Annotated in this window: 69 protein-coding genes (1 of these 69 cut by a window edge); 2 read left to right on the top strand and 67 right to left on the bottom strand. The window is 39.7% G+C overall.

Features of this window, described 5'->3' with window-relative positions:
• The 3 genes from QSJ81_RS23825 to QSJ81_RS23815 form a co-directional block, all read right to left on the bottom strand.
• Positions 1-1,084 carry the 5' portion of an L-cysteine desulfidase family protein gene (locus QSJ81_RS23825; RefSeq protein ID WP_285719818.1) on the bottom strand. It extends 218 nt beyond the left edge of the window, so the window shows 1,084 of its 1,302 coding nt (coding positions 1-1,084); the start codon lies at positions 1,082-1,084; the stop codon falls past the left edge of the window.
• 491 nt (positions 1,085-1,575) lie between these two features.
• Positions 1,576-1,809, bottom strand: a complete 234-nt coding sequence (locus QSJ81_RS23820; protein WP_285719817.1) for a TIGR03905 family TSCPD domain-containing protein — start codon at positions 1,807-1,809, stop codon at positions 1,576-1,578.
• A gap of 147 nt (positions 1,810-1,956) precedes the next feature.
• Entirely contained in the window at positions 1,957-3,723 is a 1,767-nt protein-coding gene (locus QSJ81_RS23815) for a sigma-54 interaction domain-containing protein (protein ID WP_285719816.1), read from the bottom strand.
• Positions 3,724-4,405: 682 nt separating this feature from the next.
• Here QSJ81_RS23815 and QSJ81_RS23810 point away from each other — a divergent pair.
• Complete coding sequence (locus QSJ81_RS23810) at positions 4,406-4,873, top strand: GNAT family N-acetyltransferase (RefSeq protein ID WP_285719815.1); 468 nt, start codon at positions 4,406-4,408, stop codon at positions 4,871-4,873.
• Between the two features lie 289 nt (positions 4,874-5,162).
• On the opposite strand, the gene QSJ81_RS23805 is transcribed toward QSJ81_RS23810, so the two are convergent.
• The 21 genes from QSJ81_RS23805 to QSJ81_RS23705 form a co-directional block, all read right to left on the bottom strand.
• Entirely contained in the window at positions 5,163-5,465 is a 303-nt protein-coding gene (locus QSJ81_RS23805) for a type II toxin-antitoxin system RelE/ParE family toxin (RefSeq protein WP_285719814.1), read from the bottom strand.
• On the bottom strand, positions 5,458-5,724 hold the full coding sequence (locus tag QSJ81_RS23800) for a type II toxin-antitoxin system prevent-host-death family antitoxin (RefSeq protein ID WP_285719813.1): 267 nt from the start codon (positions 5,722-5,724) through the stop codon (positions 5,458-5,460). The genes QSJ81_RS23805 and QSJ81_RS23800 overlap by 8 nt, the downstream gene beginning before the upstream one ends.
• A 167-nt stretch (positions 5,725-5,891) precedes the next feature.
• Positions 5,892-7,721: a glutamine--fructose-6-phosphate transaminase (isomerizing) gene (gene glmS, locus QSJ81_RS23795; RefSeq protein ID WP_285719812.1), complete on the bottom strand. Its 1,830-nt coding sequence runs from the start codon at positions 7,719-7,721 to the stop codon at positions 5,892-5,894.
• Between the two features lie 388 nt (positions 7,722-8,109).
• On the bottom strand, positions 8,110-9,453 hold the full coding sequence (gene glmM, locus QSJ81_RS23790; RefSeq protein ID WP_285719811.1) for a phosphoglucosamine mutase: 1,344 nt from the start codon (positions 9,451-9,453) through the stop codon (positions 8,110-8,112).
• Positions 9,454-9,495: 42 nt separating this feature from the next.
• Entirely contained in the window at positions 9,496-11,091 is a 1,596-nt protein-coding gene (locus tag QSJ81_RS23785; protein ID WP_285719810.1) for an NAD(P)/FAD-dependent oxidoreductase, read from the bottom strand.
• Positions 11,092-11,172: 81 nt separating this feature from the next.
• Positions 11,173-12,093, bottom strand: coding sequence for a CdaR family protein (locus QSJ81_RS23780; protein ID WP_285719809.1), 921 nt, complete (start codon positions 12,091-12,093; stop codon positions 11,173-11,175).
• Positions 12,093-12,911: a diadenylate cyclase CdaA gene (cdaA, locus tag QSJ81_RS23775; RefSeq protein WP_285719808.1), complete on the bottom strand. Its 819-nt coding sequence runs from the start codon at positions 12,909-12,911 to the stop codon at positions 12,093-12,095. The genes QSJ81_RS23780 and cdaA overlap by 1 nt, the downstream gene beginning before the upstream one ends.
• Positions 12,912-13,070: 159 nt before the next feature.
• Positions 13,071-14,144, bottom strand: a complete 1,074-nt coding sequence (locus QSJ81_RS23770; RefSeq protein WP_285719807.1) for a branched-chain amino acid aminotransferase — start codon at positions 14,142-14,144, stop codon at positions 13,071-13,073.
• 67 nt (positions 14,145-14,211) lie between these two features.
• Positions 14,212-15,627: an argininosuccinate lyase gene (argH, locus tag QSJ81_RS23765; protein ID WP_285719806.1), complete on the bottom strand. Its 1,416-nt coding sequence runs from the start codon at positions 15,625-15,627 to the stop codon at positions 14,212-14,214.
• A complete protein-coding gene (locus QSJ81_RS23760; protein ID WP_285719805.1) occupies positions 15,624-16,838 on the bottom strand; it encodes an argininosuccinate synthase in 1,215 nt (404 codons plus the stop codon). Before QSJ81_RS23760 ends, argH begins: the two co-directional genes overlap by 4 nt.
• A gap of 129 nt (positions 16,839-16,967) precedes the next feature.
• A complete protein-coding gene (gene argF / locus QSJ81_RS23755) occupies positions 16,968-17,915 on the bottom strand; it encodes an ornithine carbamoyltransferase (protein WP_502929682.1) in 948 nt (315 codons plus the stop codon).
• Between the two features lie 43 nt (positions 17,916-17,958).
• On the bottom strand, positions 17,959-19,149 hold the full coding sequence (locus QSJ81_RS23750; protein WP_285719803.1) for an acetylornithine transaminase: 1,191 nt from the start codon (positions 19,147-19,149) through the stop codon (positions 17,959-17,961).
• A 41-nt stretch (positions 19,150-19,190) separates the two neighbouring features.
• Positions 19,191-20,075 carry an acetylglutamate kinase gene (gene argB, locus QSJ81_RS23745; protein WP_285719802.1) on the bottom strand — a complete coding sequence of 295 codons (885 nt, stop codon included), beginning with the start codon at positions 20,073-20,075 and terminating at the stop codon, positions 19,191-19,193.
• A 14-nt stretch (positions 20,076-20,089) separates the two neighbouring features.
• Positions 20,090-21,295, bottom strand: a complete 1,206-nt coding sequence (argJ, locus tag QSJ81_RS23740; RefSeq protein ID WP_285719801.1) for a bifunctional glutamate N-acetyltransferase/amino-acid acetyltransferase ArgJ — start codon at positions 21,293-21,295, stop codon at positions 20,090-20,092.
• Positions 21,296-21,325: 30 nt separating this feature from the next.
• Positions 21,326-22,357 carry an N-acetyl-gamma-glutamyl-phosphate reductase gene (gene argC / locus QSJ81_RS23735; RefSeq protein WP_285719800.1) on the bottom strand — a complete coding sequence of 344 codons (1,032 nt, stop codon included), beginning with the start codon at positions 22,355-22,357 and terminating at the stop codon, positions 21,326-21,328.
• 134 nt (positions 22,358-22,491) lie between these two features.
• Positions 22,492-24,765, bottom strand: coding sequence for a diguanylate cyclase domain-containing protein (locus QSJ81_RS23730; RefSeq protein ID WP_285719799.1), 2,274 nt, complete (start codon positions 24,763-24,765; stop codon positions 22,492-22,494).
• Between the two features lie 223 nt (positions 24,766-24,988).
• The gene (locus QSJ81_RS23725) at positions 24,989-25,444 is read right to left on the bottom strand and encodes a YbaK/EbsC family protein (protein WP_285719798.1); all 456 of its coding nucleotides are present in this window, start codon (positions 25,442-25,444) and stop codon (positions 24,989-24,991) included.
• A gap of 185 nt (positions 25,445-25,629) precedes the next feature.
• The gene (gene amrS / locus QSJ81_RS23720) at positions 25,630-26,622 is read right to left on the bottom strand and encodes an AmmeMemoRadiSam system radical SAM enzyme (protein WP_285719797.1); all 993 of its coding nucleotides are present in this window, start codon (positions 26,620-26,622) and stop codon (positions 25,630-25,632) included.
• A gap of 156 nt (positions 26,623-26,778) precedes the next feature.
• Positions 26,779-27,294, bottom strand: coding sequence for an AmmeMemoRadiSam system protein A (gene amrA, locus QSJ81_RS23715; RefSeq protein ID WP_285719796.1), 516 nt, complete (start codon positions 27,292-27,294; stop codon positions 26,779-26,781).
• Between the two features lie 20 nt (positions 27,295-27,314).
• On the bottom strand, positions 27,315-28,142 hold the full coding sequence (gene amrB, locus QSJ81_RS23710; protein WP_285719795.1) for an AmmeMemoRadiSam system protein B: 828 nt from the start codon (positions 28,140-28,142) through the stop codon (positions 27,315-27,317).
• A gap of 64 nt (positions 28,143-28,206) precedes the next feature.
• Positions 28,207-28,923 carry an N-acetylmuramoyl-L-alanine amidase gene (locus QSJ81_RS23705; RefSeq protein WP_285719794.1) on the bottom strand — a complete coding sequence of 239 codons (717 nt, stop codon included), beginning with the start codon at positions 28,921-28,923 and terminating at the stop codon, positions 28,207-28,209.
• 137 nt (positions 28,924-29,060) lie between these two features.
• Between QSJ81_RS23705 and QSJ81_RS23700 the strand changes: the two genes are divergently transcribed.
• Complete coding sequence (locus QSJ81_RS23700) at positions 29,061-29,825, top strand: transglycosylase domain-containing protein (RefSeq protein WP_285719793.1); 765 nt, start codon at positions 29,061-29,063, stop codon at positions 29,823-29,825.
• Between the two features lie 140 nt (positions 29,826-29,965).
• On the opposite strand, the gene QSJ81_RS23695 is transcribed toward QSJ81_RS23700, so the two are convergent.
• The 43 genes from QSJ81_RS23695 to QSJ81_RS23485 all read right to left on the bottom strand — a co-directional run.
• Positions 29,966-30,619: a hypothetical protein gene (locus QSJ81_RS23695; protein WP_285719792.1), complete on the bottom strand. Its 654-nt coding sequence runs from the start codon at positions 30,617-30,619 to the stop codon at positions 29,966-29,968.
• A gap of 169 nt (positions 30,620-30,788) precedes the next feature.
• Positions 30,789-32,504, bottom strand: a complete 1,716-nt coding sequence (locus QSJ81_RS23690; protein WP_285719791.1) for a methyl-accepting chemotaxis protein — start codon at positions 32,502-32,504, stop codon at positions 30,789-30,791.
• Positions 32,505-32,525: 21 nt separating this feature from the next.
• Positions 32,526-33,443 (bottom strand): chemotaxis protein, encoded by a 918-nt coding sequence (locus tag QSJ81_RS23685; protein WP_285719790.1) that lies wholly within the window; start codon positions 33,441-33,443, stop codon positions 32,526-32,528.
• 541 nt (positions 33,444-33,984) lie between these two features.
• Positions 33,985-34,377 carry a 30S ribosomal protein S9 gene (rpsI, locus tag QSJ81_RS23680; protein WP_007937653.1) on the bottom strand — a complete coding sequence of 131 codons (393 nt, stop codon included), beginning with the start codon at positions 34,375-34,377 and terminating at the stop codon, positions 33,985-33,987.
• Positions 34,378-34,398: 21 nt separating this feature from the next.
• Positions 34,399-34,836 (bottom strand): 50S ribosomal protein L13, encoded by a 438-nt coding sequence (rplM, locus tag QSJ81_RS23675; RefSeq protein ID WP_007961573.1) that lies wholly within the window; start codon positions 34,834-34,836, stop codon positions 34,399-34,401.
• A gap of 217 nt (positions 34,837-35,053) precedes the next feature.
• On the bottom strand, positions 35,054-35,788 hold the full coding sequence (gene truA, locus QSJ81_RS23670; protein ID WP_285719789.1) for a tRNA pseudouridine(38-40) synthase TruA: 735 nt from the start codon (positions 35,786-35,788) through the stop codon (positions 35,054-35,056).
• 138 nt (positions 35,789-35,926) lie between these two features.
• Complete coding sequence (locus QSJ81_RS23665) at positions 35,927-38,146, bottom strand: HelD family protein (RefSeq protein WP_285719788.1); 2,220 nt, start codon at positions 38,144-38,146, stop codon at positions 35,927-35,929.
• A 38-nt stretch (positions 38,147-38,184) separates the two neighbouring features.
• Positions 38,185-38,985: an energy-coupling factor transporter transmembrane component T family protein gene (locus QSJ81_RS23660; RefSeq protein ID WP_285719787.1), complete on the bottom strand. Its 801-nt coding sequence runs from the start codon at positions 38,983-38,985 to the stop codon at positions 38,185-38,187.
• Position 38,986: 1 nt separating this feature from the next.
• Positions 38,987-39,844, bottom strand: a complete 858-nt coding sequence (locus QSJ81_RS23655) for an energy-coupling factor transporter ATPase (protein WP_285719786.1) — start codon at positions 39,842-39,844, stop codon at positions 38,987-38,989.
• Complete coding sequence (locus QSJ81_RS23650; protein ID WP_285719785.1) at positions 39,835-40,668, bottom strand: energy-coupling factor transporter ATPase; 834 nt, start codon at positions 40,666-40,668, stop codon at positions 39,835-39,837. Before QSJ81_RS23650 ends, QSJ81_RS23655 begins: the two co-directional genes overlap by 10 nt.
• Before the next feature lie 331 nt (positions 40,669-40,999).
• Positions 41,000-41,338: a 50S ribosomal protein L17 gene (rplQ, locus tag QSJ81_RS23645; RefSeq protein WP_038667803.1), complete on the bottom strand. Its 339-nt coding sequence runs from the start codon at positions 41,336-41,338 to the stop codon at positions 41,000-41,002.
• A 14-nt stretch (positions 41,339-41,352) separates the two neighbouring features.
• On the bottom strand, positions 41,353-42,312 hold the full coding sequence (locus tag QSJ81_RS23640; RefSeq protein WP_285719784.1) for a DNA-directed RNA polymerase subunit alpha: 960 nt from the start codon (positions 42,310-42,312) through the stop codon (positions 41,353-41,355).
• A 93-nt stretch (positions 42,313-42,405) separates the two neighbouring features.
• Entirely contained in the window at positions 42,406-43,041 is a 636-nt protein-coding gene (gene rpsD, locus QSJ81_RS23635; RefSeq protein WP_038667797.1) for a 30S ribosomal protein S4, read from the bottom strand.
• A gap of 26 nt (positions 43,042-43,067) precedes the next feature.
• Positions 43,068-43,460: a 30S ribosomal protein S11 gene (gene rpsK, locus QSJ81_RS23630; RefSeq protein ID WP_007937671.1), complete on the bottom strand. Its 393-nt coding sequence runs from the start codon at positions 43,458-43,460 to the stop codon at positions 43,068-43,070.
• Between the two features lie 14 nt (positions 43,461-43,474).
• The gene (gene rpsM / locus QSJ81_RS23625; RefSeq protein ID WP_285719783.1) at positions 43,475-43,849 is read right to left on the bottom strand and encodes a 30S ribosomal protein S13; all 375 of its coding nucleotides are present in this window, start codon (positions 43,847-43,849) and stop codon (positions 43,475-43,477) included.
• 14 nt (positions 43,850-43,863) lie between these two features.
• Positions 43,864-43,977, bottom strand: coding sequence for a 50S ribosomal protein L36 (gene rpmJ, locus QSJ81_RS23620; RefSeq protein ID WP_007937679.1), 114 nt, complete (start codon positions 43,975-43,977; stop codon positions 43,864-43,866).
• A gap of 75 nt (positions 43,978-44,052) precedes the next feature.
• A complete protein-coding gene (gene infA / locus QSJ81_RS23615; RefSeq protein ID WP_007937682.1) occupies positions 44,053-44,271 on the bottom strand; it encodes a translation initiation factor IF-1 in 219 nt (72 codons plus the stop codon).
• 24 nt (positions 44,272-44,295) lie between these two features.
• A complete protein-coding gene (locus tag QSJ81_RS23610; RefSeq protein WP_038667791.1) occupies positions 44,296-44,580 on the bottom strand; it encodes a KOW domain-containing RNA-binding protein in 285 nt (94 codons plus the stop codon).
• Between the two features lie 12 nt (positions 44,581-44,592).
• Entirely contained in the window at positions 44,593-45,339 is a 747-nt protein-coding gene (gene map / locus QSJ81_RS23605; protein ID WP_285719782.1) for a type I methionyl aminopeptidase, read from the bottom strand.
• A gap of 2 nt (positions 45,340-45,341) precedes the next feature.
• Entirely contained in the window at positions 45,342-45,989 is a 648-nt protein-coding gene (locus QSJ81_RS23600) for an adenylate kinase (protein WP_285719781.1), read from the bottom strand.
• A 14-nt stretch (positions 45,990-46,003) separates the two neighbouring features.
• The gene (gene secY / locus QSJ81_RS23595; RefSeq protein WP_285719780.1) at positions 46,004-47,260 is read right to left on the bottom strand and encodes a preprotein translocase subunit SecY; all 1,257 of its coding nucleotides are present in this window, start codon (positions 47,258-47,260) and stop codon (positions 46,004-46,006) included.
• Positions 47,261-47,701 (bottom strand): 50S ribosomal protein L15, encoded by a 441-nt coding sequence (rplO, locus tag QSJ81_RS23590; protein ID WP_038667779.1) that lies wholly within the window; start codon positions 47,699-47,701, stop codon positions 47,261-47,263. It lies immediately after the preceding gene.
• Between the two features lie 20 nt (positions 47,702-47,721).
• Positions 47,722-47,907, bottom strand: coding sequence for a 50S ribosomal protein L30 (rpmD, locus tag QSJ81_RS23585; protein ID WP_038667776.1), 186 nt, complete (start codon positions 47,905-47,907; stop codon positions 47,722-47,724).
• Positions 47,908-47,919: 12 nt separating this feature from the next.
• Complete coding sequence (rpsE, locus tag QSJ81_RS23580) at positions 47,920-48,420, bottom strand: 30S ribosomal protein S5 (RefSeq protein ID WP_285719779.1); 501 nt, start codon at positions 48,418-48,420, stop codon at positions 47,920-47,922.
• A gap of 18 nt (positions 48,421-48,438) precedes the next feature.
• Positions 48,439-48,801: a 50S ribosomal protein L18 gene (rplR, locus tag QSJ81_RS23575; protein WP_285719778.1), complete on the bottom strand. Its 363-nt coding sequence runs from the start codon at positions 48,799-48,801 to the stop codon at positions 48,439-48,441.
• Positions 48,802-48,826: 25 nt separating this feature from the next.
• Positions 48,827-49,378, bottom strand: a complete 552-nt coding sequence (rplF, locus tag QSJ81_RS23570) for a 50S ribosomal protein L6 (protein WP_285719777.1) — start codon at positions 49,376-49,378, stop codon at positions 48,827-48,829.
• A gap of 25 nt (positions 49,379-49,403) precedes the next feature.
• Positions 49,404-49,802, bottom strand: a complete 399-nt coding sequence (gene rpsH, locus QSJ81_RS23565) for a 30S ribosomal protein S8 (RefSeq protein WP_038667767.1) — start codon at positions 49,800-49,802, stop codon at positions 49,404-49,406.
• Between the two features lie 24 nt (positions 49,803-49,826).
• Entirely contained in the window at positions 49,827-50,012 is a 186-nt protein-coding gene (locus tag QSJ81_RS23560; protein ID WP_038667765.1) for a type Z 30S ribosomal protein S14, read from the bottom strand.
• Between the two features lie 14 nt (positions 50,013-50,026).
• The gene (gene rplE, locus QSJ81_RS23555; RefSeq protein WP_038667762.1) at positions 50,027-50,566 is read right to left on the bottom strand and encodes a 50S ribosomal protein L5; all 540 of its coding nucleotides are present in this window, start codon (positions 50,564-50,566) and stop codon (positions 50,027-50,029) included.
• A gap of 25 nt (positions 50,567-50,591) precedes the next feature.
• The gene (rplX, locus tag QSJ81_RS23550) at positions 50,592-50,924 is read right to left on the bottom strand and encodes a 50S ribosomal protein L24 (protein WP_285719776.1); all 333 of its coding nucleotides are present in this window, start codon (positions 50,922-50,924) and stop codon (positions 50,592-50,594) included.
• Between the two features lie 17 nt (positions 50,925-50,941).
• Positions 50,942-51,310, bottom strand: a complete 369-nt coding sequence (gene rplN / locus QSJ81_RS23545) for a 50S ribosomal protein L14 (RefSeq protein ID WP_038667756.1) — start codon at positions 51,308-51,310, stop codon at positions 50,942-50,944.
• Between the two features lie 69 nt (positions 51,311-51,379).
• Positions 51,380-51,637, bottom strand: a complete 258-nt coding sequence (rpsQ, locus tag QSJ81_RS23540) for a 30S ribosomal protein S17 (protein ID WP_038667753.1) — start codon at positions 51,635-51,637, stop codon at positions 51,380-51,382.
• A gap of 70 nt (positions 51,638-51,707) precedes the next feature.
• On the bottom strand, positions 51,708-51,905 hold the full coding sequence (gene rpmC, locus QSJ81_RS23535; RefSeq protein WP_038667751.1) for a 50S ribosomal protein L29: 198 nt from the start codon (positions 51,903-51,905) through the stop codon (positions 51,708-51,710).
• Complete coding sequence (gene rplP, locus QSJ81_RS23530) at positions 51,895-52,350, bottom strand: 50S ribosomal protein L16 (RefSeq protein ID WP_038667748.1); 456 nt, start codon at positions 52,348-52,350, stop codon at positions 51,895-51,897. The genes rpmC and rplP overlap by 11 nt, the downstream gene beginning before the upstream one ends.
• On the bottom strand, positions 52,350-53,018 hold the full coding sequence (gene rpsC, locus QSJ81_RS23525; RefSeq protein WP_038667744.1) for a 30S ribosomal protein S3: 669 nt from the start codon (positions 53,016-53,018) through the stop codon (positions 52,350-52,352). Before rpsC ends, rplP begins: the two co-directional genes overlap by 1 nt.
• Before the next feature lie 21 nt (positions 53,019-53,039).
• On the bottom strand, positions 53,040-53,372 hold the full coding sequence (gene rplV, locus QSJ81_RS23520; RefSeq protein WP_285719775.1) for a 50S ribosomal protein L22: 333 nt from the start codon (positions 53,370-53,372) through the stop codon (positions 53,040-53,042).
• A 32-nt stretch (positions 53,373-53,404) separates the two neighbouring features.
• Positions 53,405-53,686 (bottom strand): 30S ribosomal protein S19, encoded by a 282-nt coding sequence (rpsS, locus tag QSJ81_RS23515; RefSeq protein WP_038667738.1) that lies wholly within the window; start codon positions 53,684-53,686, stop codon positions 53,405-53,407.
• 50 nt (positions 53,687-53,736) lie between these two features.
• Positions 53,737-54,564, bottom strand: coding sequence for a 50S ribosomal protein L2 (gene rplB / locus QSJ81_RS23510; protein WP_285719774.1), 828 nt, complete (start codon positions 54,562-54,564; stop codon positions 53,737-53,739).
• A gap of 30 nt (positions 54,565-54,594) precedes the next feature.
• Positions 54,595-54,882, bottom strand: a complete 288-nt coding sequence (gene rplW / locus QSJ81_RS23505) for a 50S ribosomal protein L23 (protein ID WP_038667732.1) — start codon at positions 54,880-54,882, stop codon at positions 54,595-54,597.
• Positions 54,882-55,511 (bottom strand): 50S ribosomal protein L4, encoded by a 630-nt coding sequence (rplD, locus tag QSJ81_RS23500; protein WP_285719773.1) that lies wholly within the window; start codon positions 55,509-55,511, stop codon positions 54,882-54,884. The genes rplW and rplD overlap by 1 nt, the downstream gene beginning before the upstream one ends.
• 80 nt (positions 55,512-55,591) lie before the next feature.
• Complete coding sequence (rplC, locus tag QSJ81_RS23495; RefSeq protein ID WP_285719772.1) at positions 55,592-56,233, bottom strand: 50S ribosomal protein L3; 642 nt, start codon at positions 56,231-56,233, stop codon at positions 55,592-55,594.
• A gap of 14 nt (positions 56,234-56,247) precedes the next feature.
• Positions 56,248-56,559, bottom strand: a complete 312-nt coding sequence (gene rpsJ, locus QSJ81_RS23490; RefSeq protein ID WP_007937730.1) for a 30S ribosomal protein S10 — start codon at positions 56,557-56,559, stop codon at positions 56,248-56,250.
• 153 nt (positions 56,560-56,712) lie between these two features.
• Positions 56,713-57,040, bottom strand: a 328-nt coding sequence (locus QSJ81_RS23485) for an EF-Tu C-terminal domain-related protein (protein ID WP_502929681.1), incomplete at its 5' end; no start/stop codon positions are given.

The raw sequence follows: 57,040 nt of genomic DNA, 5'->3' as shown, positions 1-57,040 counted from the left end.
CACCGTCACACAGCATACCAGTTACATTACCTAACATATTTTGAATCGCATACTTGATTTGCTCTAAATTTCCGCCTAATAAATAAGTAATACCGCTGCTAGCACCGGTTCCAGCAATGGCTGCGCCGCAAAGGGCTGACAAGCGTCCAAATTTGGACTTAATATAAATGGTAATCAAATGGCTCAATGTTAGCGCCCGGATCATTTTTTCCTCATCAACAGCTAATTTCTCGCCTACAGCTACTACTGGCAAGGTTGCACACAACCCCTGGTTACCGCTGCCGGAGTTACTCATCACTGGCATTAATACCCCAGCCATTCTGGCATCTGAACCAGCGGCTGTCAGCGACATTGCATAAGTAGCAAAATCATTATTAAAATAGCCCTTCTTAATACCATCACGCAAAGTTTTGCCAACCTGCAACCCGTAAGAGCCATCTAACCCTTCCTGGGCTACCTTTTTATTAAGTTCAATACTTTGCTTGATTAGTCCCAATTTCCCAATATCAACCTGCATGACAAACTGCCAAAGTTTATCAAGATTGAGCACCGTACCTTTGTCTTCATCTGCTGCAGCCAATTCCTCTACAGTAGAGTCCTTATAGACAATCTGTCCATCTACCTCGATCAATACCACCCTAGTATGTTCGTCGGATAGAATGACTTTGGCATATTGTTCACCAGCATGAACTACGATTTCTACATAAAGCTTTTTGTCCGTATCGGCTACCGAAACTGATATAATACCTAATGCCAACAACGTTTTGACTTTTTCTATATCTTCCTGATTTACCCCCGAGAGCACTTCAAGTTTTTTCGTCGAATCGCCGGCAATAAGCCCCATAGCTATAGCAAAATCAACGCCGCAATCCGTTGTACCTGGAATGGTAACCGCCATAGCGTTCTTGATCATGTTACCGCTAAGAGCTGCCTCTACAGAAGTAATCTCTTTGCCCTTAAGCTGTTCTTTGGCTAAAGCAGCCACATACGCAATTGCTACTGGTTCGGTACAACCAAGAGCGATCACCAATTCTTTTTTCAAAAGACCCAAAAATATATTTTCACTTTCCATTAAGTTGTTCATACAACCCCTCCTTCAGATAATCGCTAGCAATCCATCACGGTAATTGCAAAACAGTAAACCAAATACATATAAAAGCAATTTCGAACATACTACCAAAATGAACATTTGTTACTGAAACAATTATACTGCAAATTTTATGCCAACAATGACATGCCGTCAAACCTAAAAATTATGCTGTAATTACTAAGTAAAATTCAGGTTTTAAGATATTTTTCGTAAAATTCATGGTAAGTAAGACTCTGCAGTTTCTCAAAATGAAAACAAAGTTCTCTTTTTGAGAAATTATATACTTCTGTTTTTATGAGATGAAAGGAACTCCAAGTGTGGAGGAAAAACGGGGCATTCAGCCTTTTGTTAGGCAATTTTCGACTTATCTTGCTTAGGACTATGCGCAAGGCCAATTCCCAGACATTTAATTTTAAAGCAGTTTAACCCTAGGCTACGCAGCACTTCTCATTTTGACACTTGCATTCCTGCGCTTGGAGACCATATTAAATCTGCTCCTTTAATGCTTTTGCTAATTGGTCCGTGCAGGATGTATTATTTCTGCATACATTGCCTGAAAACTTAGCGATTACTTCATCAGCAGGCATCCCTTCTACCAAAGTACTAATTGCATTTAAATTGCCAGGACATCCACCGACAAATTTAACATTGTACACCTTACCCTCGATAAGATCAAAATAGATTTCTTTGGTGCATACCCCTTGAGTAACATATTTCATATCCTCATTCCCCCTATAACGGATCTCTAGCAAAACATTGTACAAATAAATTTCTGCTAGATATAAGACTTTATGTTTGCAATAATCATGCCAAGATAGGTAATTTGCTTATCTACAGTAAAAAACTGACCTTTCATTAATGAAAAGTCAGTTTTCTTCATACGTCCTTTTGTCCAATTCTTTTAACTTACGGTATAATGTCGCTTTACTAATGCCTAAGGCTTCGGCCGCTTTTTTCTTGCCTTCCAACGTCGTACCGAATTTTCCTAATGCCGCTACTATCATTTGCGTTTCAACTTCGGCAATCGGTATAATGTCTAAAGCAGCCTTTTTCTTGCACTGTAATCTTTGCATGACACTCAATCTTGAAATCGTTGTCCCTGACTCTATACCAATAAGATACTCCATGACATTTTCCAATTCGCGCACATTGCCCGGCCAGTCATAGTTCATGAGCAAGGCATAGGCGTCCTTATCAATACCGATTATTTCTTTTTCATAAATAATTTTATACCTAGCCAAAATATGATCAATTAATTCTGAAAGGTCTTCCTTACGCTCCCTAAGCGGCGGTATTATTACCGGGAACACATTTATACGATAGTAAAGATCTTCTCTGAAGCTCCCCTTTTCTACCATATCCTCGATATTTTTATGGGTTGCAGAAATAATACGCACGTCAATTGCTTGGGGCTTAGTGGCTCCTACTCTCTCCACCTGTTTTTCTTGCAATATCCGTAAAATTTTCGCCTGTAACGCGAGGGGCATGTCACCTATCTCATCTAAAAATAATGTACCGCCATCCGCCAATTCAAACTTTCCAAGCTTGCCCCCGCGACGTGCGCCAGTAAATGCCCCGTCTTCATATCCAAATAATTCCGATTCTAGTAAATTATCAGGGATTGCAGCGCAGTTTATCGCAATAAACGGTTGTTTATTCCGCTCACTGCTGCAATGCAGCAGTCTAGCAAATAACTCCTTCCCTGTTCCGCTCTCACCACGAATAAATACGGGTACGTTCGTCTTCGATGCCATATGTATAGCATTCTTTACTAGTTTAATTCCCGGACTGCTCCCTAAAATCTGACTACTGCTGCAATCAATATCCAAACCATAACGGGAGACTATTTTTTTCACTTTCGCCATTTCCTGCAATGTGGCAACGATCCCCTTAATGCCATCTGCGTCAAACCAAACGTTCACCGTCATGATACAGTGAAGCCGACGCCCTGAAAGCCAGCAGGAAATCTCACGATTGGCATTTTCCTTGGCATGCCTTACTAAGTCTTCTACGGAAAGGTCCGTAAACAGGTTGCATATACTCATACCAATGGCTTTGTCTGCTTTTAGCCCAATCATTTTTTGTGCCGCTGTATTAAGTTGAACGACTAACCCCTTGCAATCAATTGCGATAATTCCTTCGTGCACCGTATTGATAACTGTCTCCAATTGTTTTTTCATATCCCCTAATTCTAACAACCGTTCCTGTTCGGATATTTTACTAGCCAAAAGATCAGCCATTCTATCTAAAAATGCAAATAAACTTTTTTGCCTTCCAAGTAAAGTCTGCTTTTGTTCCTCGGTAAAAGCAACTAAGGCAATGACACCAACAGTTTCTTCATCACTTTTTATCGGGCAGCAGACTTGTGCCAATTCATCGCAATGCTCCCGCGTTTCACATTCCAGACATACACTATGTTTGCCCGGATTATCAATAATCGCGCCCTTACCTGACTGTAACACATAATCAAATAGCGTATCTTTTGCTATCGTACCGTCGACTGCAGCACAACGTCCTGTACCAGCAACGCGAAGTAGCTTATCATCGGCGATTGTCACCTCTACCCCTAGAACGCTGGCAATGGCTTCTGCAACATATTGTACACTATCCTTGATTCTATACAATTTGGACATAAGTTCCCCCTGTTACTCTCCCAAGAATACTTGCTTATTACTGTATTTATACAAAAAAATTCCTTTCCCTTTAATTTCGCCATTAGATTCTTTAAACCATCTACCAAATATAACAATCTTTAGAGACTACCCTTATATGAAACAAAACCGTCCCTACCCTCTAGCATTTTGAGAATAGGGGACAGTTATCATTTTTTATACTCTCTGTTACTGACTTCGTTAACCAATTTTTGCTTCCGTTGTAGTCTTATGGACGTGTATATTATAAAGAAATAAAGGGGTATTAAAGAAAATGATGCTAACTATTCCCCTTATTTATTACTATCACGTCCTATTTTTATTTTTTCTTTTGTTGAAACTTAGCTTTTCCTGTTGCTGTTAAATAGATAGCATATATTATAAAAACTAGACATAACCCAACTGATCCGTATTTTATTAATTCATACATATATTATTCCGCCTTTCGAAACTAAAAATTAAAGTGAATTTAATATAAAGTACTAAATTCGCAATCCATATATAATATAATAAATTAAAATATTTTTCAACGTTACTATTCCTTTTTATGGGTAATCACCCATTTATATTCAATATAGGCAAAATAACCATAATCATTATATTGAATAGCGAAGGATACTCTTACGTCAGATTAAAACTCCAAAATAGAAAGGAAGAAAAAAAGATGTTCTTTGAGTATATGAAGCCTGGAGAGGAAAGGAAAGTAGCAAATCTTGTTTGGAATGTTTTTGAGGAATTTGAAGCTCCTAGTTACAAACAAGAAGGAATTGATGAATTTAAAAGTTTTATATTGCCAGAGAATATAGCTGCCCGCTGTGATACAGGGCAATCCTTTGTTATTTGTTGCAAAAATAGTGATGATATCATTGGTGTTATTGCTGTGAGAGATAATAGCCATATTTCGTTGCTATTTGTAAAAAAGGAATACCACAGAAAGGGAATTGCACGTAAACTTTTTAATATTATACTTGAAAAGTGTTACAATACAGACCAAAATCTGCAAGCCATAACGGTAAATTCTTCGCCCTACGCTGTTGCAATTTATGAAAAAATGGGCTTTGAGAAAATCGATTTTGTACAGGAAAAAAACGGAATACTATTTATTCCGATGAAATATACCATGAATTTATAACAAAGGTCTCATTATCCAACTATGAGGTAATACTAATAAGTCTATCTAAATAGCCCAAAGGGTCAATGTTATTATAAGCGATGGTTAATTACCAGGTTGCAGCTTATAATAACATTGCCCCTTCCCCTACAAACAGTGAAAAATATTCTTCCTAAAAGAATCCAAGCTCTCGCTACCAAAGATAAAATCCTCCATCTTACAACAAAATCACCCCTACCCTCAACATTTAAGGATAGGGGCGGTATTATCAAGGTCACAACCACGAGTTACAGTAGTATAATTGTATTTTTTAAAGCAATTTCGTATAGTTTCGCTTGCTGGAAACTATGCGCCTGATTTCTACAATGGTACCAACTACAACATAAAACACCAGGTAGTCATTAACAACAAGCATTTTATAGCCTTTATTGGATAATCTCCGGTTTTTAAGGTTGACTCCCATCTCAGGAAAGTCTTCTAAATGAAGGATAGCTACATCAATCTCAATCAAGAGAGCTGCCGCAGCTTCGGGATTATCTGCGACGATATAAGTAAAAATATCTTCTAAATCATCATAAGCCAATGGCAAATATTCTACGCTATACTTAGCCATTAAGCCGTGCCCTTAGCCTTGCCATAACTTCACGATGAGGTATTCGCTTGGCTCCTGCCGCACTTTGGACTTCGGCTTCATCCAGTTTGTCATATAACTCCATAAGTGCTTGCTGTTCCTCATATAGTCTTTGACTCATTACTACCAAGTGACCATTTCCGTTCTTGGTGATGAAAACTGGCTTTTGTTCTTTGATACAGATTTCCTCAATTTCGGGGGTCTTATTTCGCAAATCAGAAACCGGACGTATAACAGGCATTATACTCACCTCATGTTTTTATTATGATATTATTATATCATAATTATGATAAAACAATTCATTTTTTTCTATGCCAATAGAGCTATTCTAACGAGCTTATCTAAATACCTAACACAAAACCGCTCCTATCCTCAAACATTTTGAGGATAGGAGCGGTTATCATTTACCTATTCTACTGTTACTGACTTCGCCAAGTTTCTTGGTTTATCTACGTCACAACCACGAGTGATGGCAGCGTAGTACGCCAATAATTGAAGTGGAATAACTGCAAGTATTGGAGCCAAGAATTTGTCGGCTTGAGGGATGAAGATCGCATGATCTACGTATTTTTTAATTTGGTCATCACCTTGCTGAGCGATACCGATAACAACAGCATCACGGGCTTTGACTTCCTTAATGTTACTTAGGGTTTTATCATATACATCATGCTGCGTAGCTAATGCGATAACAGGTACGCCTTCAATAATCAGAGCCAAGGTACCATGTTTCAATTCACCAGCAGCATAAGCTTCTGCATGGATATAGGAAATTTCTTTTAGTTTGAGAGCGCCTTCTAATGCTACCGCGTAATCCAATGAACGTCCAATGAAGAATACATCTTCATTAAAACCGTATTGTTGAGCAAAAGTTTTAATGGATTCTACATCTTCAAGGATCTCATGCAATTGAGCTGGTAGGTTACGCAAGCCGGAAATAAGTTCGCGACTGCGTTCGGCTGAAATGTTCTCGCGTAGTCCGGCAATATAAATTGCCAGCATTGCCATACTCACAAGCTGAGTAGTATATGCTTTTGTAGATGCTACTGCGATTTCTGGACCTGCCCAAGTATATATTACTTGATCCGCTTCACGAGAAATGGAAGAACCTACTACATTGGTAATTGCCAACGTTTTGGCACCAAGACGTTTGGCCTCTTTCAAAGCAGCTAAGGTATCAAGAGTTTCACCTGATTGGCTGACTACGATAGCTAGCGTATTTTCATCCACTAACGGCGAACGGTAGCGGAATTCAGATGCAACATCTACTTCGACTGGTATGCGCGCCAAGGATTCAATATAATATTTTCCTACGATACCAGCATGATACGCTGTACCGCAAGCTACGATTACAACTTTCTTAATAGCTGCTACTTCGTGTTTCGTCCATTTTAATTCGTCTAGTATGATATGGCTATCATCTTTTGCTAAACGGCTAGACATGGTTTCGCGAATTGCTTTTGGTTGTTCGTAGATTTCTTTGATCATGAAATGCTCATAGCCGCCTTTTTCAGCTGCTTCTGCATCCCAATTTACTTCAAATACTTTTTTAGTGATGGGTACACCTTGACGATTCATAACCCATACAGAGTCCCTCGTGACAACAGCCAATTCACCGTCACTTAATATATAGGTTTTACGAGTACGATTAATGATAGCAGGAATGTCGGAAGCAATAAAGTTCTCCCCTTCACCCAAGCCAATAACCAAAGGATTATCTTGTTTCGTACAAATAATTTTATCTGGTTCATGTTTGGTCATAAACACCAAAGCATAAGAGCCTTCAATTTCAGACAATACTTTTTTGACTGCCGCTTCAAAATCACCTTTGTAATGCTCTTCTACTAAATGAGCTACTACTTCTGTATCTGTTTCAGAAGTAAATACATGACCTTTGGCAATGAGTTTTTCTTTGAGGTGCATATAGTTTTCGATGATACCGTTATGCACGACTACGAAATCTCCAGTACAATCTGTATGAGGATGAGAATTTACATCAGAAGGACGACCATGAGTTGCCCAACGAGTATGACCAATTCCTAAATTACCGATTAATTGTTCATTATCTAATTTTTTTTCTAAGTTAGCCAAGCGGCCAACACTTTTTTCCACATGAACCTGAGTTCCATCATATACAGCAATACCGGCAGAGTCATAACCCCGATACTCTAATTTACTTAAACCTTCAATCAAAAATGTTGAGGCCTGCTTAGGGCCGATATAACCAACAATACCACACATATGGTAATTCCTCCTAAATTTCAATACAAAAATCAAATCATTCTGTTAAATCTGCCTCAGACGTTTTGTCCTGTAAGTTGCCCTACAGTTTTGTCGCTGTTTGGCGGCTGCAGAGTAGCCGAGAGGTATCCGCTGAATTTTCGATAAACCTCTTCCTCGTCTGCTTGCTTGAATATCCCCTAAAGAGATACTACAAAAATGTGAATGATGATAAGCAAGCTCCAGCGCTATTAGATCATAACTGTTCATAGTCTAGTAAAGAATAGTTTCTACTAAAATTTCGTTGTTTATCCATTTCTCACCTCCATTTATATTATACATATGCAAAGGAGCACTAGTGTGCTCCTTTGCATATCTCATTGTAATATAAAGAGTGACTTTGGTCAACTCATCCTTGTTCTTTTTTTACAACTGCAGCAATTTCATTTACAATACGATCTAACTCTTCCATACTTGGTCCTTCTGCCATTACACGAATCAATTGCTCCGTGCCAGAGGGACGAACTAAAATACGTCCATTATCACCTAAATCTAAATTCCCTTTATCAATGGCAGCTTTAATCGCTTGATTTTCTTCCCAGCCATTTTTACTTGCTACGCGAACGTTCACAAGCAATTGAGGATACCTGGTCATAACAGAAGCTAATTCCGACATACTCTTGCCACTTTTTTTCAAAGCAGCAATTAATTGCAATGCGGTTAATACACCATCACCTGTTGTGCTATACTCAGCAAAAATAACGTGTCCTGACTGCTCGCCGCCTAACATCAATGACTTTTCTAGCATGGCTTCTAGTACATAACGATCACCAACAGCCGTTACTTCGACTTTTCCCCCTGCCTTTTTTATCGCTTGGTACAAGCCGATATTACTCATAACCGTTGCAACAAGAGTATTGTCTTTTAGTTTGTTTTCTTTTAAGCGGTCTAATGTACAGATAACCATCATTTGATCGCCATCGATGATTTCGCCCTTTTCGTCTACTGCAAGGCAACGGTCCGCATCCCCATCATGGGCAATGCCAAAATGCGCTTGATGATCTACAACTGCTTTCTGTAGTTCCTCCATATGGGTAGAGCCACATTTATCATTAATATTTATACCTGTCGGTTTGTCATTTATAGTAATAACCTCAGCACCCAAACGTTGGTATACAATAGGTCCTACTTCATAAGCCGCTCCATTAGCACAATCGACTACCATTTTTAAGCCTTTAAAGTCAACATCTACAGTACTTACTAAGTAATCAATGTAAACTTTAAGCAAATCATGTCGATGAACAATGGTGCCAATACCATCGGCAACAGGACGATCCATGTCTTCTTTGTAGCTGCTTACCAATTCTTCCAATTCATCTTCTACCGCATCAGGTAATTTATAGCCTGTACCAGCAAAAAATTTGATCCCATTATCTGGATATGGATTATGAGAAGCAGAAATTACTACACCTGCTTGCGCATTCATTTTACCAGCTAAATACGCTACTGCCGGAGTTGGTACAACGCCTAATAATACAGCATGTCCTCCTGCAGAACAAATCCCCGCTGCCAAAGCTGCTTCTAGCATGTGTCCTGAAATCCGTGTATCCCGCCCGATTAGCATAGTTGGACTTGTGTGATGTTCTCTGCCAAAATGTGTCGTTGCTGCCCAACCTAATTTAAAAGCCAATTCCGGTGTTAATTGAGTATTGGCTACCCCACGTACTCCGTCTGTTCCAAAAAGTCTACCCATATCTATCTACTTACTCCCTTCTCTAGGCAACAATCTGTTACCCTACACCTTATATTGTTTAATAATAGCAATTGCAGAGTTAAGGCCATCAAGAGCTGCACTCATGATACCACCTGCATAACCAGCACCTTCCCCAATCGGATATAATCCTTCTGTATTGATAGAAATAAAATCACTTTTTCTTACAATACGCACAGGTGCAGAGGTTCTGGTCTCCACCCCTGTCATGATAGCCTCAGGATGAGCAAAACCTTTAATCTTTCGCTCAAATTCGGGCAATGCTTTCGCAAGAGTATCGGTAACGAACTGTGGTAAGCATTGCCGCAGATCCGTGGCAAGCGTTCCCGGCCGATAACTTGGTTTTGTAATAAAAGTAGTATTACCTGTTGTCCCTGCCAAAAAATCTCCCACCGTCTGTAACGGTGCATGGTAATTACTGCCACCAACGGAGAATGCTAATTGTTCATATTTGCGCTGGAATGCAATACCACCCAATATTTCATTGCCAAAATCCTCTGGAGTAACATTAACTACCAAAGCACTATTGGCTACTCCTGATGCTCTATTATACAGGCTCATCCCGTTGGTGACTACCCCTCCTGTTTCAGAGGAGGCAGCTACTACTAGGCCACCTGGGCACATGCAAAAAGAGTAGGCAGTACGTCCTGCGTCTTTATCATGATATACAAGAGCATAATCCGCAGCAGGCAGCTGGGAATGCCCTGCGGAAATACCATACTGGGATACATCAATTACATCCTGAGGATGTTCAATACGGACACCAATGGCAAAGGCCTTTGCCTCCATAGCAACACCTTGTTTGTGAAGCATCTCATAGGTGTCTCGAGCACTGTGACCGATTCCAAATAAGGCTACAGAACAGGGGATGTACCTATTTTCATTGACAACTAGTCCTTTTAGCTGTCCATCCTTTATATCAACCTCTGTTACCTTGGCTTCGAACTCCACTTGGCCGCCTAATGCAATGATTTTTTGCCGTATATTCTTTACAACATCCCTCAGTTTATCAGTGCCAATATGTGGTTTATGAAGATAGGTGATCTCTTGGGGTGCTCCCGCCTCAACGAAAAGCTCCAGCACCTGGCGCATTAACGGATCATTTACACGTGTAGTCAGTTTTCCATCGGAAAAAGTTCCTGCGCCCCCTTCTCCAAACTGCACGTTGGAAATGGGATCAAAGTTCCCTGTCTGCCAAAACTTATTGACATCTTTTGTACGATCTTCGATTTTTCGTCCCCTTTCTAAAACCAAAGGCCGATAACCATGTTTCGCTAAGGTCAGGGCTGCCAGCATGCCTGCCGGTCCTAAGCCAATGACTACAGGAGGATGCTCTATTTTTTTTAGTCCCTTTATAATGGGTTCAGTTACAAATTCAGGCACCTGGGATACATCCTTATCCCCCTTTAAGCGGGATAATACTTGCCCCTCTGGAACCGCCGTCTTTACATCAAGAGTGTATACAAAACTTATATTATTTTTTCGACGGGCATCAAGAGCCCTACGTACAATGACCACCTCAAGCACAGCTTGGGGTGGTAATTTCAGCCTTTTTGCTGCTAACTTATTGATTGTTGTATTGGTATCCAGCAGCACCCGCATATTTATTATCCGTAACAACTAGCTTTTCGCTCCTTTATAATCGGAAAGTAAGGTAGTATCCATCCATACCTATACTTTTTCTTTTCTGTATTTCTATCATTACTGTTTTATTACACTAATATTCACTTTTATCGTCTTCTTCGGAATGACAATGCCCTCTTTTCCTACTAACTTGACTTCGAACTCTTTATCTTTGTCTATGCCATCCAAATTGATAGGTTCCGTATAAATAAATTCTGTTTTTTCTACCACATTAGGAGTGCCACTTACTTCCACTCTAGGAGGATTCGTTACAAGCTGCTTTATAATATATCCCTTTGGCAATTCCCCAGTAACACTAGGTTTGATATCGATAACCTTTTTGCTAACGCTAGGTGCAAAAGATAGGGTAACAGACACATTTCCCGGGTTGAAACTTAATCCTTCTCCTATTTCTTTACCATTCTGGTCCAGTAAAATAAGGGGGGCAGATACAGTAAAATCAGTGTTCTTCCCGGAAACATCCACTGTAGCAACCGCTTTAGCTACTGTATCTAATAAACCTTTCGGCCCTTCCACCACTACATTAACGGTACTGTAATTAATTTTCTCCACAACACTATCAATCGAAGGCGATCCAGCTAACCTAACATCAATCGGCACCTGCCTATTTGCAACACGGTCTAGACGAAAGGTAACGCGATCAGGAATCACTTCTACTACCTCCATACTCGTCGGAACGGTAGTGTGAACCTTGGCTGTATTAAGTCCTTCGGTTAACCCTCGCAAATCAACATAGGTTTTTATATCTTGCTGAGAAAGTCCAGCGATCAAAGTCCTTGGCCCACGTACCCTAATGCGTACAAATTCAGGAATATCTACAGGTACTAAAGAGCTGGAAGTATTGCGTATTTCTAAGGGAACTTCCATATTTACTTCAACGGGAGGATTTTGTTCATTCATTACATATACCCATAGGATAACCGCTAAAACAAGAGCCACGATTTTTGCTGTTAGATTTGTCTTCGGTAATCTATCCATTATGAATACTGCCTCCAGTTTAAGAAATTGCCTAATGTATGATTTTTACTGGCAAACAGTGGCCGTAATTTTTCTTTTAGAGAATTAGCATCTAGATCCCTAACGAGTCTGCCACCTCTAGATAGGGAAATAATACCTGTTTCTTCACTTACCACTACTACAGCCGAATCGGTTTGCTCTGTAATGCCAATAGCAGCTCTGTGTCTTGTACCCAATTCTTTATTTAAACTACGATCATCTGTCAATGGCAAAAGACAGCCTGCCGCCATAATGCGATTTCCTCTTAGAATAGCGGCTCCATCATGCATTGGAGTATTTGGAATAAAAATATTAATTAAAAATTCATTAGAAACAAGACCATCTACTTTAATACCCGTTTCAATATAATCACTAAGACCTGTTTCTCTTTCTAGTACAATAAGGGCACCAATTTTGTTTTTGGCTAATACGGCTACGGCTTTACCTAACTCATCTAATAGATTTTCTTGTTCCTGTTCATCTAAGAATACACTCTTCTTGAATAACTTGCCTCTCCCCAACTGCTCTAGGGTACGCCTAAGTTCCGGCTGAAAAACAACCGGCAGGGCGACCAACACCACTGTCATGGTTTTATTCAGTAGCCAGTTAATGACGTTAAGCCCTAGCCATTTACTGATAACTGTAGCAATCAAGAGAACAATCAGCCCTTTTAGCAGAGCTAAGGCTCTAGTATCACGTATCATCACATACAGTTTATACAGAACAAAAGCCACGATAACCATATCCACAAGATCCAATAAGCTAATGGTTGAGATAATTCCTTGAATTTGTAGCAACATAGGCCAAACTCCTCATCATAATCGTAAGAATAATAACAATAAATATTAATTTATTCTACCCAATATTACGGAAAACCTTTATTATTTATCTTCTAGTCAAAAAAAAAATTAATACCTCCCTAAAAAAGGAGGTATTAATTTTTTTATTCGATTCACGTCTTATAATTTCGTTACTTCATCGATCCAGTTGAATTTATCTTCTAGTTTACCATATTGTATACCAGTTACTGTATCAAACAATTTTTGAGCAAATTCCCCTGTCTTATTATGATTAATGACAATTCTTTTGCCCTTCCAAGACAATTCGCCAACAGGTGAAATAACAGCAGCTGTACCTGTACCAAACACTTCTTCCAGTTGACCTTTTTCATGAGCTGCAAAAATTTCTTCCACGGAAATACGTCGTTCAGAAGTTTTTATCCCCCATGCCTTAGCCAATTCCAGTACAGTTCTTCTTGTCATGCCACCCAAAATACTACCAACTAAATCGGGAGTAACGATTTCACCGTTGATTTTGAAGAAGATATTCATCGTGCCAACTTCTTCAATATACTTACGCTCCACAGCATCTAACCACAGTACTTGAGCAAAACCTTCTTTTTTTGCTTCCTCTTGCGCTCTAAGACTCATTGCATAATTTGCAGGAGTTTTTGCTTCTCCCAAACCGCCTAAGGTAGCACGAACATATTTATCTTCTACTTTTATGCTAACTGGATCAAATCCTGCTGCATAATAGGCTCCTACTGGCGATAATAAAATGAATAATTTATAGGTATCCGATACTTTTACCCCGACATAAGGATCTGTAGCAATAATAAATGGTCTGATATATAAAGCTGTACCTACTTTCGTTGGTACCCATTTTTTATCAACTTCCACGACTTTTTTTAAGCCTTCTGTTACGACAGCCACATCAATATTTGGTATGCAAAGAGCATCTGCCGATCGATTGAACCGTTCCAAATAATCTTTTGTACGGAATATAACAATACGATCATCTTCCGTCCGAAATGCTTTCATACCTTCAAAGATAGCCTGCCCATAATGAAAAACCATAGCCGCTGGAAAAACAGAAAACTCATTATACGGGGCAACGGTAGGGTTATGCCAACCTTCCTGTGGATTATAATCCATAGTAAACATATGGTCCGTAAAGTATGTGCCAAATCCCAATTTTTCCTCAGGTGGCATAGTACCTACTGTTTCTTTCATTTTAACTGCAATCTCAGTCATACCAGAGCGCCTCCTTGTCATTTAAAAAAAAGCTGCATATTGTGTAACGTTGTAACATTTATGGTTATTATATATTGCCTTTTGTATACATGTCAAGTACGCCTTGCTGTTTTGAAAGGATTTCTTGGGCTACCGTAAATTCACGTTTTACTCCCGTAGACGAAGTTCCACCATAGGAATTACGCGCATCTACACAAGTTTCTACTTTTATGGCTTCTATAATATCTGACTCGAACAAAGGGGAAAATTCTTTGAACTCAGCTAAGGATAAATCCATCAGCCATTTATCGTTTCCTAAGCAATAGGCCACGCATTTCCCTACTACCTCATGAGCTTGGCGGAAAGGCAGTCCTTTTTTGACTAAATAATCTGCCATGTCGGTAGCATTGGAGAAATCATTACGCACTGCTGCTCCCATGACCTTATCATTTACTTTCATAGCTCTAAGCATGGAGGCATAGACACTTAAACTGAATTTTAAGGTATCAATGGTATCAAACATACCTTCTTTGTCTTCTTGTAAATCTTTATTATAGGCAAGAGGCAAGCCTTTCGCTGTCGTCAATAAAGCCATTAAGTGACCAAAAACCCGCCCCGTTTTTCCCCTTACTAGTTCCGCTACATCTGGATTTTTTTTCTGGGGCATTATGCTAGAACCTGTACAATGACTATCATCGAGTTCAATAAAGGAAAACTCTGCCGAAGACCAAAGAATAATTTCTTCACTAATACGACTTAGGTGCATCATGAGAATGGAGGCACAAGATAAGAATTCTAAAATATAATCTCTATCGCTGACAGCGTCCATACTATTTTCATAGACTTGACTAAAGTTCAATTGCTCCGCTACAAAATGCCTATCAATAGGAAAAGTTGTACCCGCAAGTGCTCCTGCTCCTAGTGGCATAATGTCAGTACCTTCCCATACACCCTTTAATCTTCTAAAATCACGGGTTAACATGAAAAAGTAAGCCATCATATGATGAGAAAATAGAATGGGCTGCGCCCGTTGCAAATGAGTATAGCCAGGCATAACTACGGATTGATATTTTTGCGCTACTTCCACAATGGCCTGCTGCAAATCTTGGATTAGTGTACCAATCGCCCCAATTTCGTGTTTTAAATACATATGGGTATCTAATGCTACTTGGTCATTACGGCTGCGAGCTGTATGAAGCTTTCCACCGACTGCTCCTATACGGTCTGTTAATCTTTTTTCAATATTCATATGAATATCTTCTAAGGCAATTTCAAAACTAAAGTTTCCAGCTTCAATATCAGCCAAAATAGTTTTGAGTCCTTCAATAATCGTATCTGCTTCTTCCTGTGCAATAATGCCGCATTTAGCCAACATGGTGGCATGAGCAATGCTTCCAGCAATGTCTTCTCCGTACATGCGCTGATCAAAAGAAATGGAGGAGGTAAATTCCTCCACCATTACATCTGTATTTTTGGCAAATCTACCGCCCCATAACTTACTCATTTCTTTTCCGCCTCTTTCATCATTAACGCTCTTACTTTTAAAGGTAAGCCGAAAAGGTTAATAAATCCTTCTGCATCTTTTTGGTTATACACTTCGTCACGACCGAACGTTACAAAGCCTTCATGGTATAAAGAGTAAGGAGATTTAGATCCAGCACTCATGATATTGCCTTTATATAATTTCAAACGAACTGTACCAGTTACAGTCTGTTGGGTAGAATCTACAAATGCATCAAGAGATTCTTTGAGTGGAGAGAACCACATTCCGTCATATACAAGTTCTGCATAACGAATGGCAACTTGTTCTTTGTAATGCATCGTTGCACGATCCAATGTTAAATACTCTAATTCTCTATGAGCATAGTATAAAATCGATCCGCCTGGATTCTCATATACGCCACGAGATTTCATCCCAACTAAACGATTTTCTACAATATCCGTAATACCAATCCCATGTTCTGCACCAAGAGTGTTTAGCTTTTCTAGTAATGCTACTGCACCCATTTTTTTACCATCAATGGCTACTGGAATCCCTTTTTCAAAGCAAATGTCTACATAAGCTGCTTTGTCTGGTGCATTCTCAGGGGATTTTGACACCATATAAACATCGTCCATTGGCTCATTTGCTGGATTTTCTAAATCTGCGCCTTCATGACTTAAATGCCAGATATTGCGGTCCATGCTATAAGGACGGCTCTTAGCTACTGGAATAGGAATATTGTGCTTTTCTGCATAATCAAAAGCATCTTCACGAGAACGAATATCCCAAAGTCTCCAAGGAGCAATAATTTTTAGATGAGGTGCTAATGCTTTTACAGTAAGTTCAAAACGTACTTGGTCATTTCCCTTACCTGTAGCACCATGAGCAATGGCATCTGCGCCTTCTTTTTCGGCAATGGCTACTAATGCTTTGGCAATAATAGGTCTAGCAAAAGAAGTACCTAATAGATATTTTCCTTCATACACTGCACCAGCCTTCAAAGTAGGCCAAACATAGCTTTCTACAAACTCTTGTTTCAAATCTTCAATATAGACTTTGCTAGCTCCTGATTTTAGCGCTTTATCATGTACAGGGGCCAATTCATCCCCTTGCCCTACATCAGCACACATAGCAATTACTTCACAATTGTAATTCTCTTTTAACCACGGAATAATAACAGAGGTATCTAGGCCCCCTGAATACGCTAATACGACTTTTTTAATATCACTCATGTTGTAGTCCCCTTTGTTTTAAATTATCGTTTCTATATTGAGCAGTTTGTAAAATTAAAATGATGTTAGCATTACGATGCTAAGGTCGCGACTTACATAAATCTTTTAACAAAGCTTTTGTGCGCTGCTTCATTTTCCCATTAATAATACCATAATTGCTTTTTGCACGTGAAGACGGTTTTCCGCTTGATCAAAAACAACGGATTGCTCGCTTTCCAATACTTCTTCTGTAATTTCTTCTCCTCTATGAGCTGGTAAACAATGCAGCACTATAGAATCGGCTTTTGCAACACTAAGAAGTTCATGGTTAACCTGATAGTTAACGAATACTTCTCGGCGATCTTCCTGCTCGATTTCTTTGCCCATACTCGCCCATACATCGGTATAGAAAACATCTGCATCCTTGGCTGCCTCAAAAGGGTCTTGGCATAATACAATCTTACTCCCCGTCACAGCAGCAACTTCTAGTGCTTCTGCCACAATTGCAGCATCTGGCTCATACCCTTTAGGCGTTGCAATGGAGATATCCATCCCCACTTTCGCGCAAGCCTGCAGCAGAGAATTTACCATGTTATTGCCATCACCAATATAAGCCATTTTCAAGCCTTGCAGTTTTCCTTTATGTTCAAGGACAGTAAAGATATCCGTTAGTGCTTGGCAAGGATGCATCAAATCTGTGAGAGCATTAATTACTGGAATAGTAGCATACTCTGCTAATTCTATTACTTCATCATGGGAAAAGGTACGAATCATGATACCATCTACATACCGTGATAATACACGGGCAGTATCTTTGACAGGTTCTCCTCGGCCAATCTGCAAATCATTAGCATTTAGAAATAACGCTGCGCCACCTAACTGCCACATACCTACTTCAAAGGATACTCTTGTGCGAGTGGAAGCCTTTTGGAAGATCATTCCTAAGGTTTTGCCTTTTAGTAAATGATGCTCTTCACCGTTTTTCAATTGTGCCTTTAGCTTTTTAGCCAAGTCCATTATGTCATTGATTTCCTTAGTCGACAAATCATGAATAGATATTAAATCTTTCACCTCTATACCCACAACAAAAACCCCCATACATCTTTATATCATCCTTGTGATATAATTCTCTTTTTTACCTTTATACTGCTGCCAGTACGGCATCTAATACCGCTAGCACTTCATCTACATGTACCCGCTCAATATTAAGTGGTGGTACAAACCGTAATACATTACCTGCAGTACAGTTTATAATGACGCCCTTTATTAAGCATTGGTTGACAATTTCTCTACCTGGAACTGTTAGCTCTGCTCCTAGCATCAAACCTTTGCCTCTGACTCGTGTAATCAGTTTAGGATATTTTGCTTGAAGTACTAATAAGCCTTTTTCTAAATAATTGCCTATGTTAGAGGCATTTTCTAATAATTTGTCATTTTCCATAACGTCCAGTACTGCATTGGCTGCAGCAGAAGCTAATGGATTTCCGCCAAATGTAGAACCATGATCACCACTATGAAAAACGGAAGCCACTTTGTCACTGGCAATGAAAGCACCAATTGGTACACCCCCGCCTAATCCTTTAGCTATGGTTACAATGTCAGGCACAATACCGAATTGTTCATAGGCAAACATAGTGCCCGTACGCCCCATGCCCGTTTGGATCTCATCCAAGATTAAGAGAACTCCTGTTTCATCACATAATTGACGTACTTGTTTAAAATAATTTGCATCAGGCATGTTAATGCCGCCTTCACCTTGAATGGGTTCCAAAAGAATTGCACAAGTCGTTTCTGATACAGCCGCTTTTAAAGCCTCTATATCATTAAACGGTACATACTTGAATCCTCCAGGCAAAGGTTCGTACCCCTCCTGGTATTTAGGTTGTGCAGTAGCAGTTAAAGTCGCTAAGGTACGACCATGAAAACAATGAGTAGCCGTAATAATTTCTACCTTATTCGGATTGATTTGTTTTGCATATTTGCGAGCTAACTTCATTGCCCCTTCATTGGCTTCTGCCCCACTGTTGGCAATAAATACTTTATCTAAGCCACTGACCGCTGCTAGTTTTTTTACTAATTTAGCTTGAACCTCTGTATAATACAGGTTCGAGCAATGAATTAGTTTTCCAGCCTGATCGGCAATGGCTGCTACTAACTTCGGATGAGCATGGCCCAGCACATTAACAGCAATACCTGCCAAGAAATCTAAATATTTTTTACCATCCTTATCGTAAACATAAGGTCCTTCACCATGGGACAATACAATGTTGTAGCGAGCAAAGACTGGCATGTAATAGTCTTCAACAACTTGGATCACATCTTGTGTATTCACATTACGCCCTCCTCATATTCAGTGTTTATGAAAACACTCTCTTACTTTACAACCTGTGTGCCAATTCCCTGAGAAGTGAAAATTTCAAGTAGTATGGAGTGAGGCTGCCTGCCATCAATAATATGGGTCTTTCCAGTACCGCCTTCTAAAGCTTTGATACAGGTTTCCACCTTAGGAATCATACCGCCGCCAATGCACCCCTCTGCAATCATTTTCTGCGCTTCTACTAAGGATAAGGAAGAAATGAAAGAGCTTTTATCTTTATAATCACGATAGATGCCTTCTACATCGGTAAGCATCAGCAATTTTTCCGCTCCTAAAGCTCCTGCAACTTCCCCTGCAACATAATCGGCATTTATATTATAACTTTCCCCACTTTTCCCTACACCAATCGGTGCAATAACGGGGATATAACCACTGTCTAAGAGTGTATTTAGTATATCCGTATTGATCTTCTCAACTTCACCAACAAATCCGATATCTACCATACTGACTTTGCCATTCTCATGTACTTCAGCAAAATGTTTTTTTGCCATAATCAGATCTGCATCTTTACCACTTAACCCTACGGCTTTAGAGCCGTTTCGATTTAACAGATTTACGATCTCTGTATTAATTTTTCCTACTAAGACCATTTCTGCAATGGATACGGTTTCCGCATCTGTTACCCTAAGACCACTGACAAATTCCGTTTTTTTGCCTAGTTTATTTAAAACACTAGTAATCTCGGGACCGCCGCCATGTACAACAATAGGCCTCATGCCTACATATTTTAAAAGAGTAATATCTTGAATTACGCTATTTTTTAGTTCACTATTAATCATAGCATTACCGCCATATTTTATAACGACTGTTTTGCCATAAAAATCTTGCATGTAAGGTAAAGTCTCAATTAATACTGCGGCAGTTTCCAATGAATTCTTCACATTCCAGCCCCCTCTTATGTATGATATTCCCCATTAATTTTCACATATTCGTAGGAGAAATCGCAGGTCCACATGGTAGCTTCCTCTTGGCCTAATCCTAAGTCTACCACTACCTTAATCTCTTCTTCCGCCATAATTTTTTTGAGAGCTTGTTCATCAAGCGCAATTCCCATTCCCTTTTTTACAATGGTCATATCACCAATCGACAAGGATACTTTTGTCGGATCGGCTGCTGCTTCCGAATAACCTACTGCGCATAAAATACGTCCCCAATTCGCATCTTGACCAAAGAAAGCAGTTTTAACTAACGGTGATTTAGAGATTGCCATAGCTGCTTTTTTTGCATCGTCAAAACTGACAGCGCCCCGTACCTTTATTTCTAAGAATTTGGTAGCCCCTTCACCATCAACGACAATTTGTTTTGCTAAATAAATACATACATCTGTCAGTACTTTCGTAAAGGCAGCATAATCTTCATTCATGTTCTCAATTTTTTTATTACCTGCTAATCCATTGGCAAGGACACTTGCCATATCATTGGTACTAGTGTCTCCATCTACAGATATCATATTAAAAGATACGTTCACCGCATCCGTCAATGCTTGTTTTAGCATAGCAGGAGCAATGGCTGCATCCGTAGTGATAAAGGCTAGCATTGTCGCCATATTGGGATGAATCATCCCTGAACCTTTCGCAATACCTGCAATTCGTACAGGAACTCCACCTAACTCAAATTCATAAACGCAGCTTTTAGGAAAAGTATCAGTAGTCATAATCGCCAACATGGATTTTTCTTGTTCATCTTGACCTAACTCAGCAACAGCAGCTTTAATACCAGCAGCTACCTTTTCCATAGGGAGAGTGACGCCAATAATTCCAGTAGACGCTACAAGAACGTCTTCTTTGGGTATACTTAGTAATTCAGCTGTCATTTTTGTCATAGCCATAGCATCTTGCATTCCCTGTTCACCGGTACATGCATTGGCGCAACCAGAGTTAACTACAATGGCAGAAGCAACGCCACTTTCTAACGCTAAACGAGAAACGGCAACAGGAGCTGCTGCCATAGTGTTTTTTGTAAAAACTCCCGCCACGCTGGCAGGTACCGTACTATAGATAACCGCTACATCATGTTTACCACTCTTTTTTATTCCAGCTTGCACTCCTGCAGCCTTAAATCCTTTTGGTGCTGTAATGCCACCTTTAATTTCTGTATACATAAATATGCCTCCTTATTTAACTACCCTACATCAAGGATACAAAGCTACTTGTTTTAAACCGCTAGTTTCGTTAAGACCAAACATTACGTTAAAGTTCTGTACGGCTTGACCTGCCGCTCCCTTAACTAAATTATCAATTGCTGATACAACAACCACTCGATTGGTGCGGGTGTCAATATGCCAGCCTAAGTCACAGAAATTAGATCCTCTTGTATGTTTCGTCGCTGGATACCCTCCCCGCCCTAGGAGTCTAATAAAGTATTCCTGCCCATACATTTCATAAAACGCCTGATCAATTGCTTCTGGTGTTACCCCTTCTTTTAAAGTGGCATAACAAGTGCTTAAGATTCCTCTTGCCATAGGAATCAAATGAGGCGTGAAGCTAATAATTGCTTCTTGCCCTGCAAGTTCCTGCAAGGCCTGCTCAATTTCCGGTGTATGACGATGACCACCTATATTATATGCTTTTAAATTTTCGGACATCTCGGTAAAATGGGTATTCAGACTAAGTCCGCGACCTGCACCAGAGACTCCAGATTTCGCATCTACTACAATATTCTTCATATCGATTAAGTGATATTTTGCTAAAGGTGCTAACGCCAAAATACTGGCAGTCGTATAACAACCCGCATTACCAACAATGCTTGCTGCCCTTATCTGCTCACGGTACAACTCAGTTAAACCATACACGGCTCCGGAGTTTAAATGAGTGTGTGGAACCTTGTACCAAGCCTCATATACCGACTCATCACGAAAACGATAATCTGCTCCTAAATCAATGACCTTAATACCTTGATCGGCTAATTGTTTTCCAATACTCATAGCATGCCCATGGGGTAAACCAATAAACACAGCTTGACTGTCAGTAAATTGACTAAGATCCTTCATACTTGTCAATTTTTTATCATAACATCCTGCCAAATGAGGATATGCATCTGTAATATTTCCACCTGTCTGGCTTTCTGAAGTAATATTAGCAATTTCCACTTCTGGATGACTGAACAAGATTCTCAATAATTCTGACCCAGTATACCCTGTTGCGCCGATAATACTAACTTTCATTGCCGTCCCCCCTTATAATGTTTATAATTATACATTATACATGTATAATAATGCAATAGTTTTTTACTACTTTTTCCTACTATAGGATGCCGCATTTTTATATTTTGCACTCCTATTTAGGCAATTATTATATCCTAACTATCAATCCTGACAGTTTCACAAAACTTTGCCACTAATGTTGGATCAAATTGGGTTCCCGCACATCGCCTTAACTCATCAATCGCGGCAGATGAACTTAAAGCCTTACGATATGGCCTATCATTTGTCATAGCATCATAGGCGTCTGCAATCGCTAAAATGCGGCATTCAAGAGGAATATCTTCTCCAGCTATCCCTAAGGGATAACCTGTACCATCCCACCATTCCTGATGTTTCAAGATCCAATCTGCAATGGGTGTTAGATCTGGTGAAGACAATGCAATGCGCTGACCAATTTCGCAATGGCGTCTCATTTCCATTGTTTCCTCTAATGTAAGTGAATCTTGTTTAAGCAGAATACTTTGGGGTACCCCAACTTTTCCAATGTCATGAAACTGCGCTAACAGACATAAATCATTGATTTTTCTTTTGGATAAGCCGATTGCTTTCGCCAGGCTAGAAACCATCTCTTGCAGACGATCTCCATGCCCTTCAACAATATAATCACGCTCCGCCAAAAGATCGACAACAGTTTGTACAATTGCGCTGCGTGCCTTTTGACCACGATGTAACTTTTCCCGGTACATATTGTTATCTGCTTCTTTAAAAAGCTCTCTCATAACTGGTCGCGGGCTGTTACTTATGGCAAATCCTATCGATAAGCTAACGGGAACTCCCTGGTGTTCCCCATTGTGAGACCGGATCCCATCCTTTAATCGCTCACAAGCCTCTTGCATTTGCTCCTTAGAGCTATCCTTCATGATAACAACAAATTCGTCACCACCAATTCTAGCTACCACTTCGCTGCCATGAAAACAATTTTTGAGAATCGTAGCAGCATTAATTAGCATTTGGTCGCCACTTTCATGACCCAAAGTATCATTGACAAGTTTTAAGCCATCTAAATCACAAACGATTAAACCAACTGTACCGCTAAAGTGCTGATCAAGACGGTGTATTTCTTCATCAAAATAAGACCTGGCATATAATCCGGTAAGTGAATCATGAAAAGTTACATATTGCAAGCGCTCCTCTGCTTTCTTTCGCTCTGAAATATCATGAACAATAGAAAAGAAAAACTCTTTCGTATTTAAAGGAATCAAGGTCGAATGAACCTCAACATCCCGAATATCTCCAGTAGCCAAGCGATGTTTAAATTCCCTGTGTCCTTTTCTTTCGCCGCATGCGGTAGCAAATATTTCTTTCATCTCTGGTTCTGAGAGAAGATTTAATTCCGTCACTTTCATTTTTCTAAATTTGTCTGAACTATAACCATAAAAAGCTTGGGCTGCTTCGTTGGCATCTATAATATCAAATGTATCTGGGTCTACTAAATACATAATCGCTTCTTGCTTGGTAAACATTTGGCGAAATCGTTCTTCACTTAATTTTAAGGACTTCTGCATTTCTTGGGTATAGATTAACGACCATACTAATATTCCTAAGATAAAAGCTAAGAATCCACCTATCACCCAAATCCAAAGAAAATTTGGACTTTCGGCTTCCCAGCCCAAAAGGGGTGTTGCGGCTAACTGCCAATAGCCGCTGCCAACCTTCACATTTACAATGACAGGGTTCTCTGCAAAAACATCTTCATTGCCCCAAAATACTTCTCCTTCACTGCCAAGCCCATCCCGACCGCGAATCGCAACATCAACTAAAAGTGATGGGTCATACAGCCCCGCTTCAGCAAATAAGGTTTCTTGGGATAACACAAGGCTAACTTGGCCCCAATAAACCGCTTCCGTCCCGCCCTTAGGTGTCCAATAAATTGGGGTACGACTAACTAGCTTCCTCCCCCCTTGAAACAAGTTCACTGGCCCAGCAAGCATACTACTTCGGCTTTCTTTCACCATTTCAAAAACCTTGCGTTGATCATTTAACAGAGAAATATTTGCACCGATCGCTATTTCATTACCTTTTAAAGGATATACATGAGTAATTATATTGTCTTGCACTAAAGAAACGCTTTTAATTCCTGAAGATTGAGGCATAAATTCTGCGCCAAACTGTTCTAGCTCTTCTTGAGTAATCGTATGCTGAGGATGTATCTGAAGATGGGTTAATACAAAGGCGCTGAGTCCTTTTTCTATCGATAACCTCGCATTCAACTCCCCTTCCAATTTAGCCTGGATGGCCCGCAACTGACCTAACACTTCTCCCCGAACCTTTTCTTGATATTGTTGTTGATCTATTTTGGTAAAAACAAACACGCCAAGAAGAATGGTTACTACGGTTAGGAAAGCTAAAAAAGAAGCTTTTACTTTCATCTTCGCCTCCACAACAGTTTATAGTTATCTACAGTGCAATCTCAATGCGAGAAAAGCAGCCTTTCTGTAGTTGGTAAAAATGCACATATCCGTAATCACTTCGACAAATATTCTTAATTTCCTTCGTTTTTTGCTATCTAAACTTATGTATTCAATTATTCTAATAAATACTAAGAACCACTCCCATAGAAAGTGGTTCTTAGGTATTTCCTAATTTAAAAATTCAACAAACGTCAATGATTTTTGCTTTAGTAATTTCACATAAGCAGTCAGGACTTACTGGCAAAGCCGAATTGGCAGTACCAGCCGCAGCGTAAACAATCGAAAAATCCCATAAACTTTGGTCTAGATAAACAGGTACATCTGTAAGCAATCCTATCGGCGAAACACCACCTGGGAAAAAACCAGTAGCATCTACCACTGTTTGTTCATCGGCAAATCGGACTTTTTTACAGCTAAGAATCTTAGCTAGTTTTTTGGTATTTATTTTTTTATCACCGCAGGTTACCACCAATAATGGTGCTGTATCAGCAAGAAATACTAGGGTTTTTGCTATTTGTGCTGGCAAAACACCTAATGCTTGCGCCGCTAACTCTGCTGTGTGGGTACTTTGATCAAATAAAATAATTTCTAGGTCAGGAAATTGACTTAGAAACTTTTTAACACGTTCTAATGGCATATTACCCTCTCCCTGCTACAATCAATCAACTGCTAAGAACATTTGTATCATAAAAGATAGTATTATGCAACTTTCCTCCATTTCCTGCTATCTAAACAAACTACTCTATTCTTTCGCAAAAGAGCCCTACAATTCTGCAATTGTAGGGCTCTTTTATTCTCGTTTTGATTACAAAATGGGTATTTTTAAATACTAACCTCACCGATTATATAAATTGGATTTTTGCATTGAGGACATATATTTCTATTTTCCATCTCACTGTGCCACTTTTTTCTATCGATAACTAATTTATCACATTGGGGGCAGTATGTATTAATCCCTTTTTCCCCCAAATTTCCAAGGTATACATAATGTAACTGCTTCCTTGCTATTTCTTGCGCCATTATCATGGTGCTTTCGGGAGTCGGAGGTAAATCCATTTTGTAATTTGGAAAGTACCGAGAAAAATGAAGAGGGATGTCCGCATTTATCTTCCCCAACCAAGTGCTCAATTGCTCAATTTCATCCTTTTTATCATTTAGCCCCGGAACTAACAGAGTGGTAATCTCTACATGACATGCAGAAGATGCTAACGCTACCGTTTCTTTTACATCTTCCAACTCTCCTGCACATACCTTCTGATAGTATTCTTTGTTGAATGCTTTAATATCAATATTCATCGCATCAATATATGGCAGAATTTCCTCTAGAGGCTCTCGGTTTATAAAACCATTGGTTATTAGTACATTTTTCATACCTGCCTGCTTAATAGCTTTAGCAGTATCAAGAACATACTCATACCATACACTTGGTTCAGAATAGGTATACGCTAACCCTATATTCCTGTTTTTCTTCTCTTGTCTAGCCAGTTCTACTGCTTGATCCGGCGACAGTTTCATCGTCTTAGGATCCTCTTGCGCAATCTCCCAGTTCTGACAGAAAGAACAGGAAAAATTACAACCCCAAGTACCAAGAGATAAGATAGTACTACCTGGATAAAAATGATATAAGGGTTTTTTCTCTATAGGATCAAGAGCATAAGACGAGCACTCACCATAATTTTCAGTATATAGTGTATTGCCTATGTTTTTACGTACTCGGCAAAAACCCGTTGCTCCTTCCCTGATTATGCATTTTTTAGGACATAGACTGCAGCGCAAACCTTGCTCATGGGGCCGATAATACATAGCCTCCCGCATTTAAGTCACTCCATTATGATTTTTTAGCAAACTTATTAAACCACAAAGACACAAAGGACACTATAGACGCCCTCTTTGTGTACCGCGTAGCGGTATTGTGTCTTTGTGGTTCGTAACGCTTATTCAGTTTAGCATTTAATAAAAAAGTAGGTAACATTATGTATAACGGGTTACAGAAAATCGATATAGTTCTATTTCTTCCTCAGCACGAATGCCTGCTTTTTCTCTAGCTATGCCAATTTGTTCCGCCACAGTGTTAACACCCTCTAACATGGGTAAGAGAAGTCCACTTCTTCTTCCCTGTTTAACGATGACGCCATACTGCTGTGGATCTAGCTTGTCCACACTGTCTATTTGCTCCGGTGCTTCTAATATGTCTACAGAAATCGTAAGTTCGGGCAGTTCTTCTAATTCTACTGGCCAAAATCTAGGATCTTCTGTACCAGCGCTAATTGCGTTGTAGATAATTTCACTGGCAATGTTAGATCGCGTCGGCCTAAAGGTGCCAATACAGCCTCGCAATTCACCTTGTTTTTTTAAAGAGACAAAGGCGCCTTTCTGCCCCTTTAATTCTTCGGGCAAAGTAACCGGTATTGGCAAAACACTCCCCTTCTCTAAAAAATGCTGTAAACTGGCCCTAGCTAGTCCTACAACGCTACTTTCGTCAGTCATAATTAACACCTCCTTCTACCTTATTTAGTCACATTAATTAAGGATACTCCATAACCTACACCAAAGGGACCTTCATAAGACAGATTTTCTCCCGTAGCTTTGAGCCCGCCCACGATTCCCATGAGAAAAAAGATCGGTCTAAGACCACATTCTCCTGCGGCCTCTACAAGATCCCGATCGATTTCTAGTAGGGATTTTATGTTTACATTTTCTACCGCTTCCATGACCTGACGATCGAATTCGGCAGCTTTGGGACTATAACCTGCAGGTGCATCAGGGGTCAATCGATGGGATAAATCACCAGAGGCAATGACAGCAACTCGCTTATCAACCATGCCAATGGCTCCCTGTACTGCTTTACCAAAGGTATACATCTCTTCATAGGAAAGCATACCTACTGAAATATGAACCAATTGTCCCTTAAATCCTGCTTTATGCAGATAATAAAGGGGTACCAATGCCCCGTGGTCAAGTTCTAACTTCAATCTATAGTTCTTAGCCATGTCATCTGTTAATTCTACGATGTTTACGCCTAGGCGATCGGCTTTCTTAAGAATATGCCTTACAAGTAAACTATCTGTCTCAAATCCTAAAGAAACATCTGGTACTCCAAAGGAAGAGAAGTTCCCTTTCAGCCTAGGGTGAACACTAATACTTACCGCATCTTCAAAGGCGGGACCATGAGGAGTCATTAAAACAATGGTCTGGGGATTAAAATCCTTGATCCTCCTTGCTGCTTCTTCAACAGCAGTTACTGTGTTTTTTATTTTATCCAACTCACCTTTTCCTATTTCAGGTATCATAATGGGAGGATGAGGCATAAGAGCACAAATTCCTAAATTTTTCATATGACTGCTCCTTTCTAGTTATAAGGCCTATTAGTTGCGTTCATTGTTTAACTCAGTATAGCTTCTATTTTGCCGCATTTTTATAGAAATGATACGCTAACGCCTTCGCAATATTCTCCACCATCTTCTGCTGATAATTTTCATCTGTTAATAGTAAGGCTTCCTCTTTGCTTGTTAAATATCCTGTTTCAATGAGCACTCCTGGAGTTTTTATTTGTTTTAATAATAGAATATGAGAATCCTCTTTTGCCTGGCGCTTATTTCCTGGAGGAAATTGTTTAAGAACTTGTTGTAATCGTTCTGCCAATATCTTATTTTCTTCTAGCTGAGGATTATAAAAAACCTGGGCTCCTGTCAAATTTGCCCCTCGATAAGCGTTGCAATGTATACTAAGAAAAACATCCGATTTTGAGTCTTCAATTCTCGTAACACGCTCTAATAAATCATTACGTTTGCCGCCCTTACCCTTTGTATAATAGTCAATATCCTTATCCCTGGTAAGTACGACTTTCCCACCATACTGCTCTAATAGGGTGGCTAGTTTCATGGAAATCAATAAGGTAACATCCTTTTCATCCACCTCATTGGCAGTAGCACCGCTGTCAATGCCTCCATGTCCAGGATCAATTGTAATACTGTGTCCAGAGAGTACTGACATGTCCACATTTTGTATATCATCGCCTAGAATATATTGCATTGTTAAAAAATGAAGTACTGCCATAGTCACACTTAGCATAAAGGCCTTTTTCAAGCTGGATTTTCTCAGAAGAAATAACTTCATTCTATACAACTCCCTACTATACGACACTCTCCTCTAACTTTATGCAAGGGATATTTGTATTATACGTAAAAAAGCACATATAGCCAAACATCATGCTGTGAGGTAAAATAACAGTAGGACATACTAGGAGGCTACATATGAGATTCGGCAGATTGATAATGCTCTTGATGATATTATTTATTTTATCCTTTGCTTGGGCCGGTGGCACTAGCTTTCTAAAAGGATGGTTACCCGCTATCCCCTCTTCTCAATCTATCAACAGCCACTTATCTAGTTCTTGGGAGCGTTCATATCGGATGATCGCTTTAAAAAGTGCTGTAGATGAAAAGCTAGATAAAAAGAAGTATGTAAAAATACAATATATTCCTCTAACAATGCAGCAAGCTATTATTGCAGTAGAGGACAGTCGTTTTTATCGTCATTTTGGCTTTGATATTGAAGGAATACTAAGGGCTATGTTAGTAAATATGCAAACAGGAGATTTTACGGAAGGCGGCAGTACCATTACCCAGCAACTTGTCAAAAATTTATTTCTTACACAAGACAAAACCTATGGTCGAAAAGCAGAAGAGTTTTTACTGGCGATGGATATGGAACTGCGCTATTCCAAAGAAGAAATCTTAGAAATGTATTTAAATACGATTTATTTTGGTTCTGGTGCTTATGGAATTGGTGATGCGGCAAAAATCTATTTTGATAAAGCACCCGTCAATCTCAATTTGGCCGAGTGCGCTCTGTTGGCAGGATTACCTACCGCTCCATCTCTTAATTCACCCTACGTTGATTTTAACGCTGCAAAACATCGCCAGGCTATTGTTCTCTCTGTCATGAGCCGCCAAGGTTTCCTGGGGCCACAAACAGCCGAGGAGGCCAAAGTAGCCCCCATAAGGCTAGCAAAATAAGTAAAACACTTGTGTCTTTAAAACATACACAAAATATTCAAACCACAAAGACACAATGCCGTTAACACGGCATTGTGTCTTTGTGGTTTGTAAACCTTAACATCTTTAGTATAAAAAAAAAGAGGCCAATGGCCTCTTTTTTAATTAAAGTAATTTTTTATTGGCTGCCAATCTGGTTTGCTTGTATCCATAGCATCATGTACTGTCGTGCGTGATGCACGTTCTATAGTAAATTCCCTAATATATGTATCTTCACTAATATACTCAATATTTTTTAGCAAACGTCCTTCATCTTGAACATTGAAGGCTAATAAAGAATAATAATTTCCGTTTGTTAATTCTCTAATAAGCACTCCCATACTTACAGGAGATTGTCCTTCTTGGAAATTTCGGCTTATGGAGCTATAGGTTGCGAAAAAGTTAGCTTTTGGCGCTTTTGTTAAAGCATACACTTCTGGAAAATACTTTTTCATTTCTTTTATTGTAATCGGCATGTCAGGTGTGAAGCGTTGAGCGACCACTAAGGCATCAGGTTTATTATTTGCATACATGACTTCCATCTGTACGCCAATTCCTTGACGACTAAAGGAATATCGATAGGATGCAGCTTTTGCCTTCTTAGATCCTCTTGCTTCCCAATCTGCTTTTGTCCACAATTGATTATCAGAATCAATCAGCAAGCGGTAATCTCCATATTGTTTTTCAATCGTTAGTTTAGTGTCATCCAAACTAGCAAAGGCTACACTAGAAAATAAAAACAACATAGAACAGATCAACAATGTTATTTTTCTCATAATTAACTCCTTCCATTTTTTCGTTTCTTCTTCTTATTATACCTTATTTATCCTATTTTTTGCTAGACATAAAAAAACTCCCCTAACCAGATTTATGTCTGGCTAAGGGAGTTCCCCTTATATAAACAATCTGCCCGCCTTATCTTGACCCCGTCTAATCCATAATTACCTAAATTTGAAATTTACTAACGGCTTCGCGAAGATCCATTGCTAAATGGGCTAGTGCTTGGCTGGATGAAGCGATTTCTTCCATGGATGCCGATTGTTCTTCCGTTGCAGCCGATACTGTCTGTGCCTCTCCAGATGCATTTTTGCTTAGTTCATCAATTTGTTTCACCGATCCGACAATTTGCTGGCTCCCAATCGCCATCTGCTCCATGGCGGCAGATATTTCTCTAGTTTTATCAGATACGTTGATTACCATAGCTGCGATTTCCTGGAACGCTTTACCAGACTCATTGACTACTTCTGCTCCCACTTTGACTTCGCGAGTACCATCTTCCATAGCTACTACGGCTTTGTCAGTGTCACCCTGAATTTCACTAATCAATGTTGCAATTTGCTTGGCTGCATCTTGCGATTGTTCTGCAAGCTTGCGGACTTCTTCTGCAACCACGGCAAAGCCACGTCCTTGTTCTCCAGCACGGGCAGCTTCAATAGCAGCATTTAAAGCTAGTAAGTTTGTCTGGCCAGCAATACCAGCGATGGTATCTACAATCTGACCAATTTCCTTAGACCGTTCTCCCAATTTGGCCACTACCTGAGCTGAGGAGGTAACAGTCTGTTCAATAGAAGCCATCTGATTTACCGCTTTATCCACGGATTTATTACCGTCCTTTGCCTTATCAACTGCTTGGGCTGTTTGTTCGGCTGCTTCATTGGCATTTGCAGCAACCTGCTGAATGCTGGCTGACATCTGCTGTACTACCGCAGATGTATCACTAGCTACACTTAGTTGTTTTTCTGCACCATTTGCTACACCAGTAATAGACTCGGCAACTTGGTTGGCCGCCTGAGCTGACTGATCGGCACTAGCTGTCAACTCCTCTGAAGAAGCCGCCAATTGTTCAGCCGACTCATTAATTTGTTTCATTAGTTGGCGGAGAGCGTCCCGCATATCTACCAAGGCATCGGCTACTTGGCCAATCTCATCTTTTCTAACTTCGTTCCGAGGCTTATCACGAAAATCGCCAGCTGCTAATTCTTTACAAAATAATACCATTGCATTTAAGGGAGTTGCTATGATTTTAGTTATGTACCACCCACTCATCCCCAGCACTATGAAAGCTACCACCAGTATACCTACTGTAATTTGCATAGATTTTTCAAATGCTGCCTGGGTATCAGCACTTGTTTTCTCTGATAATGTAGAGTAATAACTAGTAATATCATGTATATTCCCCATATATTCAATAGCTAATGGACTTACACTCATAACATATAGTGCATAGGCTTCCGCATTTTTATTCTGCATTGCCAACTCAATAACTTGCTGTCTAGCATCGCGATATAGTTTCCTAGTCGTTTGTGCTTTTGCCAGTAAATCTTTTCCTTTTGGATCTAAATGAGCTTTTTCAAATTCTGTAAGATTATCATTTGATTGCTTACTTGTATCATCGATAATCTTTTTTAACTCTTTATTCCTTTTATCATCAGTTGTGAGCATCAATTCCAGTGTTGCTGCATTCGCAATTGCCACATTTGCACGGATTTCATTGGCTAACTTAACTGGAATCAATCGATCCGCATACATCGATTTCATGTCGCTATTTGATTGTTGAAGATAATAATACCCTGTATACCCTATTACCCCCATAGACAACAATGCGATAATAATCAATACACTTAATTTAATGCTTATTTTTATGTTGTTAAAAAATGTCATTTTACTATCTCCCTTATAATGTTATAAACTCTCAGTATCTAGCAAACTAATCAACTGGGCAATTTCCGGCTTCGAAATCTGACCGTTTGCACCAATCACTTCACCTTTACGGCGCATCTCTTCATTAATCAAGGAAGAAAAGATAATGACAGGTAACTTATGTAAAGCTTTATCATCCCTAATGCGTTTTAATAAATGATGCCCATCCATTTGTGGCATTTCAATATCAGTAATCACTATGTGTACATTATCTTCAATTGATGCCCCTGAATCTGCTAATACAGACAAAGCATCCCATGCTTCTTTACCATTATTATAGACAGTTACATCGAGATAACCAGCCCCATGAAGCGTTTCTATTAATATATCTCTCAGCATTTTGGAATCTTCAGCTATCATAATTTTTTTTGTTTTCCGGATTTCTTGCACGGCAACACTACTTTGAGGGACCGTCGTCAACTTAACATTAATCTGAGGATTAATTTCAGCAACAATCTTCTCAAAATCTAATAGAATTACTATTTTTTCCCCCATCTTAATAATTCCAACGACCCCATCGGAGTTAGCAACATTAGGAGGTGGTTCCATGACCGACCATGAAACCCTATGTATACGAGAGACTTCATTTACTAGAAAACCTACAAAATAATTATTTAATTCACTTACAATAATATTTTGAGTACTAGATTTCTGCTCTTCGACTCCTAAACAACGGGACAAATTAACCAATGGCATCACCCGCCCACGTAATGTAAATATACCATCAACATAAGAGTGGGAATTAGGCATTTGCGTGACGGGGACCAAATTAATCACTTCTCTTACCTTAGCAACATTAATCCCATAATTCACTTTACCAACCGTAAACTCTACAATTTCAAATTCATTTGTACCTGTCTCTAATAAAATTCCTTTTTTCTCATTCACAACTTCCCTCATAAAACTCCTCCATTATTGTTCGCTGCGTTATTTTGTTTTTTGATTAGTGGTAAAAAACGACTAATTCCCCCACAAATTAGCTTTCGTACCTTTCGAAATTATTCAAGCAACAAACATTATTCGACAAAATAATCCAATTCCCTTTAGATTTCGATACTTTTTTTACCAAGAGTTGACAAAATAAATATTAAAGTTCTGGAGAAAAGCAGCGCCCTACCAATTTTTTAAGTGCCCTCGAAGGTTAAATAATATAATAATGAGGCTTAGATTCTGTATTGAACAGGACTCAGGTATTGATTAACTTTTGACAGAACAGGTTGATTGCAGTGTATTTAGTTTAAATAAATGCTAGAAAATCTAATAAAATTAATATTGCGGAAAGGCACTTAAAATTAAAAAGACTGCCTAGTGCACCAACACCAGAAAGTCTAAAATGCAACCAACCCAATATTCATTAATCACTAATAGAAAAAATTTTGCTCTTAAAAACAACAAAACCCCCACAAACACTGAGTTTGTAGGGGTTTCCGTTTTGTAAATATTAACGTTTTGAGAACTGAGACGCTTTACGAGCTTTCTTCAAGCCGTATTTACGACGCTCTTTTTCCCGTGGGTCACGAGTAAGGAAACCAGCTTTTTTCAAAGATGGGCGATACTCAGCATCCACTTTAAGTAATGCACGAGAAATACCGTGACGAACAGCGCCAGCTTGTCCTGAAGGACCGCCGCCCTCCACTTTAATTAGTACATTATATTTGCCAAGAGTTTCTGTCAAATTAAGCGGTTGTTTTACAATAAGTTCTAATGTTTTGCGACCAAAATATTCTGCAATAGTACGGTCGTTAACTAGAATATTGCCTTCACCCGGAACCAGACGAACTCTGGCAACCGAGGTTTTTCTGCGACCTGTGCCGTAGTAAGTAACCAATGCCATAATATGTTCCTCCTTTCCGGATTATCTTACGTTAATTTCTAATACTTCAGGTAATTGTGCAGCATGCGGATGCTCAGCACCACGATATACTTGCAATTTACGATACATTTGGCGGCCAAGACGGTTCTTAGGTAACATACCCCTAATAGCCAACTCAAGCACTCTTTCTGGCTTGTCCGCAAGCATTTTGCCAGCAGTAACGAATGTAGTTCCACCTACATAACCAGAATGACGGAAATAAGTTTTTTGCACTAATTTTTTACCTGTTAATGCTACTTTATCTGCGTTGATAACGATAACATGGTCACCAGTATCAACATGCGGAGTAAAAGTCGGTTTATGTTTGCCGCGAAGAACTTTTGCTACTTCGGCAGCTAATCTACCTAAAGTTTTACCTTCAGCATCTACAACATACCACTTACGTTCTATGGTGGCAGCATTTGCCATAAATGTTTTCATGCGATATACCTCCTTGTCACAACATTACAAAAAAAATTGATTTTGTATCCTTGAGCTCCGGGGCTAACGGAAGTCATGGCATAAATCTCATAAAAACATTGTATTAAATTCCCTGCCCATTGTCAAGAATTATCGTCATGTAAAATCACTTTTTTTTGAGTTATCCACATTTTAAAAGAAATTACCCACAGATTTCAAGTTTTTGCCCTAACTTAATTTAGTAGAACACTTCTTTTAAATAGAGCCCATGAGCAGGTGCTGTAGCCCCTGCCTTCTTCCTATCTCGTCCCTCTAATATAGCCTTAAACCCTTCTTCAGAAGTCCTTCCTAAGCCCACATTCACTAAGGTACCTGTTAAGTTACGCACCATATGATACAAAAAGCCATCGCCCCAAAAGGAAAGCTCTAATACTTTATCCTGCAACTGGCATTTCACTTCCATAATAGTACGAACTGGGCTGACAGAGGATCCGCCAGAAGCACGAAAAGCGGAGAAATCATGAGTTCCCAAGATAATTTGCATCGCTTGTTCCATAGCTGCGACATTTAAGGTCTGAGGAATGGTCCAAATTAAATTTCGCAAAAAAGGATTGGGCACCGTATGCTGATAAATTTTATAAACATAGATTTTACTTTTCGCACTGTACTGAGCATCAAAACTGTCTGGAACTTCTTCTGCATGTGTAATTACAATATCATAAGGCAGTACCTTTCTGGATGCAATTACAATACGATCTACTGGGATTGTGCAGCTAGTCTTAAAATTGACCACCTGCCCGTAAGCATGCACCCCAGCGTCTGTTCTGCCAGCCATATGAATTCGAAAAGTGTGGCCGAATACTTTCGCCAATTTATCTTCTAGTACTTGTTGTATGCCAATGGCATTTAGCTGACGTTGAAAGCCATGATAGGCTGTCCCATCATAAGCCATTGTTAATTTAATATTACGCATATTTACACACCTCGTCACTCACTATATATAACTTAAGGAATTTTTTTTAAACGCAGAGGACGCAGAGCCGCTTACGCGGACACAGAGAACACAAAGGGGTAATACACGTCTCTGTGCTCTCTGTGTTTAATCGTTATCCTAAACTTTCCCCATTAACAAGGGTGTAAGATTACCACGATATAAGATATGTAAATAATACAATGGACGAGACAAAGCTACGTATAGTAACTTTGCATCGAAGTTATTATTCTTAAACTCCTTATCCGATGCATTGCACATAATGACACCATCAAATTCTAATCCTTTGGCTAAGCCAACTGGAAGAATCGAAATACCGCCTTGATAAGAAAGGGTATCACTGGTGATTAAATGCAGATCCTCCTGATCCATTCCCTTTTCCCTAAGTGCATTGTATAAGGAAATGCTGCTACTTTCTAATTTAGTAATAATCCCGATGGATTTACAGTCTCTCTCTTTAAATTCTTTTATGGCATCTTCTACCGCCGCCACAGTCTCATCCTCTGTTTTTACCTCTTGGTATACTGGATCTTTGCCTATTTCATATACGGGAATAGCAGCGGAATGCCCTTTGGGCATAACCTTATTAAAGCATTCGACAATTTCTCGTGCAGAGCGATAGCTATAGTTAACTTCACGATAGACAGATTTTACATCAGCAAATACTTCTTTCATCAATACTTGCCAGCTCTCAATACTCCGGTAAGAGGTAATTCCTTGGGATATATCTCCCATAATCGTAAAGGAGCTATTTTTAGATAATAGCTTGAGTATCATAAATTCTAAGGCATTTAAATCCTGCGCTTCATCCACCACAATATGTTCATATTTCGTTATATGATTCCAGCCGCTCACCAAGTAGGTCAGATAACAAAGAGGTGCTAAGTCTTCTCTTTCGACTTTTCCCTCCTGCAAAATCCCTAAAGAATACTCTGTAATAAAAGGAATATCATAGTTCTTCTTCTTAAACGGTTTAAAAATACTTTTATTACTAAAGACTTCAATATAGGAAGCTATAATATCATCACAAGACCACTTTAAAAAGTGACTAGCTAGAAATTGCGTTGCTTGTTTTGTGTATTGTTCATAGATCTTGTCAGTACTACCTACTTTACGCTGTTGTTCGATTTCTAATACTTCGAGAAAATTCCTCAACCTAAATTGAATATAACCAGTTAAGGTCTTTACTCTTTCGTTATAAGGAGTACTCGACGTACTGCCTTCCATGAATTTCTCAATCTGCTGTTCTTTTGTAATGAGAAGTTTATCATCAAACAGACGGATTTCTTTCAATTTTACACAAAATTTTTCTATCTTTTTCTCGATCCATGCCTCTAAAACTTGCATAAATTCTAGAGAGCCTTTTACTTTCGCAACGGCTCCTAACTGTTCCCGCCTACTATCTTGTACCTTACTTTCCAAAAAGAGTTGGGCTTTTTCATCCTGCTTAATAGAAAAGGTGGTTTGAGTAATTTCGGTTACTACATCCGCAAAAGTTAATTGTCTAACATCATCTGCATCAATCTCTGGCAGTAATTCACAAATATAATCAAGAAATAATTTATTAGGAGCTATGACCATCATCTTTTGTGGGTCTAATTTTTCATTATATAAAAGATAGGATAATCGATGGAGGCCAATTGTACTCTTCCCCGATCCTGCCACTCCTTGAATGATAATAATTTGATGTAAGGTTTCGCGGATAATTTTATTTTGTTCTGCCCGAATGGATGTAACAATATCCTTTAACTTATTGCTAGTACCTTGTAGTAAGCGTTCCGTTAAAAAGGGATCAGCAAGTAAAGCCTCCTTTTGACGGGAAGCCAGTTGATCAAAAATATAATCATCAGATATCTTTTCTAATATACCTCGGACAATTTTATATTGCCGTTTTAAATTCACATCGCCACTATAATGATAACGATCTAATACGTCATAACTGGCTCTTCCATCTTGACACTCATAAAAGATAGTGGCCACAGGATCCCGCCAGTCAAAAACTAATATATCTTGTATTGTAAGAATATCTAACCGAGTAATTTTTACTCGGCCAATATAAAAACTCTCATATTTTTCTGTATCGTCTTCCCTGAAATCAACCCGACCAAAATAGGGACTGTCCAAAGATTCTTGTATATCATAAATTTTTTCCCCATCATCATTCTTCATCATAGAATGAACATAGGTGCTAATTTTATCTTTATGTTCTAATGATATACGCATCTGCTGCGTTCGTTTCTCAATATCTGCTTCTAATGAAGAGATAATTTCATTCATTTCACGCAATGTCTTCTCTAAGTGCTCTTTTTCTAATGCATAATCTGGATGGTCTTTAACCATATAACCTCCTGCCCTTTCGGCTAAAAGTACAGAGTTTATTATCTATATGTTTTTATTGTAACTAGAATTCCGATGACTAAACATAGTATTCCATAAGCCCACCAGTCTCTACCTTCGATCTGTAATTCTTTCATCCGAGTCCGTTGATCTCCCCCCCGATAACATCGAGCTTCCATAGCTGTCGCTAATTCATCGGCACGCCGAAAAGCACTGATAAATAAGGGCACTAATAAGGGTATCATATTGCGAGCACGCCGCACTATATTTCCCGAAGAAAAATCAGCCCCCCTGGCCATTTGGGCTTTCATAATGCGATCCGTCTCTTCAAGTAATGTAGGAATAAAGCGTAGAGCAATGGTCATCATCATTGCTAATTCATGTGCGGGAAGTCCTATTTTCTTGAAAGGTTTGAGCAATCTTTCAATGCCATCTGTCAAAGCAATAGGAGATGTCGTAAACGTTAATAAAGAAGATACCATAATTAAAAAAACAAGCCGCATGGTCATAAGAATCCCCTGCCGTACTCCTTCATGCGTCACCGCTAGGGGGCCCATGGTATATAATACATTTCCTGGTGTCGTAAAAATATGAATAAGTAAGGTCAGTACAATAATCATCCATAATGGCTTTAATGAACGCAGCATCATGGTAAGAGGTATGTTTGCGGATAATATTATGACCCCAACAAAAACAGCTAGTATAGAATATGCCTGATAATTATCGGCCAAAAAAATACTGCTAATAAATAATAAGGTACTAATAATTTTAGTTCGAGGATCTAATAAGTGTATGAAAGAAGCTCCTGGAAAGTATTGCCCTAACATAATATCTTTCAACAAATTAACCCCTCCTCACGGCATTATATACACTGTCTGCTGCAACATCCATTGTTATTGCAGTCGCATCAACAGGTAGACCATGCTGCCTAAATTTATTCATAAGTATGGTAAGAGGAGGTACATCAACACCTGCTTCTTGCAACTCTGCCTGGCAGTCAGAGAAAATATCTTTAGGCGATCCATCTAAACTAATTTCCCCATCCTTCATTACCAAAAGACGACTCGCCATCCGTGCCACATCTTCCATATTGTGTGAAACTAATACAACAGTAATTCCTGTAGCCTGGGATAGATTGATAATCTGACTAAAAATCTCATCACGTCCCCTTGGATCAAGGCCTGCTGATGGTTCATCTAATATTAGGTATTGTGGTTCTAAAGCAACAACTCCAGCAATAGCTACACGTCTCATTTGACCGCCACTTAACTGAAAAGGGGTACGCTTAGCAAACTTATCAAAATCAAGACCGACAAAGGAAAGGGCCTTTTTCACCCGCTCATCGATTTCCTCTTCTGGTATGCCAAGATTACGCGGGCCAAAAGCAATGTCTTCATATACGGTTTCTTCAAATAATTGGTGCTCAGGGTATTGAAATACCATGCCTACACTGCGTTTAGCTTGCCCTGCTGCTGGTCCTTTACTATGAATATTTTCCCCATCAATACTAACTGTACCTGATGTAGGTTTTAATAAACCATTTAAATGCTGTACGAGTGTTGATTTGCCTGATCCAGTATGACCAATAATCGCTACAAATTCGCCTCGTTTTATTTCTAAATTTATTTTTTTAATTGCTGTTTTTTCATAAGGAGTTTTTGACATATACACATACGTCACATCTTGTAATTTTATGGACATACAGCCACCACCAATGCCTCGTCTGTTATCACTGTCTCTGGAATCCTTATACCACGTTGCCTTAGATGGTAAGAGAGTTCTGCTGCTACAGGCACATCTAGACCTAATTCCTTTAAGAGAGTTACTTGACTAAATACGTCTTTGGGAGTACCTTCCATAACAACTTTTCCCTGTCCCATGACAATGACTCTGTCAGCGGCTACTGCTTCTTCCATGAAATGAGTAATGTATACGATTGTTATTTTCTGCTCACGATGCAGTCTTAATACTGTGGATAATACTTCCCGTCTCCCCTGAGGGTCTAGCATAGCTGTTGGTTCATCTAATACCAAACAGTTAGAACGCATGGCAAGCACACCAGCAATCGCCACACGTTGTTTTTGACCTCCAGATAACAAATGAGGACTATGATTACGATACTCTTCCATACCTACGTCTCTTAAGGCTTCAGCTACTCGAATACGAATTTCAGCTGGTTCTACCCCTAAGTTTTCGGGACCAAATGCAACATCTTCTTCTACTATCGTAGCTACAATTTGATTATCCGGATTTTGAAACACCATACCAACTGCCTGTCTAATTTTCCAAACATGGTCAGGGTCGATAGTAGTTAGCCCATTTACTATACATTGTCCCTCTGTAGGAACTAAAAGTGCATTGAAATGTTTCGCTAAAGTCGATTTACCTGAACCATTTGTGCCAATAATGGCGACAAATTCGCCCTTAGCAATTGATACGTTTATATGATCAAGTGCCTGTACTTGTTCACCTTCATGGCTAGCATAGGTATGGCACATATCTTTCACTGTTATAAACTCTCCCATATCGTTCCCCTTTATATCGAAATGATAGTGAAATCACTTCAAATTCTCTAAGACATAGAACGTTTTGAACCGCAGAGGCGCAGAGAACGCTGAGAATACAAAATATAATTAACCCCAAAAATCAGAAAACACTATCGAATAGATTCGTTCTGTGTTCTCTGTACCTCTGTGGTTCAATCATTTTGTCCCCCATCGCTCTATCCTCAAAAAATATATACACTTTCACTTAGAAATAAAGGCGGCCCGTAAAGGCCGCCTTTTCCCTATAAACCACAATAACCAGGCGACGAGGCCAAGTATATGCCTTTGTCACCTGGCCCAATTGCAAACGTTAGACCAGTTCCAATATTACCATTGGTGCTGCATCTCCACGACGCGGTCCCAATTTCATAATACGGGTATAACCGCCTTGACGCGTAGCATATTTAGGGGCAATTATGTCAAACAATTTTGTAACTACTTCTTCATCCATGAGGCTTGATAACACTTGACGGCGAGCATGTAAGTCACCGCGCTTAGCCAAAGTAATCATCTTTTCAGCAAGACCGTTGATTTCTTTTGCTTTTGCTTCTGTTGTTTCAATACGCTCGTTTGCAAAGAAGGAAGTCAAGATGCTGCGAAACAACGCTTTACGTGCGCTAGAGTCTCGTCCTAACTTTCTATAGCCCATTTTCTTCCCTCCCTTTATTCTTCCTCTTCGCTAAGTCCAAGACCTAGCTCGATTAATTTTTTCTTTACTTCTTCCATCGATTTACGACCAAGGTTACGAACCTTCATCATGTCATCTTCGGATTTTTGCACTAAATCTGCTACAGAATTAATTCCTGCCCGCTTTAAGCAGTTGTAAGAACGTACAGATAGATCCAAATCTTCAATGGTCATATCCATAATTTTGGAATTGCCCTCTTCTACCACTTCGGTAAAAGTGCCATCCATACTATCTTCCTCAGGAATAATACCTGCTAAGTTTTGAAATAGCTTCAAATGAGCTACCATAATACTAGCAGATTTGCTAACAGCCTCTTCCGGACGAATACTTCCGTCGGTCCATACTTCCAGCGTTAATTTATCATAATCAGTGACGTTCCCGACACGAGTATCTGTGATCTGATAATTAACTCTCTGAATAGGTGAAAATATGGAGTCAATAGGAATAATACCAATCACATGATCTGGTTTTTTGTTCTTGTCGCCAGGAACATAGCCACGACCACGTTCTACGGTTATTTCCATTTTAAGAGAACCGCTTGCATCAACGGTTGCCAAATGCAATTCTGGATTTAGAACTTCAATATCTGGGTCAGCAATAATATCACCTGCTGTAACTTCCCCTTCAGTTAAACATTCAATCCTCAATGTCTTTGGTTCGTCGCTGTACATTTTTAAGCGCAATGTTTTCAAATTCAGGATAATGTCGGTAACGTCTTCCCGAACACCAGGGATAGTAGAAAACTCATGAAGAACACCCTCAATTTTGACGGCTGTAATTGCGGCCCCCTGCAGGGAGGACAGCAATATACGACGCAAACTGTTGCCAAGTGTTGTACCATAACCACGTTCAAGTGGCTCGCAGACGAACTTGCCATAACGGCTGTCTTCACTAAGCTCTACTATTTCAATCTTCGGTTTTTCGATTTCGATCATTTGGAAAAACCCTCCTCTTTGCGTACAATTAAGTTACGCCATACCCACGGTTGAGGGCATACATTCGGACTTTTTTCAAAAAGCATACCTTGATTATCTAGAGTACAATTCGACAATCAGATGCTCTTGAATTGGAGTATCAATTTCCTCACGAGTGGGGTAACGCAATACTGTTCCATTCATTACATCTTGAGTTGGTCTTTCCAACCAAGGCGCCACTGTTTTGTGAGCAAGAGATTCTGTAATTTCTTTAATTAATGGTGATTCTTTGCTGCTTTCGCGTACTGCAATTACATCACCTGGTTTAATTAAATAAGATGGAATATCTACTCTCTTTCCATTAACAGTGAAATGTCTGTGGCGAACCAATTGTCTAGCTTGCGTACGGCTTGCTGCGAAACCAAGACGATATACCACATTATCCAATCTTCTTTCAAGTAATACTAGTAAGTTTTCACCAGTAATACCTTTTTGACGATCAGCTTTGTCAAAATAAGAACGGAATTGAGTTTCCAAAATACCATAAACACGACGTGCTTTTTGTTTTTCTCTCAATTGAATTCCATATTCTGAAACTTTTTTACGTGTTTGGCCTTGGCCATGTTGACCAGGTGCATACGCACGTTTAGCTATTGAACATTTGTCCGTATAGCATCTTTCGCCTTTTAGATATAATTTTGTGCCTTCACGACGGCATTGTCTACAAACAGGTCCTGTATATCTAGCCATGTATATTTAACACCTCCCGAAACTTCTTATACTCTTCTACGCTTAGGTGGACGACATCCATTATGAGGTACAGGCGTACAATCTTTAATAGAACTTACTTCTAAACCAGATGCCTGTAGTGATCTAATGGCTGCTTCCCGACCTGAGCCAGGTCCTTTTACAAAAACTTCAACTTGTTTAAGTCCATGTTCCATTGCAGCTTTAGCAGCTGTTTCTGCTGCCATTTGTGCAGCAAATGGAGTGCTTTTACGTGAACCTCTAAATCCAAGTCCACCCGCACTAGCCCAAGACAAAACATTACCCTTTGTATCGGAAATAGTCACAATTGTATTATTGAAAGTAGAACGAATATGTGCTTGACCATGCTCAATATTTTTACGTTCTTTTCTTTTTGGTCTAATAGCTTTCTTAGCAACCAATCTTTATCCCTCCTCTACGCTTTTTTCTTTTTCGCTCCAACAGTCCGTTTTGGACCTTTGCGAGTACGGGCATTCGTCTTAGTACGTTGACCACGTACAGGAAGACCCATACGATGACGTTTACCACGATAGCAGCCGATTTCAATCAGACGCTTAATGTTAAGTGACTGCTCACGACGCAAGTCGCCTTCAACTCTAAGGTTTTTATCAATAGCATCACGTAATTTGACAACCTCTTCTTCGGTTAAGTCACGAGTACGTGTGTCAGGATTAATCCCAGTAAGTGCCAAGATATCCTTTGAAGTTTTAAGACCGATACCATAAATATATGTTAAAGATATTTCGATTCTTTTATCACGTGGTAAATCTATTCCGGCAATACGTGCCATCTATAGTACACCTCCTATCCTTGCTTTTGTTTATGTTTAGGATTTTCACAAATCACCATTACATGTCCATTACGTTTAATTACCTTGCATTTTTCACAAATGGGTTTGACCGACGGTCTCACTTTCATTTGCCAGTCCTCCTTTTCATATATTCACGAACTCGCGCTATCGATTGATACCGAAGCACTTACCTTACGAATCCGCTATTTGAAACGGTAGGTAATACGGCCACGCTTTAAGTCATAAGGCGTAAGCTCTACAGTTACTCTATCCCCAGGTAAAATCCGGATAAAGTTCATGCGGATCTTACCTGATACATGCGCCAATACGACATGCTCATTTTCCAGTTTGACCTGGAACATAGCATTAGGCAAGGCTTCGACAACCGTACCTTCAACCTCAATTACATCTTGCTTGGACACGAGATATCCCTCCTAGTCCGCTTATCACAGATTATCTGGCTTGTATAAAACCTGAATGGCTTGGCGGATTTCTTCGTCTGTAATTTTCATTCCAGATTGAAGTTTTTCCGCCAGACCTTTGGCAATCGATTTAAGAACATTAACATGCCGGATGTTTTTTTGTTTGGGATTAGCTATTTTTCGTTCTCTACCGTTAACCAGTGAGAGAATTTTATTATTTTTAATCCCAACTACAAGATAAACTTGCATTTGGTCACGTCCGGCAACACTAGTAACAAGTTGCCCCATTGATATATTCACGACTGACACCAGAGCTGCCCCCTATAACTTAGTTAGAATCTCCGGCTTACCATCCGTGATAGCAATTGAATGTTCAAAATGCGCTGAGCGCTTGCCGTCAAGAGTTACAACCGTCCAACCGTCGTCAAGTGTCTTTACTTCATATGTGCCCAGATTGACCATCGGCTCTATGGCCAAGGTCATACCAGCCTTTAATCGTGGACCACGGCCAGGAGCGCCATAATTTGGCACTTGAGGATCTTCATGCATACTCCGTCCAATGCCATGCCCAACATAATCACGCACTACACCAAATCCATGTTGTTCTGCGTGAACCTGAACGGCATGGGAAATGTCGCTTAGACGATTGCCTATGACGGCTTGTTCAATACCCTTATACAAAGACTCTTCTGTAACATCCAAAAGCTTTTGCACTTCAGCATCTACTTCACCAACAGGCACTGTAATCGCGGCATCACCATTGTATCCATTTATTACCGCTCCAATATCAATACTAACATTATCTCCAGTTTTTAACTTTCTTAATCCTGGAATGCCATGTACTACTTCTTCATTTATTGAAGAACAAATGTTTCCTGCAAAACCATGGTATCCCTTAAAAGCAGGGATAGCATCACGGCTTTTAATATATTTTTCGGCGATCTGATCCAGATCTAGCGTAGTAACTCCGGGCTTAACAGCTTTTTTAACTTCAGCTAGTGTTTCAGCCACTATCTTACCTGCATCACGCAAGTAATTGATTTCCCGCTCTGATTTAAGGATGATCATACCTACTCGCCCCTCAAGCTGCGAACTATATCAGAAAATACCTTATCGATCGCTTGACGTCCATCAATTTCGCTATAAAGACCTTTGTCTTGATAGTATTCAATTAATGGCTTCGTCTGACCGTTATATACGGATAAACGCTTTGTAACCGTTTCTTCCGTATCATCAGCACGTTGATATAATTCACCATCGCATTTATCACATTTACCGTCAACTGTAGAAGGATTAAATAATACATGGAAGGTAGCGCCACAACCTTTGCAGATACGACGCCCTGTCATGCGACTAATTAAATCTTCCGTAGGAACAGTGATGTTTACTACACGATCTAGTTTTATTCCGAGTTCAACCAGTGTACCATCTAAAGCGTTCGCTTGTTCAATTGTACGCGGGAACCCATCTAGAATAAAACCTTTATGACAATCGGGTTTAGCCAGTCTTTCTTTTACTATCCCAATAGTGATACTATCAGGTACTAGTTGCCCAGCATCCATACAAGCTTTCGCTTGTTTGCCAAGTTCAGTTCCTTCCTTTACAGCAGCACGAAACATATCGCCTGTTGATATGTGGGGGACTTGAAACTCTGCAACTAATTCAGCCGCCTGTGTACCTTTACCAGCCCCAGGCGGTCCCATTAACAGGATATACATGCGAAGCGACCTCCCTACTTCATAAAGCCTTGATAGTGACGCATTAGAACAATGGCCTCTATTTGCTTCATTGTGTCAAGTGCCACGCCTACCACAATTAAAAGGGCGGTACCGCCAAAATTTAACCCTGGAATATTTGTCACAGCTGCAATAAAGTTGGGCAGTATGGCAATACCTGCAAGAAACACTGAACCTGCAAGGGTGATTCTGGTCATGACTCGATCCAAATAATCAGCAGTCGGTTTACCCGGGCGCAGTCCTGGAATAAAACCACCGTATTTTTTCATGTTCTCTGCCATATCCGATATGTTCAAAGTAACCGCAGTATAGAAATACGTGAAGAAAATAATGAGTAGCGCATACAATGTTGTTTGTAGCGGCGTACCCCACGCAAACCAGCCTGCCACGGTTTTTACCCAGGGAATATCAACAAACTGGGCAATAGTTACTGGAAACATCAGCACGGATGACGCAAAGATTATTGGTATAACTCCCGCCTGATTTACTTTCAGCGGAATGTGAGTAGAGTGACCACCATAGGTTTTACGACCAACTACTCGTTTAGCATATTGTACCGGAATTCTTCGTTGACCTTGTGTAATGGCAATTACCAAAACAATCATGGCCACAGCAATAATTACGAATAACAATACATTGAAGAGATTAATGGTACCTGCGGCAAGATATTGATATAACATATACAAACCATCAGGTAATCTTGATACAATCCCGGCAAAGATAATTAGCGAAATGCCATTACCAATACCTTTTTCAGTAATTTGCTCTCCAAGCCACATTAGGAAAGTAGTTCCTGCTGTAAGTGTCAATGCAATCAATATCGTAGAAGCAATGCCTGGATTAATAATTGCGGCTTTCAGTCCAATTGCCATACCAATTGCCTGAATAAATCCTAGAAGAACGGTGCCGTAACGAGTAATTTGTGTTAACTTTTTACGACCTTCCTCGCCCTCTTTAGACCATTGTTCAAAGGTTGGAACAACAACAGTTATCAGCTGCATAATAATAGAAGCATTAATATAGGGTGTAATACTCATTGCAAAGATAGAAAACTTACTCAATGCTCCACCAGAAAACAAATCTAGTAAACCAAACAGGTTACCACTAGAAAACATTTGTTCAATAACAGAAACATCTACTCCAGGAACTGGAATATGCGTTCCAGCTCTGAATACTAAAAACATGGCTAGGGTAAAAACTACCTTTTGTCTAAGCTCAGTGATCTTTAGTATATTGGACAGAGCAGAAAGCACTTAGACCACCTCAACTTTTCCGCCAGCTGCTATAATTTTTTCTTCAGCTGACTTAGTGAAGCCGTTAGCAATAACAGTAAGTGATTTTGTCAGTTCGCCGTTACCCAAGATACGTACGCCGTCACGAACATTTTTCAATACACCAGTTTCAACTAAAGCTACAGGGTCAACAACTGAACCATTTTCAAAACGATTCAAGTCAGAAATATTTACTTCTGCATAATCTTTTGCAAATTTGTTGTAAAAACCGCGTTTTGGCAATCTACGGTAAAGAGGCATTTGACCGCCTTCAAAACCAGGACGAGTACCGCCGCCAGCGCGAGAATTCTGACCTTTATGACCTTTACCCGATGTTTTGCCAAGACCTGAACCCAAGCCGCGACCAACACGAGTGCGCACTTTCTTTGAACCAGGCGTAGGTGCTAATTCATGCAATTTCATTATTAGCGCCTCCTCTCTAATTAGTCTTGTATTTCTTCAACCGTAACTAAATGCTCCACTTTGCGAACCATGCCGCGGATAACTGGAGTATCTTGTTGCATTACGAAAGTATTTGTTTTCTTAAGCCCCAGAGCCTTTACAGTAGCTCGTTGATCTTCTGGTCTGCCGATCAGGCTTCTGGTAAGAGTGATTTTGAGTGTTGCCATTATAATTCCTCCTTAACCCAAAAGTTCCTGAACGGTTTTACCGCGAAGTGCGGCTACTTCTTCAGCACGTTTCAATTGCTTCAAACCGGTTAAAGTAGCACGTACCATGTTATTAGCATTAGAAGAACCAAGGGATTTAGTTAAGATATCATGAATCCCGGCAAGTTCAAGTACCGCACGTGCTGGACCACCAGCAATAACACCAGTACCTTCTGATGCAGGTTTCATAAATACTTTACCAGCGCCGAATACACCTACAATTTGATGAGGAATAGTGGTGCCTACTAAAGGAACATTAATTAAGTTCTTTTTAGCATCTTCCACACCTTTTCTGATTGCTTCAGGCACTTCACCAGCTTTACCTAAGCCAGCTCCAACGTGACCATTTTCGTCACCAACAACAACTAGCGCACTAAAGGAAAAACGGCGACCGCCTTTTACTACTTTAGCAACCCTGTTTATGAATACAACTTTCTCTTTTAAATCGAGAGTTGTGTAATCAATTCTGGACATTCATTTACCTCCTTTTGCTTAAAATTCCAGCCCTGCTTCACGCGCTGCTTGGGCCAAAGCTGCTACTCTACCATGATAAATATAACCACCACGGTCAAATACCACTTTGTTAATACCTTTTGCTAATGCACGTGTTGCAACTGCTGCACCTACTGCCTTAGCTGCTTCTGTATTACCGCCATATGTTAGGCCTAAATCTTTATCCATAGTACTAGCCGCTACCAAAGTAGTACCAGTAACATCATCAATAACTTGAGCATAAATATGACTTAAGCTACGAAACACATTTAAACGTGGTCTTGCTGCAGTACCTGAAACAAGTTTACGTACACGTAAATGTCGTTTTTGCCTAGCCTCATTCTTAATTCCTTTACGAAGCAAAGTGGTCACTCCTTTCGCTTAAAATCTACTTCTTACCTTTACCGCCTGCTTTACCTACTTTACGGCGAACAACTTCACCTTCATAACGAACGCCTTTACCTTTATAAGGTTCAGGTTGTCTATACTTACGGATTTTAGCTGCTAACGCGCCAACATCTTCTTTATTAATACCAGAAACAACAATTTTGTTTGGAGCAGGAACTTCTAGAGACATGCCAGTAGGAGGCTCAACTTCTAAAGGATGAGAGAAACCTAATGTTAATGCTACTTTGTTACCTACTTTTGCTGCTCTGTAACCAACGCCAACAATTTCAAGAGTTTTTGTGAAACCTTGAGTAACACCAGTTACCATGTTGGACAATAAGGTACGAGTCAAACCATGCAATGATCTATGTTGTTTTTCATCTGAAGGCCTTTTTACAACAAGGGTATTGTCTTCTAGTTCCAATATCATATCTTTATGAATGGCACGAGTCAATTCGCCTTTAGGGCCTTTTACAGATACCAAATTGCCTTCGCCAATCGTAACAGTTACGCCGGCAGGAATAGCAATCGGCATTCTACCGATTCTTGACATATGTGCACCTCCTTAACTACAAAAATTACCAGACGAAAGCTAATACTTCGCCACCAAGTCCATCGCGGCGAGCTTGCTTATCAGTCATAATTCCCTTAGAAGTTGAAATAATTGCAACTCCTAGGCCACCCAATACGCGGGGCATTTGATCTTTTCTTGCATATACACGCAATCCAGGTTTTGAAATACGTTTAATGCCAGTAATTACCTTTTCACGATTAGGTCCATATTTTAAACTTGCTCTTAGCACACCTTGTTTATCATCTTTAACAATTTCAAAATCCTTAATAAAGCCTTCTGCTTTTAGAACTTGAGCAATCGCTTGCTTAATTTTTGAAGCAGGAATTTCTACTTTATCATGATAAACCGAGTTTGCATTACGAATACGAGTAAGCATATCTGCAATTGGATCGGTCATTACCATTTAACATTACCTCCTTCCTGTAATCTACCAGCTAGCCTTAGTTATCCCAGGAATGACACCTTTATAGCTCAATTCCCTAAAACAAATACGGCACATTTCAAATTTACGTAAGTAACCATGTGGACGACCGCAGACCTTACATCTATTGTGCTTACGCACGCTAAACTTAGGTTCGAGCTTCCATTTTTCAATTAATGCTTTCTTGGCCACGAGTGTCCCTCCTTTTACGCACTGAACGGCATGCCCATAAGCTTTAACAGTTCGCGTGCCTCTTCATCCGTTTTCGCAGTGGTTACGATAATAATATCCATACCACGAACTTTATCCACTTTGTCATACTCAATTTCAGGGAATATTAATTGTTCTTTAATCCCCATAGAATAGTTACCACGACCATCAAAAGATTTTGGGCTAACGCCGCGGAAATCGCGAACACGTGGTAATGCAATGTTTAATAGTTTATCTAAAAACTCATACATACGTTGCCCACGCAGGGTAACTTTAGCGCCGATTGGCATACCTTCACGGACTTTAAATGCAGCAATTGATTTTTTTGCACGAGTTACTACTGGTTTTTGACCGGCAATAATCGTCATATCATTGATTGCAACATCTAGGACTTTAGGATTGCTAACTGCTTCTCCTACGCCCATATTTAAAACCACTTTTTCAATTTTAGGAATTTCCATAATGTTTTTGTAACCAAATTTTTCCATTAACGCTTTGGCTACTTCATCACTATACTTTTCTTTCATTCTGGACAAGTGTAGTTACCTCCTTTCTGCGTGATTATTTATCAATAACTTCGCCACATTTTTTACAAGTACGAACGAATGCTCCACTTGCAAGAGACGTTTTTTTAATGCGTGTTGGTTTATCGCAAGCAGGGCACACCAGCATAACTTTTGCTGAATGTAACGGAGCTTCTTTTACGATAATTCCGCCTTGAGGCAAGTTTTGTGAAGGTTTTGTATGACGTTTTACTGTATTAAGACCTTCCACTACAACTTTACTCTTTTTCGGCAATGCTTGGATTACTTTGCCTGATTTTCCTTTATCTTTACCAGACAAAATAACAATTTTATCGCCTTTTTTGACGTGTAATTTTTTCGCTTCTGACATTCCGGATACCTCCTAACTTAGATTACTTCCGGCGCCAGCGAGATAATCTTCATAAAATCTTTCTCACGCAGTTCTCTCGCTACTGGCCCAAATATACGAGTCCCTCTAGGGCTTTTATCTTCCTTAATAATAACTGCGGCATTCTCATCAAAGCGGATGTAAGAACCATCAGGGCGACGTAAGCCTTTTCTTGAACGAACTACTACGGCTTTTACTACATCACCTTTTTTAACTGCACCGCCTGGAGAAGCAGCTTTTACTGCTGCAACAATAACATCACCAATGTTAGCATATCTACGGTAAGAACCGCCTAATGCCCTGATGCACATGATTTGTTTCGCACCGCTGTTATCAGCAACATTAAGGATTGTTTGTTGTTGAATCATCCTGTTCCCTCCTTATCGAGGTTAGAGGTCCGAGGTTCAATTTTTCGAACTGCGAACTCCAAACCTCACTTATTTAGCTCTTTCAATAACTTCCACAACTCTCCAGCGCTTATCTTTAGACAGCGGACGAGTTTCCATGATCTCTACAATATCGCCAATATGACTATCATTGTTTTCATCATGAGCTTTAAATTTAACAGTCTTCTTTATTGATTTCTTATAAAGAGGATGTTGTTCCAAACGTTCAATAGCTACAACGATGGTTTTATCCATTTTATCGCTAATTACTTTACCTATTTTAACCTTACGGTCATTTCTTTCACTCACGTCCAATTAGCCTCCTTCCGTTCTTACTTACTATTAACGGCTTTATTACTTAAGAACGTTTATTAGAACGCTACGCTTGTTTCATTTCTTGTTCGCGCTGAATTGTCTTAACTCTAGCAATACTCTTTTTAACTTCTTTAATCCGCATAGGATTTTCCAACTGACCAGTAGCTAGTTGAAATCTGAGGTTAAATAATTCTTCTTTAAGTACAGCTATTTTCTGGTTAAGTTCAGTTGCGTTCATTTCACGGAAATCTTTAACCTTCATGTACTTCACCACCCACTTCTTCTTGCGGTTCAGCAACAGCTTCCCGTTTAACAAACTTTGTTTTAATAGGAAGTTTATGAGCAGCTAAGCGCATAGCTTCTTTAGCCACTTCTTCGCTAACGCCATCCATTTCAAACATTACACGACCTGGTTTAACGACTGCTACCCAGTATTCGGTTGAACCTTTACCACTACCCATACGAGTTTCAGCAGGTTTTGCTGTAATCGGTTTATCTGGGAATATTTTAATCCAAACTTTACCGCCACGTTTAATGTAGCGAGTCATTGCAATACGAGCAGCCTCAATTTGACGGTTAGTAATCCAAGCTGGTTCTAACGCTGCCAAACCGAACTCGCCATGACTTACGGTATTGCCTCTTTGGGCTTTACCTTTCATACGACCACGGAATTGTTTACGATGTTTCACTCTTTTTGGCAGTAGCATTATTTTTCGCTCCCTTCAACAGCGGCAGCGGCTTTTTTTACTTCTGGCAAAATTTCGCCTTTATAAATCCATACTTTTACGCCAATTAAGCCATAAGTAGTATGAGCTTCAGCTGTACCATAGTCAATGTCAGCTCTAAGAGTGTGAAGAGGAATACTACCTTCGCGGGCAGCTTCACTTCTAGCAATCTCAGCGCCGCCTAAACGACCGCCACACATTACTTTAATACCTTTTGCGCCCATACGCATAGTGCGTTGGATCGATTGCTTCATAGCACGGCGGAAAGCAATACGTCTTTCCAATTGAGCTGCAATATTTTCTGCAACCAATTGAGCATCCATATCTGGTTGTCTAACTTCCGCAATGTTTATATCAACCTGCTTACCAGTAAGCGTTTTTAAGTTCTTTTTCAATTCTTCAATACCGGCGCCACCACGACCAATGATCATACCAGGTTTTGCAGTATGAATAACAACTTTAACACGGTTAGCAGCTCGTTCAATAACTACTTTGGATATACCAGCGGTGAAAGCTTTTGTTTTGATAAATTTACGAATTTTAATATCTTCATGCAAATTATCAGCAAAATCTTTACCAGCATACCACTTAGCATCCCAAGTCTTAATGATCCCAAGGCGTAACCCATGAGGATGAATTTTTTGACCCACTTTGTTTCCCTCCTTCGCTAGTTATCTTTCGTTTACAACAACTGTTACATGACTGCTGCGTTTTAAAATTTTAAAAGCTTGCCCACGTGACCGCGGATGAATACGTTTTAATGTAGGTCCTTGGTCAACATACGCTGCAGAAACGTAAAGTTTGTCGGAATTCATATCAAAATTGTGTTCTGCGTTTGCAATCGCCGATTGGAGTACTTTTAATAATACTTCAGATCCAACTTTTGGCGTATTTTTTAAGATTGCATAAGCTTCACCAATGTTTTTACCACGAATCAAGTCAATAACAACTCGAATTTTACGTGGAGCAATGCGAATGTGTCTTGCAATTGCTTTAGCTTCCATATACTAACCCCCTTCCAGTAACTTTCACCACATTACCGTAATGATGTGGATTTTTCCGAACCAGAATGCCCTTTATATGTGCGAGTAGGTGCAAACTCACCTAGTTTGTGACCTACCATATCTTCAGTAACATAGACAGGTACGTGTTTACGTCCATCATGTACTGCAACGGTATGTCCGACAAAATTAGGAAGAATGGTAGAACTACGCGACCAGGTCTTAATAACTTTCTTTTCACCAGCTGCATTCATTGCATCAATTTTCTTCATCACACTCGGATGAACATAAGGTCCCTTTTTAATTGATCTGGACACTTGATTAGCCTCCCTTCTCTATCCAGTTAGCCCGTAAACTCAGGCTTTAATTACTTCGTACGTCTTTTAACAATCATCTTATTCGATGTTTTATTACGACGAGTTTTAACACCATAAGCATGTTTACCCCAAGGTGTAACAGGATGTTTACGTCCAACTGGGGAATGACCTTCACCACCACCATGTGGATGATCAATCGGATTCATCGCAACACCACGGTTAGCAGGACGAATGCCAAGCCAACGAGAACGACCAGCTTTACCAATTGTAATATTTTCATGTTCCAAGTTACCCACTTGGCCAATGGTTGCTTTACAATTAATATGCACTTTACGTTGTTCACCAGATGGTAATCTTAAAAGTGCATGCTCGCCTTCTTTTGCCATGAGCTGTGCAGATGCACCAGCAGAACGAACCATTTGTCCGCCTTTGCCGATTTTAAGTTCGATATTATGAAGTTGAGTACCTACAGGAATATTTCTGATTGGTAACGCATTACCTACTTTAATATCCGCTTCAGGACCACTCATAACTTTATCGTCAACTTTTAGGCCATTAGGAGCCAAAATGTAACGTTTTTCGCCGTCGGCATAGTGAAGTAGAGCGATGCGAGCAGAACGATTAGGATCATACTCGATAGTAGCTACTTTCGCTACGATTCCGTCTTTATTACGTTTAAAATCAATAATTCTATACAGGCGTTTATGGCCGCCGCCTTGATGTCTAACAGTCATACGACCTTGGTTATTACGGCCAGCATGTTGTTGTAGACGCTCAACTAGCGAACGCTCTGGTTTATCTGCGGTAATTTCTTCAAAATTAGACGCAGTCATAAATCTTCGGCTTGGAGTATAAGGTTTAAAGCTTTTTACTGCCATTGTTGCCCCTCCTTCTTAATAAATTTCAGATTACACACCTTCAAAGAATTCTATATTCTGACCAGGAGCCAGTTTTACAATTGCTTTCTTGTAATCTGGACGCTTACCTTGTGTCTTGCCCATACGTTTGGTTTTACCCATCACACGAACGGTGTGCACAGCTAGTACTTTTACTTTGAAAATTTGTTCTACTGCTTGACGTATTTCAACTTTATTAACTCTCAATGGTACAACGAAAGTATATTTGTTTTCTTCCATCATAGCAGTGGTTTTCTCAGTAACAAGCGGACGAATAAGTACATCGCGCAAATTTTGCATTAGGCTAGCACCTCCTCAATACGGGTGATTGCATCTTTAGTAACAAACACTTTGTCATGATACAAAAGATCGTATACATTTAAACTACTAGCAGCGGGAATTGCTTTAACGCCAGGAATATTTCGTGCTGACTTTTCAACATTTTCCAACATTTCACCAGTAATGATTAAGTTCTTCTTGTTTGTAGTATTAAAACTACTCAACATGTCGATTACATTTTTAGTTTTTGGTGCATCAAAAGCAATGCTGTCTACTACTACCAATTCTCCATCTTGAAGTTTTGCAGTTAAAGCAGATTTAATTGCTAGACGACGTTGTTTCCTTGGCATGCTGAATGCATAAGAGCGAGGTTGCGGACCAAATGTAGTACCACCACCTACCCAAATTGGGGAACGGGTACTACCAGCGCGCGCACGACCTGTGCCCTTTTGTTTCCAAGGTTTTCTACCACCGCCACGTACTAGACCTCTAGTTTTCGTTGCAGCTGTACCTAAACGTTGACTAGCAAGCTGCATTACTACAGCTTGGTGTAGTACAGATTCATTAACTTCAACACCAAAAACGCTATCATTTAATTCCATTTCACCGGTTTTTGCTCCAGTGATATCATATACTGCTACTTTCGGCATATAGCACATCCTCCTTTCGTGGTTCGAGGTTCGAGATTTGAAGCGAGCTTTACTAACCACAAACCAGCGAACCCGCGAGATTATTTTTTAGGTTTTACAGTATTCTTAATCATCATAAAGCTACCTTTAGGACCAGGAATACCGCCTTTTATCAAAATCAAATTCCGTTCAGCATCTACTCTAACAACAGTTAAGCGCTGTATCGTAACCTTTTGATTACCCATGCGACCAGGTAATTTTTTGCCTTTGAATACTTTACCGCCGCCGCCGCTCATCCTAGGTCCCATAGAACCTGGCTCGCGATGTGATTTAGAACCATGGGCCATAGGTCCACGTCTAAAGTTCCAACGTTTGATAACACCAGCAAAACCTTTACCTTTTGCAGTACCAGTAACATCAACTATATCGCCTTCTGCGAATATATCTACGCCAATTTCTTGACCAACAGTATATTCAGACGCTTCAGCTAATCTAATTTCGCGAATAAGCTTAACAGGTTTAACGCCTGCTTTGGCAAAATGACCTTTCATTGGGCTAGTAACGCTTTTATCTTTAACAGTGCCAAAACCCAATTGCACCGCATTATAGCCATCATTTTCAACAGTTTTATTTTGTAACACGACACTGTTACCTGCTTCTATTACAGTTACAGGAACCATTTTACCATCTGGAGTAAAAATTTGTGTCATACCAAGTTTTTTACCTAAAATTCCTTTAGCCATTATTACACCTCCTCCTACAGCTTGATTTCAATGTCAACACCAGCCGGAAGATCCAGACGCATTAACGCATCAACGGTCTTGGAAGTCGGCTCAAGAATGTCAATCAGACGTTTGTGGGTACGCATTTCAAATTGTTCCCGGGAATCCTTATTGACATGTGGTGAACGCAAGACAGTGAAAATATTTTTCTCCGTAGGAAGTGGAATTGGCCCGGAAACCATAGCACCTGTTCTTTTTGCAGTGTCCACTATTTTTACCGCACTTTGATCAAGTGCTTTATGATCATACGCTTTAAGACGAATTCTGATTTTTTGTTGTTTAGCCATTGTATTTCCTCCTTATCGCCCAGTTTCTAGAACGGACATTCTCCGTGAAAATTCCCCCTGCAGTTTGCAGGCAACCTTTCACGTCATCGCATACTTATAGAATAAAAACCAGTTTTATTGGGGCGACTGACTATAGCCGCCCCAATAAGTTCATTACGCTTCAATCGCAGTTACTACGCCAGCGCCAACAGTACGGCCACCTTCGCGAATCGCGAAACGTAAACCTTCTTCAATTGCAATTGGAGTAATTAGCTCAATTGACATTTGAATGTTGTCACCAGGCATTACCATTTCTACACCTTCTGGCAAATGTACTACACCAGTAACATCTGTTGTACGGAAGTAGAATTGTGGACGGTAGTTTGTAAAGAATGGAGTATGACGGCCGCCTTCTTCTTTAGACAACACGTATACTTCAGCTTTGTATTTTGTGTGAGGTTTAATTGTACCAGGCTTAGCCAATACTTGACCGCGCTCGATA

Origin of the sequence: Pelosinus sp. IPA-1 (genome assembly GCF_030269905.1) — a bacterium.
Lineage (GTDB): Bacteria > Bacillota > Negativicutes > DSM-13327 > DSM-13327 > Pelosinus.
The sequence above is the reverse complement of the archived record's forward strand: the minus strand, read 5'-3'. Positions and strand labels throughout refer to the sequence as shown.

What these genes read in the sequence shown, in the direction of transcription:
- QSJ81_RS23770 (WP_285719807.1), bottom strand. Translation starts at nt 14,144, where the DNA reads ATGACTGAGATTGCAGTTAAAATGAAAGAAACAGTAGGTACTATGCCA.
- argF (WP_502929682.1), bottom strand. Translation starts at nt 17,915, where the DNA reads ATGGGGGTTTTTGTTGTGGGTATAGAGGTGAAAGATTTAATATCTATT.
- QSJ81_RS23805 (WP_285719814.1), bottom strand. Translation starts at nt 5,465, where the DNA reads ATGGCTAAGTATAGCGTAGAATATTTGCCATTGGCTTATGATGATTTA.
- rpmC (WP_038667751.1), bottom strand. Translation starts at nt 51,905, where the DNA reads ATGAAGGTTAAAGATTTCCGTGAAATGAACGCAACTGAACTTAACCAG.
- amrS (WP_285719797.1), bottom strand. Translation starts at nt 26,622, where the DNA reads ATGCGGGAGGCTATGTATTATCGGCCCCATGAGCAAGGTTTGCGCTGC.
- glmS (WP_285719812.1), bottom strand. Translation starts at nt 7,721, where the DNA reads ATGTGTGGTATTGTTGGTTATATCGGCCCTAAGCAGGCCTCAACATTT.
- QSJ81_RS23655 (WP_285719786.1), bottom strand. Translation starts at nt 39,844, where the DNA reads ATGTCCATAAAATTACAAGATGTGACGTATGTGTATATGTCAAAAACT.
- QSJ81_RS23725 (WP_285719798.1), bottom strand. Translation starts at nt 25,444, where the DNA reads ATGCCATTAGAACGTGTTAAAAAGTTTCTAAGTCAATTTCCTGACCTA.
- argJ (WP_285719801.1), bottom strand. Translation starts at nt 21,295, where the DNA reads ATGTATACAGAAATTAAAGGTGGCATTACAGCACCAAAAGGATTTAAG.
- argH (WP_285719806.1), bottom strand. Translation starts at nt 15,627, where the DNA reads ATGAGTAAGTTATGGGGCGGTAGATTTGCCAAAAATACAGATGTAATG.
- glmM (WP_285719811.1), bottom strand. Translation starts at nt 9,453, where the DNA reads ATGGGTAGACTTTTTGGAACAGACGGAGTACGTGGGGTAGCCAATACT.
- QSJ81_RS23730 (WP_285719799.1), bottom strand. Translation starts at nt 24,765, where the DNA reads ATGAAAGTAAAAGCTTCTTTTTTAGCTTTCCTAACCGTAGTAACCATT.
- rplM (WP_007961573.1), bottom strand. Translation starts at nt 34,836, where the DNA reads ATGAAAACATTTATGGCAAATGCTGCCACCATAGAACGTAAGTGGTAT.
- QSJ81_RS23695 (WP_285719792.1), bottom strand. Translation starts at nt 30,619, where the DNA reads ATGAGAAAAATAACATTGTTGATCTGTTCTATGTTGTTTTTATTTTCT.
- rpsJ (WP_007937730.1), bottom strand. Translation starts at nt 56,559, where the DNA reads ATGGCTAAACAACAAAAAATCAGAATTCGTCTTAAAGCGTATGATCAT.
- rplP (WP_038667748.1), bottom strand. Translation starts at nt 52,350, where the DNA reads ATGCTACTGCCAAAAAGAGTGAAACATCGTAAACAATTCCGTGGTCGT.
- amrB (WP_285719795.1), bottom strand. Translation starts at nt 28,142, where the DNA reads ATGAAAAATTTAGGAATTTGTGCTCTTATGCCTCATCCTCCCATTATG.
- rpsI (WP_007937653.1), bottom strand. Translation starts at nt 34,377, where the DNA reads ATGGCATTGGTTACTTACTACGGCACAGGTCGCAGAAAAACCTCGGTT.
- rplF (WP_285719777.1), bottom strand. Translation starts at nt 49,378, where the DNA reads ATGTCAAGAATCGGTAGAATGCCGATTGCTATTCCTGCCGGCGTAACT.
- truA (WP_285719789.1), bottom strand. Translation starts at nt 35,788, where the DNA reads ATGCGTAATATTAAATTAACAATGGCTTATGATGGGACAGCCTATCAT.
- rpsH (WP_038667767.1), bottom strand. Translation starts at nt 49,802, where the DNA reads ATGGTAATGACCGATCCAATTGCAGATATGCTTACTCGTATTCGTAAT.
- rplN (WP_038667756.1), bottom strand. Translation starts at nt 51,310, where the DNA reads ATGATTCAACAACAAACAATCCTTAATGTTGCTGATAACAGCGGTGCG.
- QSJ81_RS23800 (WP_285719813.1), bottom strand. Translation starts at nt 5,724, where the DNA reads ATGCCTGTTATACGTCCGGTTTCTGATTTGCGAAATAAGACCCCCGAA.
- rplB (WP_285719774.1), bottom strand. Translation starts at nt 54,564, where the DNA reads ATGGCAGTAAAAAGCTTTAAACCTTATACTCCAAGCCGAAGATTTATG.
- rplO (WP_038667779.1), bottom strand. Translation starts at nt 47,701, where the DNA reads ATGAAATTGCATGAATTAGCACCTACGCCTGGTTCAAAGAAAGTGCGC.
- amrA (WP_285719796.1), bottom strand. Translation starts at nt 27,294, where the DNA reads ATGACTGACGAAAGTAGCGTTGTAGGACTAGCTAGGGCCAGTTTACAG.
- QSJ81_RS23650 (WP_285719785.1), bottom strand. Translation starts at nt 40,668, where the DNA reads ATGGGAGAGTTTATAACAGTGAAAGATATGTGCCATACCTATGCTAGC.
- rpmJ (WP_007937679.1), bottom strand. Translation starts at nt 43,977, where the DNA reads ATGAAAGTGAGACCGTCGGTCAAACCCATTTGTGAAAAATGCAAGGTA.
- rplQ (WP_038667803.1), bottom strand. Translation starts at nt 41,338, where the DNA reads ATGGGCTATAGAAAGTTAGGACGAGACTCTAGCGCACGTAAAGCGTTG.
- QSJ81_RS23705 (WP_285719794.1), bottom strand. Translation starts at nt 28,923, where the DNA reads ATGAAGTTATTTCTTCTGAGAAAATCCAGCTTGAAAAAGGCCTTTATG.
- rpsM (WP_285719783.1), bottom strand. Translation starts at nt 43,849, where the DNA reads ATGGCACGTATTGCCGGAATAGATTTACCACGTGATAAAAGAATCGAA.
- QSJ81_RS23665 (WP_285719788.1), bottom strand. Translation starts at nt 38,146, where the DNA reads ATGGTTAAAGACCATCCAGATTATGCATTAGAAAAAGAGCACTTAGAG.
- QSJ81_RS23685 (WP_285719790.1), bottom strand. Translation starts at nt 33,443, where the DNA reads ATGAGGGAAGTTGTGAATGAGAAAAAAGGAATTTTATTAGAGACAGGT.
- rpsE (WP_285719779.1), bottom strand. Translation starts at nt 48,420, where the DNA reads ATGTCCAGAATTGATTACACAACTCTCGATTTAAAAGAGAAAGTTGTA.
- rplC (WP_285719772.1), bottom strand. Translation starts at nt 56,233, where the DNA reads ATGGCTAAAGGAATTTTAGGTAAAAAACTTGGTATGACACAAATTTTT.
- QSJ81_RS23760 (WP_285719805.1), bottom strand. Translation starts at nt 16,838, where the DNA reads ATGAGTGATATTAAAAAAGTCGTATTAGCGTATTCAGGGGGCCTAGAT.
- QSJ81_RS23820 (WP_285719817.1), bottom strand. Translation starts at nt 1,809, where the DNA reads ATGAAATATGTTACTCAAGGGGTATGCACCAAAGAAATCTATTTTGAT.
- cdaA (WP_285719808.1), bottom strand. Translation starts at nt 12,911, where the DNA reads ATGTTGCTACAAATTCAAGGAATTATCTCAACCATTAGCTTATTGGAT.
- rplV (WP_285719775.1), bottom strand. Translation starts at nt 53,372, where the DNA reads ATGGAAGCTAAAGCAATTGCAAGACACATTCGCATTGCTCCACGTAAA.
- rpsD (WP_038667797.1), bottom strand. Translation starts at nt 43,041, where the DNA reads ATGGCTAGATATACAGGACCTGTTTGTAGACAATGCCGTCGTGAAGGC.
- QSJ81_RS23815 (WP_285719816.1), bottom strand. Translation starts at nt 3,723, where the DNA reads ATGTCCAAATTGTATAGAATCAAGGATAGTGTACAATATGTTGCAGAA.
- QSJ81_RS23810 (WP_285719815.1), top strand. Translation starts at nt 4,406, where the DNA reads ATGTTCTTTGAGTATATGAAGCCTGGAGAGGAAAGGAAAGTAGCAAAT.
- QSJ81_RS23690 (WP_285719791.1), bottom strand. Translation starts at nt 32,504, where the DNA reads ATGACATTTTTTAACAACATAAAAATAAGCATTAAATTAAGTGTATTG.
- map (WP_285719782.1), bottom strand. Translation starts at nt 45,339, where the DNA reads ATGATCATCCTTAAATCAGAGCGGGAAATCAATTACTTGCGTGATGCA.
- argC (WP_285719800.1), bottom strand. Translation starts at nt 22,357, where the DNA reads ATGAAAGTTAGTATTATCGGCGCAACAGGGTATACTGGGTCAGAATTA.
- rplW (WP_038667732.1), bottom strand. Translation starts at nt 54,882, where the DNA reads ATGCAAAATTTGCGCGATGTACTTATTCGTCCGCTTGTTACTGAGAAA.
- QSJ81_RS23640 (WP_285719784.1), bottom strand. Translation starts at nt 42,312, where the DNA reads ATGATCGAAATCGAAAAACCGAAGATTGAAATAGTAGAGCTTAGTGAA.
- QSJ81_RS23780 (WP_285719809.1), bottom strand. Translation starts at nt 12,093, where the DNA reads ATGGATAGATTACCGAAGACAAATCTAACAGCAAAAATCGTGGCTCTT.
- rplD (WP_285719773.1), bottom strand. Translation starts at nt 55,511, where the DNA reads ATGCCGAAAGTAGCAGTATATGATATCACTGGAGCAAAAACCGGTGAA.
- rpmD (WP_038667776.1), bottom strand. Translation starts at nt 47,907, where the DNA reads ATGGCAACACTCAAAATCACTCTTACCAGAAGCCTGATCGGCAGACCA.
- rplX (WP_285719776.1), bottom strand. Translation starts at nt 50,924, where the DNA reads ATGTCAGAAGCGAAAAAATTACACGTCAAAAAAGGCGATAAAATTGTT.
- QSJ81_RS23600 (WP_285719781.1), bottom strand. Translation starts at nt 45,989, where the DNA reads ATGTATATCCTGTTAATGGGACCGCCTGGGGCTGGTAAAGGTACACAG.
- QSJ81_RS23700 (WP_285719793.1), top strand. Translation starts at nt 29,061, where the DNA reads ATGAGATTCGGCAGATTGATAATGCTCTTGATGATATTATTTATTTTA.